Source organism: Defluviitalea phaphyphila, from assembly GCF_001466305.1.
In the GTDB taxonomy this organism is placed as follows: Bacteria; Bacillota; Clostridia; order Lachnospirales; family Defluviitaleaceae; genus Defluviitalea_A; species Defluviitalea_A phaphyphila.
In genome coordinates, this window is record NZ_JWID01000011.1 from 1 (window position 1) to 56,272 (window position 56,272).

Consider the following 56,272-nt stretch of genomic DNA (forward strand, 5'->3'; position numbering starts at 1 on the left):
TTAAGGCTAATTTTATACTTTAACACCTAAAATCAAGCATGATTTCTACTAAACATAAGTGTTGCATTTAATATTGCAATTTAGAAAAGCATTTTGCTTTACTTTTTACTTATACTGACTGTTCTACTATTTCTAAAGCCCTATTAAATTCTTCCATTACAACTTGTTTGTTGGAAGGGTTCATATTTTCTACCCATTTGTATAATATATCATATTTATTCTTGCTATATTCTGTGAAAAATCTTTCCCCTTTTTTTGTAAGTTCTATGTATAATACTCTTCTATCAACTTCGTTCTTTTGTCTTTTAACTAATCCTTTTTTTTCTAATTTATCTATTAAAAAAGTTATACCTCCTTTTGTCATCCCCATAATTTTTGCTATATCTTTCATCTTTTTCGGATTTTTACTAGTACCTATGATTTCCATAACTCTCATTTCATTAAAAGTCATCTTATATTTTAGTTTTTTCTCATTTAAAAGTTTATCTTTATTTTGCGATATGTTTATTATAATTTGGGTCAAGGATTTTATTAATTGTTCATTCATCTTTTACCCTCCACTTATTAAATTATTTAAAAATTTTTACTTTTAAAACATAGTATAGCAACAAATTTTCCATTTTTCAACTATATTTTATTAAAAAATCTAAAAATCCAAAATCAAGACAAAAAAAATAAACCCTGCATATGCAGAGTTTATTTTTTTAAAACGGAGAAGGAGGGATTTGAACCCTCGCGCCGATTACTCGACCTATGCCCTTAGCAGGGGCACCTCTTCAGCCACTTGAGTACTTCTCCATTACCGCTTGGTATAGTATATCACATTGATTTTACCCTGTCAATGTATATTATTAAATCCTTTTTGTATTTCATAGATTAAAACATATTAAAAAAAATTTCTTAAAAAGTTTTAAATATTAAAGTTATACAACTAAATATTTTTCTGATAATTCATCAGTTAATTCATTAATACTTCTAAAACTAATTGTCACATATTTTCAAATATATCTGACAATCTACTTTCTGTTAACCATATACAAAATAAATATACAAGTAAAAGTGCAATAATCATGTAATAATCTTACCATATCCTTGTGTTTGATATAGTGATGTAGTAAAATGTTAGATAAATATCTCTTTAAGTCTTTTTTATAAATATAAAAAAGACAACGAAGCTATGTTATTATAAAAGCTTCGTTGCCTTTTTAATCTTATTTTTTAATTTAAATATATTATTAATTAAAAACTTCTTGATACATTTTAATTAAGTCTTCTTTTTTAGGTTTAACAATGCAATTACTTATGTTTTTAGTTTTCATTGCTATATCACTGTATTCATCTATTTCATCACGAGTAATATTTTCTTTTGTGCCAAGTAATTCATCCATAAGGTTAATAAATTCTTCTGTACTGTTAAGATTCATTGCTTCTAATATTTTTTTGATACGGTCTGGATTTTCTTTTTCCACAAATTTTAAAAATTCTCCTAGTAATAATCCATTTGCTCTTCCATGGTCAATATCTTTAAAATATGTTAGGGAATATCCCATTGCATGAACGGCTGTTGTTCCCGTTTGTGCAATAACAATCCCCGCCATAAAAGATGCATATAATAATTGTTCTCTTGTATTTTTATCAATTACAATATCAGGATTTTTTAAGGATTTTAATATTTTTGGAATACAATTTGTAATCATTTTAATGCTTTCACAAGCTAGCGTATCACTGATAAATGAAGCTTTAATAGAAAGCATTCCTTCTACTGCATGGGATAGGGCATCCACTGCTGTATTAATAGTTGTTGTTAAAGGTAATTGTAAGGTATATTTAGCATCTAAAAATGCAATAGTAGGAAATATTAATTCTGTTGCAATACTCATTTTAGTTTTAGCTTTATCATTGGTTAAAATGGAGTATTGAGTAACTTCAGAACCAGTCCCTGCTGTTGTAGGAATATATACCATTGGTAAAACTTTATTTTCATAAACTCCAGAAAATAAATTTTCTTCTTTTATATCCTGAGCTGCTAATAAAGCTATAGCTTTACCAGCGTCCATTGGAGAACCTCCACCAATAGCTATTATAAAATCTACATTATTTTCCCTTGCTATTTTAGCTCCTTCATAAACACAAGCTATAGTTGGATTACTCATAACTTTATCAAATATTAAGTAACTAATTCCTACTGAATCAAGGGCAGATATAACATCTGATTGTGACCCATTTATTTTAGCTGAACGGGCTCCTGTTACAATTAATGCCTTCTTTCCTAATGATTTAAATACTTCCTTATTTTCGATAATGCAATTTTCCCCTATAAAAACTTTTGTGGGCATATGATATTTTAAACTCATAAATTTCCTCCTATATAAAAATAATTGTAATACAACTATTATAACATTTTATCGACTTCACTTAATACTTTATCCATAATTTTCATTGATTCATCAAGTTCTTTTTCTGTAATTATTAATGGAGGTGCGATAATTAATATATTTTCATGGGAATAATGATAAAATCCTTCTGCTTTTAACATTCCTAATATTTTATTCATAATTCCATCTGGGTCTTTACCATATTCAACTAAAGGTTCTTTAGTCTCTTTATCTTTTACTAATTCTATTGATGAAAATAATCCTATATACCTAACATCTCCTACACATGGATGTTTTGATTTAAGTTCTTCTAATAATTTTCCTAAATAAGCTCCTCTTTTCTTTGCTTTTTCTATTAAGCCTTCTTCTTTATATACTTCTATAGTTGCTAAGCCTGCGGCACATCCTAATAAATGAGCAGAATATGTAAGTCCACAGCTTAAAAAATTATTATCAAAATAATCTGCTATTTCTTTGCTTACAATAACTCCTCCAAGAGGTGCATAACCACAAGTAATTCCTTTTGCAAAAGTTATAATATCTGGTTTTACATCATAGTTATTGATTCCAAACCATTCTCCAGTCCTTCCAAAACCACACATTACTTCATCGCATACCATTAAAATTCCAAATTCATCACAAATCTCTCTTACACCTTGCATATATCCCTTTGGAGGTATAATGATTCCATTACTTCCTGTGATAGTTTCTAAAAATATGGCTGCCACTGATTCTCTTCCTTCATAAATAATTTGTTCTCTTAATTGATCAATATAGTATTTAGTGGCTTCTTCCTCACTTTTAAAAGTTATAGGAGCACGATAAAGATATGGATCAAAAAATTTCACAAATCCAGTAATACCTGGTTCACAAGTAAATCTTCTAGGTTCTCCTGTTAAATTAGCTGCACCATATGTGGCTCCATGATATGAACGATATCTTGAGAAAATTTTATTACGTCCTGTAAACATTTTAGCTATTTTTATAGCATTTTCATTAGCATCAGCTCCACCTAAAGTAAAAAATACCTTTCCCATATTATCTGGTGCTAATTCCACTATAGTTTTTGCAAGTTTTGACCTTACATCAACTGCAAATGAAGGTGCTGCAAATGCTAATTTTTCAGCTTGGTCTTGAATTGCTTTAATTACTTTTTTATTTCCATGTCCAATATTTACATTTACTAATTGAGAAGACATATCATAATAACGTTTTCCTTTTTCGTCCCAAAAATAAATTCCTTCTGCTTTAGTCATTACAATTGGATTTATTTTACCTTGAACAGACCATGAATGTAAATTATATTGGGTTGACATTTTACTAATTTCATTTATTTCTGTTTTCATAACATACCACCTCTTATATAGCAAAAGCCTGTTCTAGTTACTAGAACAGGCTTCTTTGCCGTATTTTTTAATTTTTTTTGTAATTTAAGCATATTATAACATATCATTTATCTTTATCAATAAATCTTAGCACAAAATAAATTGTGCTAACGCACATATAAATTGCATTTCAAATTTTTTTGTATTATACTGACTTATATATGTTATCATAATATTATAATATTTAAAAAATATTGGAGTGAGTATATGGATATAAAAGCATTTGAAAAGAAGGCAGAAATTTTAAAAGCATTAGGACATCCTACTAGACTTTGTATAGTAAAACGACTTATAGATAGAGGAGGTTGTAATGTATCCCATATGCAAAGCTGTATTGGACTCCCTCAGTCCACCGTATCTCAACATATATCTAAATTAAAAGCTGCAGGTATTATACAAGGGGATAGATGTGGACTTGAGATTACTTATAAGGTAGTTGATGAAGACGCTATTAAAATTATAGAATCTTTATTTAATGATTAAAAATAACCAAAAAATAAAGAGCCTAGGCTCTTTATTTTTTGGTTATTTTTTCTATATTACCCATGTATGGTCTTAAAACTTTTGGAATTATTATGCTTCCATCTTCTTCTTGGAAATTTTCTAAAATAGCTGCAGTAGTTCTTCCTACAGCAACTCCACTACCATTAAGAGTGTGTACAAACTGAGCTTTATCCTCTATTTTATCCTTATACTTTATATTGGCTCTTCTTGCTTGAAAGCTTTCAAAATTACTACAACTAGATATTTCTACATATCTATTATAGCTTGGCATCCATACTTCTATATCGTATTTCATTGCTGCAGTAAATCCTAAATCTCCTAAACATATTTTTACAACACGATAAGGTATTTCTAAAAGCTGTAGTATTTCTTCTGCATCTTTTGTCAATTTTTCTAATTCTTCATAGGAATCTTCTGGCTTTGTAAATTTAACTAATTCTACTTTATTAAATTGATGCTGTCTAATAATTCCTCTTGTATCTCTACCTGCGGACCCAGCTTCTGCTCTAAAACAAGCTGTATAGGCACAATGTTTTATAGGAAGTTTATTTCCATCTAAAATTTGATCTCTATACATATTAGTCACAGGAACTTCTGCAGTTGGAACTAAAAAGTAGTCTGTATTTTCTACTTTAAAAGCATCTTCTTCAAATTTAGGAAGTTGTCCTGTTCCTATCATACTTCTCCTATGAACCATGAATGGTGGAAATACTTCTTCATACCCATGTTTTGTAGTATGAATATCCAACATAAAATTAACAAGAGCTCTTTCTAATCTTGCCCCTAGTCCTTTATAAACTGTAAATCTTGCTCCTGTTATTTTTGCTGCTGTTGCAAAATCTAATATATCTAATTCTTCACCTAAATCCCAATGGGGTTTTGGTTCAAAGTTAAACTCTCTTGGAGTTCCAAATCTTCTTATTTCTACATTATCTTCATCGCTATCTCCTTTAGGTACAGAAGGGTGCGGAATATTAGGAATAGTTAAAAGAAGGTTTTCTAATTTTTCTTCTACTTCTTTTAATTCACTATCTAGTCCTTTTATTTTATTAGATAAGCTTTTCATTTCTTCTAAAATTTTAGATACATCTTTACCTTCTTTTTTCATAAGGGGAATTTGTTTTGATACAGTATTTTGTTTGTTTTTTAATTGCTCTACTTCTTTTAAAATACTTCTCCTTTTTTCATCTAAATCTTTAAAATCATCTAAATTAAAATCTTCTTTTCTTCCTTGTAAAGCTTTTTTTACTTCTTCAAAGTTATTTCTTAATAATTTTACATCTAGCATGTTATTCCTCCTTATTTATTTTATATTAATTTTTCCCTTCTATATAAAAATAAACCCCCATCCTTTAAAAAAGGACGAGAGTTCCCCGCGTTGCCACCTATCTTGTTATATAAAAATATAACCCCTTTAAGTGAGATAAAGGTCACAAACCTTCTGATTCATCATCAGCAGCTAAGAAAGTGGATCATCTTATATTCTATATCAGTTTACACCTACCACTGACTCTCTTTAATAGAAATATAAGACTATTCTTTCTTCATCGCCATTTTATCCGTATAGTTTATTTTATTATAGCATACATAAAAATTTTTTCAATAAATAATGTATAAAACTTAAATATAATGGTTATTATTTAAGTGTACCCAATGTAAGGTACATCGCTAAATCCCCCCTCAACCTGGAGCTTCTCCCCCCTGAAGCCCAGGTACTTTTTTCTAATCGTTATTTTTTTATCATTAATATTTTTATATATCCCTTAATAAATTAGTGATGTTTAACATGTTTTAGAAATTTTTTTTGTTATTTTTATATAAATTTTATTATTAATATTAGTTGACATATACTATTATTTCATGATATCATTTAGACAAATGTTAATAAAAAAACAAACGAAGTTTTTACCCCTTTTTTTTATTTTAATCTATTTGTTAAATTTTTAACATATTTTAAGGAGGTTTTATTATGGCAGAAAAAAAAGTTGAAAAAACTCCACAAGTAGATGTTAAAACTATGGTGGATACTCTAGTTAAAAATGCAGAACAAGCACTTAGTGAATACATGAAGTTAGACCAAGATTCTATTGATAATATTGTTAAGACTATGGCTTTAGCTGGACTTGATAAACATATGTACCTTGCAAAGCTTGCTGTTGATGAAACCAAAAGAGGTATTTATGAAGATAAAATTATTAAAAATATTTTTGCAACAGAATATATTTATCATAGCATTAAGTATGAAAAAACTGTTGGAATTATAAATGAAAATGATGAAGAAGATTATATGGAAATAGCAGAACCTGTTGGAATTATAGCAGGAGTAACTCCTGTAACTAATCCTACTTCTACTACTATGTTTAAATCTATTATCTCTGCTAAAACAAGAAATCCTATTATTTTTGCTTTCCATCCATCTGCTCAAAAATGTTCTGCTGAAGCTGCAAGAATTCTTAGAGATGCAGCTATCGAAGCAGGTGTTCCTAAAAATTGTATTCAATGGATTGAAAGTCCCTCTATTGAAGCAACTCAATATCTTATGAATCATCCTAATGTATCATTAGTTTTAGCAACTGGTGGTTCTGGTATGGTTAGGGCTGCTTATTCTACTGGTAAACCTGCTCTTGGAGTAGGACCTGGTAATGTTCCATGTTTTATTGAAAAAACTGCAGATGTAAAAAGAGCTGCTACTGACCTCATTCTTTCTAAATCCTTTGATAATGGTATGATTTGTGCTTCTGAACAAGCTGCTATTATTGAAGCTCCTATATATAAAGAAGTAACTGATTTTATGAAGGCTCATAAATGTTACTTTGCAACTAAAGAAGAGGTTAAAAAATTAGAACCAGTAGTTATTAATTTAGAAAAAATGGCAGTTAATCCTAATATAGTAGGTATGCCTCCTTATAAAATTGCTGAACTAGCTGGTATTACTATCCCAAAAGATACTAAAGTTCTTTGTTGTGAAATTGATGGAGTAGGAGAAAAATATCCTTTATCTAGGGAAAAACTATCCCCTGTTTTAGCAGTTGTTAAAGCTAAAAATGTAGAAGAAGGAATAAAAATGGCAGAAACTATGGTTGAACTTGGTGGTCTTGGTCATAGTTCTGTTATTCATTCTAATGATGATAAGGTTATTGAAGAATTTTCTAATAGATTAAAAACAGGACGTATTATTGTAAATTCTCCTTCTACTCATGGAGCTATTGGAGATATTTATAATACTAATATGCCTTCCCTTACTCTTGGCTGTGGATCTTATGGTAAAAACTCCACTACTGCTAATGTAACAGCTGTAAATCTAATTAATAAGAAAAGGGTGGCGAAGAGAAGAGTGAATATGCAATGGTTTAAAGTTCCAGAAAAAATTTACTTTGAAGCAGGTTCTATTCAATATTTAAGCAAAATGCCTAATATTAGCCGTGCATTTATCGTAACAGATCCTTTTATGGTTAAACTTGGATATGTGGATAAAGTATTATATCATTTAAGAAAAAGAATTGATTATGTACACTGTGAAATATTTAGTGAAGTTGAACCAGATCCATCTCTTGATACAATTAATAAAGGTGTTGACTTAATGAATAAGTTTCAACCTGATGTAATTATAGCTCTTGGTGGTGGTTCTGCTATGGACGTTGCTAAGGGAATGTGGCTATTTTATGAACATCCAGAAGCTGATTTTACTGGTATGGCTCTTAAATTTATGGATATTAGAAAAAGAATTTATAAATTCCCTAAAATGGGTCAAAAAGCAAAAATGGTAGCAATACCTACTACTTCTGGTACTGGTTCTGAAGTTACTTCCTTTGCTGTTATTACAGATAAAACTAAAAACATCAAATATCCTTTAGCTGATTATGAACTAACTCCTGATGTAGCAATAGTAGACCCTGAATTTGTTATGACTGTTCCAAAGTCTGTTACTGCTGATACTGGACTTGATGTATTAACCCATGCAATTGAAGCTTATGTTTCTATATTAGCTTCTGATTATACTGATGCACTAGCTATGAAAGCAATTGAATTAGTTTTTGAATATCTACCAAAGGCTTATCACAATGGTAATGATGCCGTAGCTAGAGAAAAAATGCATAATGCTTCTTGTATTGCTGGAATGGCCTTTACAAACGCATTCTTAGGTATTAATCACTCCTTAGCTCATAAACTTGGAGGAGAATTCCATATACCTCATGGAAGAGCTAATGCTATATTGCTTCCTTATGTTATAGAATACAATGGTGAAACTAGTCCAACTAAGTTTGTTTCTTGGCCAAAATATGAAAAATTCATTGCTCCAGAAAAATATGCTCAAATTGCAAAACATCTAGGACTTCCAGCTTCAACTCCAGAAGAAGGAGTTAAATCTTTAGCTAATGCTGTTAGAAACTTAATGAAAGAACTTAATATCCCAGCAACTATTAAAGAATGTGGTGTAGAAGAAAACTCATTCCTTGAAAAGGTTGAATACTTAGCAGATAGAGCTTTTGAAGACCAATGTACAACTGCTAATCCAAGACTTCCTTTAGTAAGTGAATTAGTAGACCTTTATAAAAAAGCATATTATGGAAAATAAAATAAAATAAAAAATAGTCATGATTATTCATGGCTATTTTTTATTTTTATAACATATTTTTAAATTATTATTTTATCTTTATCCATGTCTAAAATTGAACTTTTAATTTCTTCTTTAGAAATATTAATTTTTATGGTTTCTTTACCTTTATTTGTTTTATTTAAAATATTTTTAATGGGAATATAAATACCCATGATTATAAATATAAAAATAAGGATAAATAGAAGCTCTTCTAATAGTTTAAAAAAAATTTTTTTATAAATTTCTTTATATTGTATCATTAAAAAACTCCTTAATTATTCCCTTATTATATTTTATTCAAGAGTTTTAATAAACAGACTATAATATAAATTTTTCTATTATTTCTTTTACTGCTCCATGATTGTTATCATTTTTTGTTATATAATCTGCTCTTTTTTTAATTTCAGGATGAGCATTAGCTACAGCTACTCCAAGATGCGCCTCTTCTATCATATATAAATCATTAAAACTATCGCCTATACATGCTACCTCTTCTTTTTTAAAACCTAATCTTTTCCTTAAATCTCTTAATGCCAATCCTTTATTAGTATTTATATTAGTAAATTCTAAATAAAAAGGTTTAGAAATAAACATATGTAACTTTTCTCTAACCCATGGTTCTAATTTTTCCTTTATTTTAATTAATTTTTTATTTTCACCTTGAAATAATATTTTTACAATATCTTCTTTAACCCATTCTGATAAATCTCCTACCTCTATATAATCCATTCCTGTTAGTCTTTTATATTCTTTAGTATATTCATTAGCTTTTTCTACAAATAAATAATCTCCTTGATAAGTTTGAGCATAAATATTTTCTTTTTTTGCAAACTCAAATAAATATTTTGCATACTCTTTTTTAATATTTTTTTGATTTATAATTTCTAAACTTTTTGTTTTAAAAGTAATTGCTCCATTATATGAAATAGCATATTCATCATCTTTTTTTAAATTTAATTGTTCTAAATATGAATATAAGGCTACACTAGCTCTTCCTGAGCAAAGAACTATTTTTACACCTTTTTTTATAGCTTTTTGTATAGCTTCTTGATTTTCCTTTGAAATAGTTAAATCATCACTTAAAAGAGTGTCATCCATATCAATTGCTAGCATTTTATACTGCATAGTATTCTTCCTCTCCTATATTTTATATGGTTAACTTTATAATATTATATCATAAAATTATCTAACTAATCTTATATATCTTTGAGTATTATATTGACTTTTTTCATTTTTTGGTATATAGTTTTATATATTAAAGAATAATCTTTAAAATTAAATATATGTCCGCTAGGGGAGCCTTTTGGCTGAGAGTGTGCTAATAAGCACTAACCCTTTGTACCTGATCCAGGTAATACTGGCGAAGGGAAGCGATTTTCGGTAACCTCCTGCGGACAAGAATAAAGGAGGATTTTTTATGTTTTCAGAAGAAGTTCTAAATGAATTTTTTAATTCTTTTTTAGGAAAATCTATAATGATTTTTATTGCTTTAATTTTTATTGCCCTATTTATTGGAAAGTTATATAAAAGCAAAAATTTTTCTTCTAGAGCTTTGACTTATTCAGGAATTGCTATTGCTCTAGCTACTATTTTATCTGAATTTACTCTATTTTCACTTCCTCAAGGTGGTTCTGTTACTCCTTTTTCCATGATGTTTATTGTTTTAATAGGATATTGGTTTGGTCCTTTAGAAGGAATACTTAGTGGAGTTACCTATGGTATATTACAACTTGCTTTAGGTGCATATGTAGTACATCCCATTCAAATATTACTTGATTATCCTTTTGCCTTTGGAGCATTAGGACTTTCTGGTTTCTTTAGAAAAGGTCCTTATTCTATCATATACGGATACTCTGTAGGAGTTTTAGGTAGGTTTATATTTAGTTTCTTATCAGGATGGATTTTCTTTGGTTCCTATGCTTGGGAAGGATATAGTGCCATAACTTATTCTTTTCTATATAATCTATCTTATATAGGAATTGAAATGATACTTACCCTTATATTATTTATGATTCCTTCTTTTAGAAAAGCCCTTTATCATATTAGAAAAATAGTTAATATAAATGAAAATATAAATAAAAAAGCAGCTATGTAAGCTGCTTTTTTAAAATAGTGGAGAATATACTCTATTATTTATAATTTGTTCTATTTCATCAATACTTTTATTTTTCCCATTTATAAATAATATTCCATTATGTTTATGTTTCGCTCTTTTTTGAACTGAGGAAGTTAATACCACGCCTATACTATTATTTTCTTCCATCCAGTTTGGATGATCTATGTATATATAAGCATCTACTGGATAATTATATTCATCTTCATATACTACTTTATAGCCTCTTTCTTCTAATTTTTCTTTAATCCCTTCAAGTCCTCTTTGAATTCCTATTATCATAAAAAAACACCTCCAGTTATATTATTTCCTGGAAGTGTGTTTTTATTATTTTTTCTCTTTATTTAATTTAGCTAATTTTATTGCTTGTTCTTCTTCTGCCGATAAGGTATAAGAACTTTTACCTTTTTCTATAGGTTTTGCATAAGTATATGAACCTTCTCTACCATGAATACCATTTATCACAACTCCATCATCATATCCATCTAAAAGGGCTATTGCATAACATAAATCTCCTCCCATATCATCAAAAGCATTATATCTTACTATTCCTTCTTTTTGAATACAAGCTTTAACATTTTTCTTTATAGCTTCACATTCTTGTCTTATCTTTTTATTTTCATCTTCTACTTTTATAACTTTATCAATATAATCTATTAATATAGTTTCTAATGATTGCCCCTTTTGTCCTCTCATAAAACGATTATATTTTTTATTTAGTTTATTTAATTTAAAAGATAATATTATTAAAGCAATAAGAAAAATTAAGCAAATCATGCTAATACATATTAAAATTATATTATTATACATTGAAATCCACTTTGAGATATTCATAAAGATATCCATTATTTCACCTCTAAATTCTTGTTTTCTATGGATTTAATTAAATAAAATATCCTTTCTAAATCACTATTAGAATAATATTCGATTTCTATTTTCCCTTTTTTCTTTCCCTTCGATATTTGTACTTTTGTTCCTAAAATATTTTTTATTTCTTCTTCTATTTCTTTATATATAGGAGAAATTTCTTTTTTCTTATTTTCCTTTTTAGTTTTTAATAGATTTTTTATTAATTTTTCTGTTTCTCTAACACTTAATTTATTCTTTAAAATTTTTTCTACTACTAACAATTGAGTTTTTTTATCTTTTAAGGTTAATAAAGCCCTAGCATGTCCTTCACTTAATTCTTTATTTATCAATAATTCTTGAATTTTTTCATCTAATTGCAAAAGCCTTAAAGTATTTGCAATAGCTGATCTACTTTTACCAACTCTTTTTGATACTTCTTCTTGTGTTAAAGAAAAATTATTAATAAGGGCTTCAAAAGCCTTGGCTTCTTCTATTGGATTTAAATCCTGTCTTTGAATATTTTCTATTAACGAAACTTCTATAGCTTTATCTTGGGTATAATCATTAATTATTACTGGCACTTCTTTTAACCCTGCCATTCTAGCAGCTCTCCAACGTCTTTCTCCTGCTATTATTGTATAGTAATTATCTTGTTTTTTTACTATAATAGGTTGTATAATTCCATGTTCTTTTATTGAATTTGATAACTCTTCCATTTTATTTTGATCAAAATTTTTTCTAGGTTGTTCTTTATTAGGTTCTATTTGATTAATTGGTATCATAGAAATCTTTGCCGTATTAGTTTCTTGTTCTATATCTGAAATTAAAGCAGAAAGCCCTTTTCCTAATCCTCTTTTTGCCATTATGCTCCCTCCCTCTCTAGAAATTCTTCGACTAATAATTTATAACTTTCTGCCCCTTTAGACCTTTTATCATACATCATTATAGGTAAACCATGGCTGGGGGCTTCTCCTAGTCTTACATTCCTAGGAATTAAGGTTGTATATATTTCTTTTGAAAAATATTTTTTTACTTCTTCTACTACTTGAAGAGATAAATTTGTTCTAGCATCATACATAGTAAAAAGAATTCCTTCTATATAAAGAGAAGGATTTAGTTTTTGTTGCACTAATTTTATAGTGCTTATTAGATGAGTTAATCCTTCTAAGGCATAATATTCACATTGAATAGGAACTAATACCGAATCTGCTGCTGTTAATGCATTTAATGTTAATATATTTACTGCTGGAGGACAATCTATAAAAATATAGTCATATGTATTTTTTACTTTATTTATGGCATTTTTAAGTAAGTACTCTCTTTTTTTTATATCTAATAACTCTATTTCTGCTCCTGCTAAATTCATATTAGCTGGAACAAGATCTAGATTTTTCATAGGGGTTTTAAATTTTGTATCGTTTATCTCTATTTCTCCTAAAAGCACATTGTATATTGTTTTTTCTAATTCATTTTTATTAATTCCTAAACCACTACTCGTATTTCCTTGAGGGTCGATGTCTATTGTAAGTACTTTTTTCCCAATCTCTGCTAATCCCGACGCAATATTTATATTAGTAGTGGTTTTCCCAACTCCACCTTTTTGATTAAATATAGCTATTACTTTTCCCATCTCCCCACCTCCTAATAACTTTCTTTTTTAATTATACCATTATTTTTGTATAAATAAAAACATTGTTTCACGTGAAACATTTTAAGTTATCTCAAAAACTAATTATTAAAAGTTTATTTTGAGATTGTTTCACGTGAAACAATATGAATAAATTACATTTTTTCTGGAGCTTTTATTCCTAGGAGGTCAAGTCCTATATATAGTATTGTTTTTACTCCATAAACTAAGGCTAATCTAGCTATTTTTACTTTTTCATCTTCCACTAATATTGGATTATCATGATAAAATTTATTAAAAGCTTGAGATAGGTCTATAATATATCTAGCTATAAATGATGGTTCTAATTTATTAGCAGCTTCTTTTATTTTTTCTGGGAATTGTTCCATAAGACGAATTACTTCTACTGATGCAGGGTCTGTTAAAATGCTATAATCTATTTTTTCTTTATCTATATTAATATTAGCTTTTCTTAAAACACTACAAGCCCTAGCATGGGTATACTGTACATAAGGACCAGTTTCTCCATCAAAATTTAATACCTTATCCCATGAAAATACTACATCTTTTATTCTATTATTACTTAAATCATTAAAAATAACTGCTCCTATTCCTACCTGTTCTGCAATTATATCTTTATTTTCTAAGTTTGGATTTTTATCATTAATAATTTGTTTTGTTTTTTCAATAGCTTCTTTTAATATTTCTTCTAATAAAACTACATTTCCTTTTCTTGTAGAAAGTTTTCCTGTTTCCATACTAACTAGTCCAAATGGAACATGAATTAAATCTTTATACCAATCATATCCCATTTTTTCTATTACCTTAAACCATTGAGCAAAGTGTAGATTTTGAGCTAAAGCCGTTACATAAATACATTTATTAAAGTCATAAGTATTTTTTCTGTAAATAGCAGCTGTTATATCCCTAGTTGCATAAAGAGTACTTCCATCTTTTTTAGTAATAAGACATGGAGGCATATCTTCTAGTTCAACTATTTTTGCTCCTTCACTTTCTTTAAGGAGCCCTTTTTGTTCTAATTCTTCTATTACTTTATCCATTTTATCATTATAAAAACTTTCTCCAGCATAGGAATCAAATTTAATGCCAAGAAGATCATATACTTTATTAAATTCTATTAAACTAATATCTTTAAACCAATTCCAAAGGTCTAATGCTTCTTTATCTCCGTTTTCCATCTTAGTAAACCATTTTCTTGCTTCTTCTTCTAAGGACGGGTCTTTTTCTGCTTTTTCATGAAATAAAACATAAATTCTCATTAATTCTTTTATCCCGTCTTTTTCTACTGCTTCTTTACTTCCCCACTTTTTATAAGCTACTATTAATTTACCAAATTGTGTTCCCCAATCTCCTAAGTGATTAACTCCTATACAGTTATACCCTAATTTTTTAAATATGCGATAAATACTTCCTCCTATAACTGTAGACCTTAAATGTCCTACATGAAAAGGTTTTGCTATATTAGGAGCTGAGTAATCTATAACTATGTTTTTTCCATTTCCTTCATTAGAAGACCCATAAGTTTCTTTCTTATCTAATACTTCTGATAATACATAAAAAGCAAATTTTGTTTTATCAATATAGAAATTTATATATCCTGATACATTCTTGATTTCTTTTATAAAATCTGGCTTTTCTATAACTTTAACCGTATCTTCTGCTATTTGAGCTGGTGACTTTCTAAATATTTTAGCTAATCTAAAACAAGGAAATGCATAATCTCCCATTTCAGGATTGGGAGGAATTTCTATCATAGAAATTATTTCTTCTTTAGAAAAATCTTTAAATTTACTATTAAGTAAATCTGCTATTTGTAATTTAAAATCCATTTTTTTCTTCCTTTCATATTATAATATATAATATTAAAAACTCTCGTCACAAGACGAGAGCATTGATTTTCTTTTATAATTGTAGCTTTTTAAAAAAGAAAAATCAAGTATATTAAATAAATAGTATAGTGAAATTATTATTTTATATCAACAATTTTTTCTTTTATGGCATATACTGCAGCTTGAGTTCTATCATATACATCAATCTTTTTAAATATATTAGATACATGATTTTTAACGGTCTTTTCACTTATACAAAGTTTATGGGCTATTTCTTTATTTAATAATCCTTCTGTAATAAGTTTTAATACTTCTAATTCTCTTTTAGTTAATTGATTTTTTTCTTCTTTTATATTATTTTTATTATTACCATTTTTTATTCTATTTGCTTTTTTAACTAAATGAACTGCCATATTAGGTTGAATATAAGTTTCTCCTTTATAAACTGTTTTAATAGCATTAATTAAAACTTCTGATTCCGAATCTTTTAATATATAACCGTCTATTCCCATCTCTACTGTTTCAAAAAGATATTCTATTTCATCATGAATTGTTAACATTATGATCTTACAAGGAGAATTTTTTTCTTTTAATTTTTTCACTGCTTCAATCCCATTTAAAACCGGCATATTTATATCCATTAAAATTACATCTGGTTTTTTTTCTAAGGCTTTTTGTATTACTTCTTCTCCATTGCCAGCTTGGTCTATAACTTCGATATTTTCATTTAATTCTATTAATTGTTTTAGCCCTTCTCTTACCATTGAATGGTCATCAGCTATAATCACTTTTATTTTTTCATTTGTTACACCCCTTTTTCTTTTAATGGTATTCTAATATAACAGCGCGTTCCTTGATTAGGTTTTGATTTTATAATAAATTGCCCTTCTAATAATTGGGCTCTTTCTTTCATACTAGATAACCCAAAGCCACTTCCATCATCTTTTATTCTTTCTTGTACTTCTTCTATATTAAATCCTTGCCCATTATCATTAATAAAAAGTTCTACATATTTTTTTGAAAATAACAATTTAACAGATGCTTCTGTTGCCCTAGAATGTTTTAAAATATTATTTATAGCTTCTTGAGCTATTCTAAATAAAGTAAGAGATATAATAGATGTAAGAAAATAAGGAGAACCAACAACATTAAATTTAATAACTATATTATGTTGTTCTGTTATTTTTGATATATATCTTTCTAAAGTAGGAACTATACCTAAATCATCTAACGACATAGGTCTTAAATCATAAATAATCCTTCTAACATCTTGAATACTTGTCCTAACCATTTCTTTTAAATTAATTAATTCATTTCTCGTTTTATTTATATCTTTATCTAATAATTTAAGACATAGCTCTGCTTTTAAAACTACATTTGACATGGATTGAGCAGGTCCATCATGAATCTCTCTTGCTACCCTTTGTCTTTCTGTTTCCTGTGCTTTTAAAATTTTAATTCCTAAACTCTTTTTTTCTTGTAAATCTTCTATTTGATTAGAAATATTTCTTAAATCTCCAGCTAAAAAATTTAAGGCAACAGCTACATGATTTATTAAATTTTCTGCCTTTTTTATAATCTGTTGTGAGGATTTTAACCGAGATTCTAAATCATTTCTTCTTTGAATTAACATTTGTTCTCTTTCTCGTTCTACAGCTAAATTAATTCTAATTTCATCAGTTTTATTATATATTAACTCCATATCCTTTTGAGAATATTTATCAAAATTTTTATTTATCATCATAAGTTTTTGTTTGCTTTTTTTTAAATCCCTTTCGTATTTTTCAACTTTATCTATAGTTTCTCTTATATTTTTTTTTAAATCTATTAATTCTTGTTTTAGTTTATCATATTCGTTTTTTGCATGTTCTGCTATATCATAAATTTCATTTTTACTTTGTTCAATACTATCAATTGTTCTTTTTACTATTTCATCTAATTGTTCCATATTAAGCTCATGCATTTTTTTACCCTTTCTACTAAATTTTTATTTTATAAAAATTTTTAATTAATGAATAAAAATTTTTATATTACACATTATAAATAAAGGATTAAAATAATAAATGGAGAACTTTATGTTTTTAATTATATCATGTTTTACATTATTAACTCTTAGTTTTCATATTTATAAAACTCATCCAAAAAATTTTGAATCTATTTTCTTTTGTATTTTTATAGCATTTATATCATGTCTTTATATGTTTAGTTTTATATTTATGAATTATTTAAAACCTTTACTAAATATTTAATTGGAATGAGTGATTTTTTGAAAAGAGTAGTATGTTTTTTTATACTTATTATACACTTTTTTTTAATTTTCCCTATAAAAATACATGGAGCTTATTATAAATCTTATTTCAAAGAAAATTTATTAATTGTTTTGGTATCAGATTTATCAATAAACGATGAAATTTTCCCCTATTATGGCATACATTCTTTATTATATAATAATATTAAAAAAAATTCCAAACAAGTTTTTTTAGATTTTAAAAAAATAAACAATAATTCTATATATATGAATTTGAGAGATTACATAACAGTAGGATATAAGCTAAATAATCCTATTATATTAGTAAATGTTGAAAAAAACGAATTAGAATATTTATTATCTTTTAAAAATAATAGAAAATTAATAATTACTTCTATATCTAATAGAATTAATCCGCTTTACATAGAAAATAATAAATCTGGAATATTATATAGTAAAACTACTAAAAAATTGGGTTTCATTAAATATGAAGATATTTTTTCACAATCTAATTATATTTATTTCAAAGAAATTAACAATCCTCATTTATTTATTAAAAAAATTTTTAATAAAAATTTTTATTTATTATATAGTAGATATTTTTTAATAGGATATTTAGTTATTATTTTCTTTAGTTTTATTATATTTAAATCTAAACGTATTTTTTTTAGTTATATAATATTTTTATGCCCTAATTTATCTTGTTTTTTTGGGCTTTCACCTTTTATTAATTTAAATGGAATAATAAAAAGTTTCTTTATCATAATTATATCTTTAATCCTTAGTAAATTATTTTTATTATATAATTTAAATCCTAAAAAAGTTTTTTTATATATCAATATAATTACTTTATTATTTCTTTTTTATTTTACTTTTTCTAATAAATTTCTATATCAAAGCCCCATAGGTTTTAATAATATTTTTAAAGGAAATAGATTTTATGGTTGGAATAACGATTTTATTGGAATATTTATTGGAAACATTTTGGGAATATTTTATGTACTTAATAACATGAAAACAAGAAATTTTTTAATATTTATTGATGCTTTATTAATCATTTGTATCATTTGCTTTTCTCCTAAATATGGAGCTAATGTTGGAGGAATGATAAGTTGTTTTTTTTCTATAATAATGTGTACTTTTATTTTTGAAACTTCTGTAATTAAAAAATATCTTTATATAATATTATTTCTTATAGGATTTTTATTTCTTCAAAATTATTTTATTAGTTGGGATTTAAATCAAAATGTTTCTACTCATTGGGGAATCTGGATTAATTCTATTTTAAATGAAAATTTTGCTTTTTCATTTAAAATTATGTATAATAAAATCAAGTGTATATTTTTTTTATTTTTAATTCCACCCCTAAATATTATACTATTATTTCAATTATTTTTAACAGTTAAATTTAAATTTTTAGATTATTTTAATAAAAAATGGCGAAATTTATTTGTTGTGATATCTTTAGTTGTAATTTTTATAAATGATTCTGGTATATTTTCTTCTAATTTTATACTTTTTCATTTTTTAATTCCTAGCTATGTTTTTTATAACAAAAGAAAGGGGCTTTATAATGAAGAAAAAAAAATTTTTAGTTAATTTTATTTTTTTAACATCTTTTATTACTTTACTTAATAGTATTATATTTAAATTAGGTTCAAAAAAATATAATGCAAAAGATAGCCCTGATAAAATTTATTTATGGAAATTAGGTAAAATAGCTTATAAAGTTAGAGGAGAAGGGCCTCCTCTTTTACTTATTCATGGAATAGGAAATGGAACTTCTTCTTATGAATGGAGAAAAAATATTCCTTATCTTTCTAAACATTTTAAAGTATATAGTATAGATTTATTAGGATTTGGATATTCTTCAAGACCTAAATTAACTTATACTGCTTTTTTATATGTTCAGCTTATCCAAGATTTTATTAAAAATGTTATTAAAGAACCAACCTTTGTTATAGCTAATTCTCAATCAGCATCTTTTGCAGTAATAGCAGCTAATTTTTCTCCAAACTTATTTAAAAAATTAATTTTAATTTCTCCTACTGGAATAAAAGAACAAATAGATTCTCCTACTTTTAAAAGTAAAATAATAAAACTATTTATAGAAACTCCTATTATAGGAACAACTTTTTATAATTTAATTTCTTCAAAATTATATATTTATTATTTTATTAAAACTAAATTATATAATTCATCTTTTTCTATAGCTCCCTCTCTAGTAGATAATTATTATTTAGCTTCTAAAGCAGGAGGAGCTTCTTCTAGATATCTTCTTGCTTCATTTTTAGGAGGATATATGAATATAAATATAACGAATTTTCTTAATAAAATTTCTTGTCCTATTTGTACTATTTGGGGAAAAGAAAATCCATTAGTTTCTAAAGATTTATTAAATGAATGGACTAAAATTAATCCTTCTATAACTTCTTACATATTTAGAAAATCAAAAACTATGCCCCATGAAGAGGAACCTTTTTATTTTAATGAAGTTTGCAAAAATTTTTTTAATTAAATTTTTAAACTTTAAAAATGGGCGAAATATTTCGCCCATCTCTATTTTATAGGTATTTTTATTTTTATTTCATAGAAATCTTCTTTTTCTTCCATAGTATATTTTGCTTCTACTCCAGACTGTTGAATTAAATCCACTGCCTGCTGTATAGTATTAGTAAATAATCTAATATCTTTTAGATATCTTTTCATTTTTTGTTCTTTTTTTTCTTGTGATTTATTAATTATTTTTTCAATCATTTTTTCTACTAATTCTTCTGTTTTTTTAACATTTAGTCCTTGTGATATTACCCTTTTTAAAACCATAAATTGCATTTTTTCATCTGGTAATCTAAGTAGAGCTCTTGCATGTCTTTCCGATAAATTATTTTCTAATATTACTTTTTTAACTTCAGAAGATAACTTTAATAATCTAAGCTTATTAGCAATAGTAGATTGACTTTTTCCTAATCTTTTCGCTAATTCTTCTTGAGTAAAACCATAATCTTGCATTAAATTATTATAAGCTTCTGATTCCTCTAGAAAATTTAATTCTTCTCTTTGGAGATTTTCAATAAGAGATAATACTGCACTATCTTGATCATTTACATCGACTAAAACTGCTGGAATTACATCTAAACCTGCATTTTTACAAGCTCTAAGTCTTCTTTCTCCTGCTACTAATTCATAACTTGAATTTCCAATCATACGGACAGTTATAGGCTGCATAACTCCATATTCTTTTATTGAATTTGTTAATTCTTCAAGGGCTTTTTTATCAAAATTTTTTCTTGGCTGATATGGGTTAGGACGTATTTTATCAACAGGAATAAATTCTACTTTTAATTCTTTTGATTTATCTATCTGCATTATATCTATCTCTCCTCTTACAGTTCTATCGGAAAATATCTATTATCTGTATTATAACATAGTCTTTTGATAATAAAAAATTTTTTTATTATTTTATAGGATTTTTACTGGGTTTACCTGGTTTTCTTGGGTATTTTGTAGGAGTTTGATTTACCTTTTTTATAAATATAATCCTATGTTTAATATCACTAAAAGGAATAGATATATCTTTTATATCTACTATTTCTCCACCTAAAACTGATATAGCTTTTTTTGCTTCTTCTATTTCTTTTTCGCTATTAATACTTTTCATACAAAGAAACATTCCGCCAAGTTTTATAAATGGAAGAGTATATTCTGATAAAACTGATAAATTAGCTACTGCTCTAGATACACATATATCATAACTTTCTCTATATTTTTTATCTTTACCTAATTCTTCTGCTCTACTGTGAATTAACTCTACATTCTCTAAAGAAAGTTTTAAACTAACTTCTTTTAAAAATTCTATTCTTTTATTTAATGAATCTACTAAAGTAATTTTAACTTCAGGATATGTTATTTTTAATGGAACACCAGGAAAACCTGCTCCTGTTCCTATATCAATAATATTTTCTACAGAAGAGAAATCAAATACAGACCCAATAGATATAGAATCTAAAAAATGCTTTATAATAATATCTTTATCCTCTGTAATAGCTGTCAAATTCATCTTTTCATTCCATTTAATAAGAAGATCTTTATATTTTATAAACTGATCTATTTGATTACTATTTAAAGTTATGTTTAAATTTTTACTTCCTTCTTTTAAATATTCTATAATTTCCATATAAATCCCTCAATAATCTAATTCTTTTTTTCTATTTAATTGCTCTAAGTATACTAATAAAACAGATATATCTGCAGGCGAAACTCCGGATATTCTAGATGCTTGTCCTATGGACCTTGGTTTTATTTTATTTAATTTTTGAGCTGCTTCTATTCTAAGTCCTTTAATACTTAAATAATCTATATCTTCTTTAAGAAGTTTTCTTTCTAATTTTTTAAATTGTTCTACCTGCTGCATTTGTCGTTTAATATAACCATCATATTTTATTTGAATATTAACTTGTTCTTTAACTGCATCAGGTAGATCTCTTGGATTTGGGTCAATTTCTCTAATTTTATAATAATCTAATTCTGGTCTTTTTATAAGTTCTAAAAGAGATATACCTGACCTTAATGGAGTACTATTGTTAGCTTTAAGAAACTCTTGAACATTAGGCTTAACTCCAACAATTGTTTTTTTCATTCTTTCTATTTCTTCTTCTATTAACCTTTTCTTTTCTAAAAACTTTTCATATCTTTCTTTTGAAATAAGACCTACCTCATATCCTTTTTGTGTTAAGCGAATATCTGCATTATCTTGTCTTAAAAGAAGTCTATATTCAGCTCTTGAAGTCATCATCCTGTAAGGCTCATTTGTTCCTTTAGTAACTAAATCATCAATAAGTACTCCTATATATCCTTCTGAACGGTCTATTATCATAGGGTCTTTATTTAGTATTTTAAGTCCTGCATTAATTCCTGCTACTATCCCTTGAGCCGCTGCTTCTTCATATCCTGAACTTCCGTTAAATTGACCTGCACTAAATAATCCATCTATTTCTTTAAATTCTAAAGTATGTCTTAATTGAGTTGAATCAATGCAATCATATTCTATGGCATATCCTGTTCTCATTACTTCACATTTTTCAAATCCAGGAAGGGTTCTTAACATAGAAATCTGTACATCTTCTGGTAAAGAAGAAGACATCCCTTGAACATACATTTCCATAGTGTTTTCCCCTTCTGGTTCAAGAAAAACTTGATGTCTTTCTTTATCTTCAAAACGTACTACTTTATCTTCAATAGAAGGACAATATCTTGGTCCAATTCCTTCTATTTTTCCTCCATATAAAGGAGACCTATGAAGATTATCTTTTATAATTTTATGAGTTTTATCATTAGTATAAGTGAGCCAGCAAGAAATTTGTTCTCTATAAATTGATTTTGAATCATTTTCAAAAGAAAATGGAACTATTTTTTCATCTCCTGGCTGTTCTTCTAATTTTGAAAAATCTATACTTCTCTTATCAACCCTAGAGGGAGTTCCTGTTTTAAATCTAAGCATTTTTATACCTAATTCTTTTAAACTATCTGTTAACTTATTAGCAGGTTTTAAACCATTAGGCCCAGTATACTCAACTACATCTCCTATAAAACAACGAGCCCTTAAATAAGTTCCTGTAGCTATAATTGCAGCCTTACAATTATAAATAGCTCCATTCGCAGTTTCCACTGCTTTTACTTTTTTATTTTCATCTACATGAATTTTTACTATTTCCATTTGTTTTATACTTAAATTTTCTGTTGTCTCTAAAGTTTTTTTCATTTCTTGAGAATAACGGCGTTTATCAGCTTGAGCTCTTAGAGAATGAACTGCTGGACCCTTACCTGTATTTAACATTCTAGACTGTATAAAAGTTTTATCTATATTTTTCCCCATCTCTCCACCTAAAGCGTCTATTTCTCTTACTAAATGTCCTTTAGATGTTCCACCTATACTAGGATTACAGGGCATCATAGCAATACTATCTAAACTAATAGCAAATAATACAGTTTTTAGTCCCATTCTAGCTGTAGCAAGAGCTGCTTCACACCCTGCATGTCCTCCACCAATCACAGCAACATCTATATTGTCAGCAATATAAGTCATATACCCACCTCTTTTATTATTTTCCTAAACAAAATTGACTAAATATCTTATTTATTAAATCTTCTTCTACTGATTCTCCTGTTATTTCTCCTAAATATTTATAAGCATTCATTAAATCAATAGATAAACAATCTTCAGGCATTCCCATATTTATACTTTCTAAAACATTTTTCAAACTACTATCAGCTTTTATTAAAGCTTCTTTATGCCTTATATTTGTAATTATAGTAGAATCATTCATTGTAATCTTGCCTTTTATAAACATATCTTTTAAAATATTTTCTAATCTTTCTACATCTTCTATATTTTTAGCTGACATTTCTATTATTTTATCTTTAGAAAATCTATCATAAATTTCTTCTTTATCTATCACTGATTCTAAATCTGTTTTGTTTAATATAACTATAGTTTTTTTATTTTGAATTAAATCCATAATATAAATATCCTCTTTGGTTAATGGAGTAGATATATCTAATATAAGAATAATTAAATCTGCAACCTCTAACCACTCTTTAGAACGTTTTACTCCTATTTGTTCTACTACATCTTCTGTTTCCCTAATACCTGCAGTATCTATTATTTTAAAAGGAATACCCGAAATATTTATATATTCTTCTAAAACATCTCTAGTTGTTCCAGGTATATCTGTTACAATAGCCCTTTGTTCTCTTAAAAGTGCATTTAAAAGAGAAGATTTTCCAACATTAGGCTTACCTACGATAACTGTTTTTACTCCTTCTTTTATGATTTTACCAGAAGAAGTTGTTTCTATTAAAAGATTAATTTTATTTTTTATATTTTCTATATTATTTTTTAATGTATCGTAATTCAATTCCTCTATATCATATTCTGGATAATCTATGGAAGCTTCTATATGAGCCATAATTTCTAATAATGTATTTCTTATTTCATTTATTTTCAAAGATAAATTCCCATTTAATTGGTTTATCGCAGTGTTTAAAGAGACATCAGTTTTTGCAGTTATAACATCAATAACCGCTTCTGCTTGAGATAAATCAATACGTCCATTTAAAAAAGCTCTTTTAGTAAATTCTCCAGGTTCTGCCATCCTCGCTCCCATTTTTAAAACCTGTTCCAAAACTTTTCTAACAGAAATTATTCCTCCATGACAATTTATTTCTATAACATCTTCTTTTGTATAGGTATTTGGCGCTCTCATAACCATAACTAAAACTTCGTCTATTATACTTTTTTTATCCTTATCTATAATATGTCCATAATGAATGGTGTGACTTTTTACTTTCAATAAATCTTTTTTTGTCTTAGATTGGAAAATATTATTTACAATACTTATAGCATCTTTCCCACTTATTCTAACAATTCCTATTCCCCCTGTTCCCATAGGGGTTGAAATAGCTGCAATAGTATCTTCTATCATATCATTACTCCTTTTTTAATCATTTTAAAAAACCCAGCTCAAACTGGGTTTTTTATCCATTATTTATTGGGGTGATAACTACTTTTCTATAAGGTTCTTCACCTTCACTGTGAGTTTTAACAGTTTTATCATTTTGAAGAGCAAAATGTATTATTCTTCTTTCATAAGGATTCATCGGTTCTAATACTACACTTTTTCTTGTTAATCTTACTTTCTTTGCTAAATTCCTTGCCAAATTTTCTAAAGTTGCTTTTCTTTTTTCTCTATAATTTTCTGTATCTAAAGTAATTCTAACGAAATTTTCATTTCTTTTATTTGCAACTAAATTTACTAAATATTGAAGAGAATTAAGAGTTTGACCTCTTTTCCCAATTAAAATGCCCATATCTTCGCCTTTTAAATTAAACATATATTGATTATCTTCATCCATTTTTTTTACTTCAATTTCAACTTTAAGCATCATTTTATCAAATATATTTTCTAAAAAATTTATAGCTATTTCGACTGGAGTAATTTTTCTTTTTAAACGCACTCTAGCCATTTTAGAACCAACTAAACCTAAAAAACCTTTAGACCCCTTATCAAGTATTTCAATTTCTACCTTATCTCTTGTAAGCCCTAATTCAATTAACCCTTCTGTTATGGCGTCATCGACTGTTTTACCTGTTTTTTCGACAAAATCCATATTTATTCACCTTCCCCCGTTTTATCTAAATATTTGTTGATAGCTATTTGTTGCACTATCTGGAAGATGTTACTTGTTATCCAATATATCCCTAATCCTGCTGGTAAACTATATGTCATCCACGCTGTTATAAAAGGGAAAATTATACTCATTGTTTTTTGAGTTTGAGCTGCTTGTTCATTTTGATTACTACTTCCTGCTACAGATATTTTTGATTGAAGATAAGTTGTAAATGCTGAAATAAAAACAAATAATACAACAGCTACAATAACTCCTTGTCCCATTAAATCCTTAGGACTATCTACTAAACTAATACCTAAAAATATTTCTATATTATCCTTTTGTTGTATTAAACTCTCTGGAATTGTTTTTATAGAGCTTATTAAATTTCCCCATTCTGTACTTGTTAACTGAGATAATACAGATTGAAGGCTATCTACATTATTTAAAACTGTTTCATCTAGTTTAATATTTGACTTGTTTTTTAATATATCTTGCAATATTGATTGATATCCTGAAGTTTCCATGATTTTAACAGCCAGTTGATTATATATTTCATGTAATTTTAAAATATATGTACTAGCCTTCTGTAACACCCTAAATAGTGCAAAGAAAATTGGCATTTGAATTAATAAAGGTAAACATCCTCCTAGGGGATTAACTTTATTTTCTTTATAAAATTCTCCTAATTCTTTACTCATTTGTTTTTGAGATTCTGGGTCCTTCTTATCTTTATATTTATTTTGAATTTTTTGAATTTGAGGTTGAATTTTCTGCATTCTTCTCATGGAAATTTGTTGATTAATCATTAGGGGAAGCATTAATACTCTAGTAAAAATAGTAAATAAAATAATAGCTATACCTAAAGAACCTGCTGGGCCTATATCATGTATAAAATTAAAAATTACATTAAGTATAATACCTAGAAACTGTGCTAATGCATCTATCAATTTATTTCCTCCTTATATATTATGGAATAGGATCATATCCCCCTGGATGAAAAGGATGACATTTTAAAATTCTTTTTATTCCTAAATATACTCCTTTTATAACTCCATATTTTTCTATTGCTTGATAAGTATATAAAGAACAACTAGGATAAAATCTACATACTCTGGGCTTATAAGGAGAAATGAATTTTCGATAAAATTGTATACATCCTAAAAAAATTTTCTTCAAAATAAACTTCATTCCTTCCTTTTAATTTTTATTATACAACATTTCACTTTTTTTTAACAAATTATAAATAGACTTAGATATTTCATTATAGTCTGAATTTTTCGAAGCTACCCTAGCAATAATTACTATATCCCATCCTTTTTTAATTTCTTCCTCTTTAAGTCTATAGGATTCTCTTATCAATCGGGTAATTCTATTTCTAACTACACTATTTCCTACTTTTTTACTAACTGAAATTCCTAATCTATTTTTATCTTTACCATTTTTTAATTTATACATAACTAAAAATCGATTTGCTATAGAATTACCTTTATTATATACATTTCTAAACTGATAGTTTTTTTTTAATGATTCTGTATATTTCATAAAAATCCTCCTAAAAATTTTATTTTATCATTTGGAGGAAAAAAATTTAAAAATTTGCAGTATACAACAAGGCCACAATGATGCGGCCTTGTTTATGCTGATAATCTTTTTCTACCTTTTGCTCTTCTTCTTTTTAATACAATTCTTCCACTTCTTGTTCTCATTCTTTTACGAAATCCATGTTCTTTTTTTCTTTGTCTTTTCTTTGGCTGAAATGTCATTTTCATAATCAGCACCTCCTTATAAATCTATGACGGATCAACCTACATTTCATAGGCTATTAATCCTTTTTTTTGTAATTTTTTTGTAAGCACTATTACAATTATATTAAATATCTTTTTTTTAGTCAAGAACCTATTTCTGTATAATAAAATATTTATTGTTGAATATTTTTTGTGGATAATTTTTTTTATTATTGATTATCCACAAGAATTTTGTTATTATAAAAAAGAATCTGTGAATAACTTTTTCATTTTATTAATTTATTCACAATCTGTGGATAAAACTGTGTATAAATATCTAATTTATTTTTATTTTCTTTTTTTTAAAGCTATTCTTTTGTGTATAATTATTTCAACAGTTTGTTCATAATTTTATAAACAAAAATGTATGTATAAAATTATTCACAAAATACACATTTAGCTTTTTTTGTTATTAACAATTGTTGATAACTTGTGCATATATAAATTTTTTAAGCACAATAGGAGGAATTTTTAATGAATAATCACATAATAAACAACTGGGCAAGTATACTAAAAATATTGGAAGCAGAAACATCACCTGTAAGTTTCCAAACTTGGTTTAAAAATTTAAACCCCATATCTTTAAAAGATAACATTTTAACAATTGAAACACTAGATGATTTTTCTAAAGATATTTTAAGAAATCGATATATAAGGCTTATCCAAAATGCAATAACTCAAGTAACACATTATGAATATGAAATAGAAATTGTTACAAAAAATGAAGCCCAACAAATTAAAAAAAGTTCCTCTATAAAGGAAGAAACAAATGATCCATTAGATAACCAAAGTAATCTAATACCAAGATATGTTTTTGATACATTTGTTGTGGGAAATAGTAATAGAATGGCTCATGCAGCAGCCTTAGCAGTTGCAGAAGCTCCAGCTAAAGCATACAATCCTTTATTTATTTATGGTGGTGTAGGACTTGGAAAAACTCATTTAATGCATTCTATTGGGCATTATATTTTATCCCAAAATCCAAAAGCTAAAGTTTTATATGCTTCTTCTGAAAAATTTACTAATGAATTAATTAATTCAATTAAAGACGATAAAAACCAAGCCTTTAGAAATAAATACAGAAATATAGATGTTCTTTTAATTGATGACATTCAATTCATAGCAGGAAAAGAAAGAACAGAAGAAGAATTCTTCCATACATTTAATGCTCTTCATGAAGACAGTAAACAAATCATCATATCCAGTGATAGACCTCCTAAAGAAATTAAAACATTAGAAGATAGACTAAGGTCACGTTTCGAATGGGGACTTATTGCTGATATTCAACCACCTGATTTAGAAACTAGAATAGCAATATTAAGGAAAAAAACCGAATTAGAAAAACTTAGTGTTCCAAATGATGTAATTCTTTTTGTAGCAAAATCTATAGATTCTAATATTAGAGAATTAGAAGGAGCCTTAAACAGAATAATAGCCTATTCCACCTTAGCTAACCAAGAAATAACTATAGAACTTGCCAGTGAAGCCTTAAAAGATTTAATAAGTACAGACAAGCCAAAAACAATTACAACGGAACTAATTCAAGAAATTGTAGCTTCTTATTATAATCTAAGACCAGAAGACTTAAAATCTAAAAAAAGAACCAGAAGTGTTGCCTTTCCAAGACAAGTTGCTATGTATTTATGTAGAAAACTTACAGACCTTTCTTTACCAAAAATAGGAGAAAAATTTGGAGGAAGAGACCACACAACTATTATTCATGGATATGAAAAAATTAATAATGATATTAAAACTAACAATGAATTAAGACAAGCTATAAAAGAATTAGAAAAGAAAATTACAGGAAAATAATTATTAACATTATCTTGTTAATTAATAGTGAATTATATGTTAATAATAAATTTAAAAACATGAAATTGTTTATAATGTGGATAAAAAATTATTTTTATTTTTTTTGTCCACAATTTTATTCTATTATTATTTTTCCTGTATTCTTTTAATTTTAATACTTATCCACATTTCCACATTCCCTATTACTATAACTACTCAAATCTTTTTATTTTTTATTATTAAAAAAGTGAAAGGAGTTATCAACAATGAAAGTGTCCTGCATGAAAAATGATTTACTAAATGCTGTAAATATTGTTTTAAAAGCAATTTCAGGTAAAAAAACTATTCCTATTTTAGAATGTATACTATTAGAAGGAGAAGATGGATATCTAAAATTAACAGGAAATGATCTAGAGTTAGGAATAGAAAGTACTATTCCTGCTAAAGTAGAACAAACAGGATGTATTGCTCTAGAAGCAAAGATTTTTTCTGAGATTGTAAGAAAACTTCCAGAAGATGAAGTTAAAATAAATGTAGATTCTAATTTTATGACTACTATAAAATGTGTTAATTCAGAATTTAAAATAGCAGGTCAATCAGGTTTAGATTTTCCAGAACTTCCAAAAATAGAAAAAAATCAATCTTTTTCTTTACAACAAGGAACTTTAAAAGATATTATAAGACAAACAATTTTTTCTGTTGCAACAGAAGATACAAGACCTATTTTAACTGGAGAATTAATACAAATTAAAGATAAAGCAATGCATATGGTTTCAGTAGATGGATATAGAGTATCTTATAGAAAAGTTCCTTTATCAATTGAGAATGAAGAATATGAAGTTGTCGTTCCAGGAAAGACATTAGGGGAAATCAGTAAAATTCTTACTTCTGAAGAAGATGAAGTGTTTATATATTTTACTGATAAACATATATTATTTGATTTAGGGGAAAGTATGGTTGTTTCTAGACTTTTAGAAGGAGAATTTTTAAAATATGAAAATAGTTTTTCAGAAGATTATGAAACAAAAATAAGGGTAAATAGATCTCTGTTATTACAAAGTATAGAAAGAGCAGCGTTAATTTCAAGAGAAGGAAGAAAAAATCCTATTAAAATAGAAATAACTCAAGATAATATAATAATAACATCTAATACAGAATTAGGAACATCAAGGGAAGAATTAAGTATTCAGATGGAAGGGAAAGAACTTATTATAGCTTTTAATCCTAAATATTTAATAGATGCATTAAAAGCTATAGATGATGAAGAGATTGTTATTCAATTTATTTCTTCTTTAAATCCTTGTATTATTAAACCAGTTGAAGGTGAAGATTATAAGTATCTAATTTTACCAATACGTTTAAATGCATAAATTTTTATATAATTGATTTTTAAATGTATAGTAATATTTTTAGGATATGGTATAATAAAGAGTGCGATGTATTTTCGCACTTTTTATATATTATAAAAGAAAGAGTGGTTGGATTTGGAAAAAATAAAGATAAATACAGAGTATATAAAATTAGACCAATTTTTAAAATATATAAATATTGTTTCTTCAGGAGCTGAAGCAAAATATTTTATTAAAGAAAATAATGTAAAAATTAATGGTGAAAAAACTAATCAAAGAGGAAAAAAGTTAAAAAAAGGAGATAAAGTGGATATTGGTGGTAAAATTTATATTATAACTGACTAATGGAGTGGGAATAATGTATATTAGTGAGGTGAATTTATATCAATTCAGAAATTATAATGAGTTGACTTTATCTCTACACCCAAAATTAAATATTTTATATGGAGAAAATGCTCAAGGAAAAACTAATTTATTAGAATCTATTTATTTATGTGCTACAGGAAGGTCTCATAGAACTACCCACGAAAAAGAAGTTATACGTTGGGAAAATGAAGAAACTCATATTAGAACATTTCTTAATAAAAAAAATCATGTAGAAAAGATTGATTTTCATTTAAAAAAAAATGGCAAAAAATCTGCTGCTCTTAATGGAATACCTATTCAAAGATTAGGAGAATTATTAGGAATAATGAATGTAGTTTTATTTTCTCCAGAAGATTTACAATTAATTAAAAGTGGACCTAGGCAAAGAAGGAGATTTTTAGATATAGAACTTTGTCAATTAGATAGAATGTATTTTTATAATCTTCAAAAATATCATAAAGTATTAAAACAAAGAAATTATTTACTGAAAAATATCAATTCTGGTAAAGATTCTAAAGATATGCTTAATATATGGGATGAACAATTAGTTTATTTTGGAGAGAAAATTATCGAAAAAAGGAAAGATTTTATTGATAAAATAAATAATTTAGCTTTTTTAATTCATAGAAATATTACTGATAAAAAAGAAGAATTATTAATAGGATATATACCCAGCGTGGATAAAAATGAATTTATGGGAAAATTAAAATATAATATACAAAAAGACATCCAAAATAAAACCACTTCCCTAGGGCCGCATAGAGATGATATAAGTTTTAAGATTAATGGAATGGATCTTAAAACTTATGGTTCGCAAGGACAACAGAGAACAGCAGCTCTTTCTTTAAAACTTTCAGAAATAGAATTAATAAAAAAAGAAATAGATGAAAGTCCTATATTGCTTTTAGATGATGTATTATCTGAATTAGATGAAAATAGGCAAAAAGATTTAATAGAAAGTATAGATGATATACAAACGATACTTACTTGTACAGGAATAGAGGATATAATCCTAAAGCAAAAACATAGAGGTTCTATTTTTTATGTTAAAAACGGAAATATAAAGATTAAGAATTTTCAAAAGTTGTAATATTAATTTAAATAGGCTAAAATAGGGAGGATGGTTATGTTTCTTCATATTGGAGAAGATATAGAAATTTTTATTAAGGATTTAGTTGGAATTTTTGATATAAAATCATTAAAGGTTTCAAATCTTAATAATGAATTAATAAAAGAAGATAATAAAAATAATAATATTTTAAATATTTCACAAAGTAAAGATAAAATAAAATCTATAGTTATTGTTAAAAAAAAAGAAAAAAATATAATTTATTTATCTCCTATATCCTCTACAACTTTAAAAAAAAGGATTGATATATTTTTAGAATAATTATAAGTTTGGAAAAGGAGTGAGTTATTTAATGACTCCAGATTATAATGAAAATCAGATACAAATATTAGAAGGTTTAGAAGCCGTACGAAAAAGACCGGGTATGTATATTGGAAGTACTTCTATTAAAGGACTTCATCATTTAGTATATGAGATAGTAGACAACGCAGTAGACGAAGCTTTAGCAGGATATTGTAATGAAATACAAGTATATATAAATAAAGATAACTCCATTACTGTAATAGATAATGGGAGAGGAATCCCCATAGGTTTACATCCACAAAAAGGAATACCAGCAGTAGAAGTTGTTTTTACAATTTTACATGCTGGAGGTAAATTTGGCGGAGGTGGATATAAAGTATCAGGAGGATTACATGGAGTAGGAGCTTCTGTTGTAAATGCTTTATCTGAATGGTTAAAGGTTCAAATTTTTACGGAAGGTAAAATTTATGAACAAGTTTATGAAAGAGGAAAAGTTAAAAAACCTTTAACTGTAGTTGGAGATACTGATAAGAGAGGAACTTTAGTTCATTTTAAACCAGATGCAGAAATTTTTGAAGAAGTTGAATTTCAATTTGATATTTTAAGAAAACGTCTTCAAGAAACGGCTTTTTTAACAAAGGGTCTAAAAATTTGTTTAAAAGACTTAAGAGATAATAAAGAAAAAGTGTTCCATTATGAAGGAGGAATAAAGGAATTTATTTCTCATTTAAATAAAAATAAAACGCCTATATATAATAAAATTTTTTATTGTGAAGGTAATAAAGATGATATAGAAGTTGAAATAGCTTTTCAACATAATGATTCTTATGTTGAAAATATATTTAGTTTTGTAAATAATATTAATACTACTGAAGGCGGAACTCATCTTAGTGGATTTAAATCAGCTATAACTAAAACTTTAAATGATTATGGAAGAAAAAATAATATTCTTAAAGAAAATGATAAAAATTTATCTGGAGATGATTTAAGGGAAGGCATTACAGCTATAATTAGTGTTAAGGTAAAAGAACCTCAATTTGAAGGACAAACAAAAACAAAACTTGGTAATAGTGAAGTAAGAGGAGTAGTTGAAGCTATTTTATCAGAAGAACTTACATATTTTTTAGAACAAAACCCTAATATTGCAAAAATTATTTTGCAAAAGGGGATAATGGCTTCAAGGGCAAGAGAAGCAGCAAGGAAAGCAAGAGATTTAACAAGAAGAAAAAGTGCACTAGAAAATAATAGTCTTCCTGGAAAATTAGCAGATTGTTCGGAAAAAAATCCTGATCTTTGTGAAATATATTTAGTGGAAGGAGATTCTGCAGGAGGTTCTGCAAAATCAGCTAGATCAAGAAAAACTCAAGCTATTTTACCCTTAAGAGGTAAAATTTTAAATGTTGAAAAAACAAGACTTGATAAAATACTTGGCAATGAAGAAATTAGATCTATGATTACAGCTTTTGGAACAGGAATTGCAGATGATTTTGATATAAATAAGCTTAGATATGGTAAAATAATTATAATGACTGATGCCGATGTGGATGGTTCACATATAAGAACTTTACTACTTACTTTTATTTATAGATATTTAAGAGAATTGATAGAAAAAGGGCATGTTTATATAGCACAGCCACCTCTTTATAAGGTTGAAAAAAATAAAAAAGTTTATTATGTTTATAATGACAAACAATTAGATAAATTACTTAATGAAATTGGACGAGATAATATTAGTATGCAAAGATATAAAGGTCTTGGAGAGATGAATCCAGAACAACTTTGGGAAACAACTATGAATCCGGATACTAGAGTTTTAGTTAAAATAGAATTAGAAGATGCAGCAGCAGCTGATGAAATTTTTACAGCTTTAATGGGAGATAAAGTAGAACCTAGAAGAGAATTTATAAAAGAATATGCAAAACAAGTTAGAAATCTTGATATATAGAGGAAGGTAAAAATGGAAGAAAGAGAATTTGATAAAATTATTCCAGTAGAAATTCAAGATGAGATGAAAAAATCTTACATAGACTATGCTATGAGCGTTATTATATCAAGGGCTATTCCCGATGTTAGGGACGGATTAAAACCCGTTCATAGAAGAATTTTATATGCTATGAACGAACTTAAATTAAGCCCTAATAAGCCTTATAAAAAATCTGCTCGTATAGTAGGGGAAACCATGGGTAAATATCATCCTCATGGTGATAGTTCTATATATGACGCTATGGTTAGAATGGCTCAAGATTTTTCTATTAGATATCCTTTAGTGGATGGCCATGGAAATTTTGGGTCTGTAGATGGAGATAGCGCAGCAGCTATGAGATATACTGAAGCTAGATTAAGTAAAATAGCTATGGAACTTTTAGCAGATATTGAAAAAGAAACTATAGATTACAGACCTAATTTTGATGAATCTTTAAAAGAGCCTGTAGTTTTGCCAGCAAGATTTCCTAATTTATTAGTTAATGGTTCATCAGGTATTGCTGTTGGAATGGCAACTAATATACCTCCACATAATTTAAAAGAGGTTATAAATGGAGTTTTAAAGATTATTGATAATTATGTTGAAGAAGATAGGGAAACTACTATAGAAGAATTACTTTCAATAATAAAAGGTCCAGATTTCCCAACAGGAGCTATCATATTAGGAAGAAAAGGTATAGAAGAAGCTTATAGAACAGGGAAAGGAAAAATTAAAGTAAGGGCAGTTGCTGAAATAGAAGAAATGTCAAATAATAAGCAAAGAATTATAGTAACTGAAATCCCTTATATGGTAAATAAGGCAAGATTAATTGAAAAAATAGCTGATTTAGTTAAGGAAAAAAGAATAGAAGGTATATCAGATATTAGAGATGAATCAGACCGTACTGGAATGAGAATTGTTATAGAGATAAAAAAAGACCATAATGCAAATGTTGTTTTAAATCAGTTATATAAATATACTCAAATGCAAGATGTATTTAGTGTTAACATGCTTGCTTTAGTTGACAATGAAGCAAAAACCCTAAATTTAAAGGACATGCTTATTCATTATTTAAATCATCAAAAAGATGTTGTAACAAGAAGAACAAAATTTGATCTTAGAAAAGCAGAAGAAAGGTCTCATATTTTAGAAGGTTTAATAGTAGCTCTTGATAATATAGATAGAGTAATATCTATTATAAGATCTTCTTCAAGTACTCAAGAAGCTAAAGAAAGACTTATAAAAGAGTTTAATCTTTCAGAAAAACAGGCTCAAGCTATAGTAGATATGAGACTTAGAAGCCTAACTGGTTTAGAAAGAGAAAAAATAGACAATGAATATAGAGAACTTCAAGAAACTATAAAAGAATTAAAGTCAATACTTATGGATGAGAAAAAGCTTTATAGAGTGATAAAAGAAGAAATTTTAATTATTTCAGAAAAATATAGTGATGAAAGAAAAACTAAATTTCAAGTTGATGAAGGAGAATTTAATTTAGAAGACCTTATAAAAGAAGAAACTAGCGTTATTACCACTACCCATTTAGGATATATAAAAAGACTTCCTCTAAATACTTATAAAAGTCAAAATAGGGGAGGAAAAGGAATTATAGGAATGCAAACTAGAGAAGAAGATTTTATAGAAGATTTATTTATTACTTCTACCCATGATTATATTTTATTCTTTACAAATAAAGGGAAAGTATATCGCATAAAAGCTTATGAAATTCCTGAAGCTTCAAGAACAGCTAGAGGAACAGCTATTATTAATCTTCTTCAGTTAGATTCTGGGGAAAAAATAACGGCGGCAATTCCAGTAAAGGAATATAAAGAAGGAACATATCTTTTAATGGTAACAAAAAAAGGTCTTATAAAAAAGACAAGCATTATGGAATACCAAAATATTAGAAAAGGTGGTTTAAATTCTATTACCTTAAGAGATGAAGATGAATTAATAGAAGTTAAAAATATAGAAAAAGGTGAAAAAATCTTTGTAGGAACTAAAAAAGGACATGGAATAGTATTTAAAGAAGAAGAAGTTAGAGCTATAGGAAGAACTGGAATGGGAGTTAAAGCTATAAATTTAAATAAAGATGATGAAGTTATTGGAGTAGGATTATTATCAGAAGGTAATGATATATTATTTGTTACTCAAAAAGGACTTGGAAAAAGAACTGATATAAATGAATTTAATATTCAAAGAAGAGGCGGTAAGGGAGTAAAAACTTATCGTTTAACAGATAAAACAGGAGAAATAGTAGGAATTAAAATGGTATCTGAGAAAGAAGAAGTAATGATGATTACTTCAGAAGGAATTATTATAAGAATCAATGTATCTCAAATATCAAAAACAGGAAGGATTACTCAAGGAGTAAAATTAATGAATTTAGGAGAAGATGAATCTGTAGTATCTGTAGAAAAGGTTGTTGAAGAAGAATGAAGTTAAAAAAAAAGTAATTTTATTTTGTATAGTATCTTTAATTTTACTAGGATATTTAGGAATAAAATACTTTCAAGATACAAATAAATTAATGGAAGAAATGGAAAATATAACTCAAGAAAACATACAAAATACAATAAATTATCATGTTTACTATAAAAATAGTTTAATCAAATCTTTTTATAACAAAGAAGATGCCATAGAATATAGTAAAAGACATAGATATACTTATGTAACAGAAAAAGATAAAGATGAATGGATTTTTGATAATTTTAAACCATTCATCTTATATAGAGATAATAAGTTTATTAATGATTATGATACTTTTTCTGAAGCTGTATTTTTTGCTAAAGAAAAAGAAAAATCAGAAATATACTTTTTATCTAATAAAAATCTTATTTGGTCTAATATAGAACCAATAAAAAAAGAGATTTTATTAGAAGTTCCTACTATTTTACAGTATCCAGAGCTTCCAAGAGGTTGTGAGGTTACAAGTTTAGCCATGCTTCTTAATTATAAGGGAATAAATGTTGATAAAATGGAGTTAGCTAAAAAAATAAAAAAAGACACTACTCCAATGACGAAAAAAGATGGTAAAACATATTATGGAAATCCAAATGATGGATTTGTAGGAGATATGTATTCTCTAGAAAATCCAGGCTATGGAGTTTATAGTGGACCTATTGTTGAATTAATGGAAGAATATATGCCAAATAAAACTATAGATTTAACAGGATGTGAATTTGAAGATTTATTTCAATTTGTTTCAAGAGGAAAACCTGTTTGGGTTATTACTAATACAACTTATAAAAAATTAGATGAAGATAAATTTGAAATTTGGATAACCCCTACAGGACCTGTTGAGATAACTTATAAACTCCATTCTGTTGTAATTACCGGATATGATGAACAATATGTTTATTTTAATGATCCATATTATTCTCAAAAAAATATAAAAGCATTAAAAGAAGATTTTAAAGAAGCTTGGAATCAAATGGGAAGACAAGCAGTTTCATATATAGACTAAAAATTATTTTGTGTATAAATATATGATAAATAGTTTAAATTATTTATATATGAAATATTGTAATGACAAAAAATGAAGAATGTGTTAAAATGTTGTTGAATATATTAAAGGAGGGAAACTAATGAGTAAAAAAACAATTAGCTTACTATTAAGTTTAGTTTTTATTTTTTCTATTGCATTAACAGGGTGTGGTAATAAAGAAGAATCAGAAGCAGTTAAAGTAGGTATGGCTACAGATTCAGGAACTATCGATGATAAATCTTTTAATGAAGGAACTTGGAAAGGAATTGTAAGATATTCAGAAGAAAATGAAGGAGCTATTGAGGTAAGATATCTTCAACCTGAAGGAGAACAGCATACAAATTATATTAATGCTATTAATGATTTAATTGATACAGGACATAAGATTATTGTAACTCCAGGATATAAATTTGAAACAGCAGTAAATGAGGCAGCTGCAAATAATGAAGATATATATTTTATTTTAATTGATGGAACTACTCATAGTGAAGATAGTTTTGATTTTGTAAAACATGATAATACAGTATGTGTTTTATTTAATGAACATGAAGCAGGGTTTTTAGCAGGAGTTACTGCTGCCCTATCTACTAAAACAAATAAATTAGGTTTTATAGGTGGAATGGAAGTGCCAGCCGTTCAAAAATTTGGTTGGGGATATCAAGCAGGAGTTCATTATGCAAATAAAACTTATGGAACAAATGCAGAAATAATTGATTATATTTATCAAGGAACATTTAATGATGCTGCGGCAGGGCAAACATTAGCTGCAGGAATGTATGATAAAGGTGCAGATATCATATTCCATGCTGCCGGTGGTACAGGATTAGGAGTATTTAGTGAAGCTAAACAAAGAGCTGAAAAAGGTGAAGAAGTATATGTAATTGGTGTTGATATAGATCAGTATGAAACAGGGAAAATTTCAACTGGTGAATCAGTTACTTTAACTTCAGCAGTAAAAGGAATAGATTTAGCAGCATATAACTATATTGATGCAGCATTAAATGGAACATTTCCAGGTGGGGAAATAGTTACATTAGGTCTTAAAGAAAATGCGGTAGGAATTCCAGAAGAAAATCCAAATCTATCAGAAGATGTTATAAATAAACTTGAAGAAGTAAAACAAGAAGTAATAGATGGTAATTTAGTAATTCCATCAACACAAGAAGAATTGGATGAATTTTTAAATAATTAATAGATTAAAAAAACGCACAGCTATTAAGTGCGTTTTTTTTTTGACTCTATATATAATAAATAAAATAATATGATATAATAATAATATCAAAAATTATTTGGAGGAAATAATATGGACTATGTTATAGAGATGTTAAATATTAGAAAAGAATTCCCTGGCATAGTAGCTAATGATAATATTACATTAAGGGTGATACCAGGAGAAATTCATGCTCTATTAGGTGAGAATGGAGCAGGTAAATCTACTTTAATGTCTATTTTATTTGGATTATATAAACCAGATAAAGGAATTATTAAAGTAAGAGGAAAGGAAGTAAATATATCAAATCCTAATATTGCTACTGAACTTGGAATAGGGATGGTCCATCAACACTTTAAATTAATACATAATTTTACAGTTACAGAAAATATTATTTTAGGAATGGAAAAAACAAAAGGATTATCTATAGATATTAAATCAGCAGCAAAACGTATAAAAGAATTATCTAATTTATATGGTCTTAAAGTAGATCCTTATGCAAAGATTGAAGATATTTCTGTAGGTATGCAGCAAAGGGTAGAAATATTAAAAATGCTTTATAGAAATGCAGATATTCTTATATTTGATGAGCCAACTGCTGTTTTAACTCCTCAAGAAGTAGAAGAATTAATGAATATTATGAGACGTCTTATAGATGAAGGAAAATCTATTATTTTAATTACTCATAAATTAAAAGAAATAAAAGCTATAGCTAATAGATGTACAATTATAAGAAAAGGAAAAGGTATTGCAACAGTAGATGTAGCTAGTACTTCTACTGAAAAGATGGCAGAACTTATGGTAGGACATGAAGTTAACTTTAAGGTTAAAAAAGGGGAACCTAAGTTAGGAGATGTTTTATTAAAAGTAGACAAGCTTAATGTAAAGGACAATAGAGATATTACTGCAGTTAAAGATGTATCTTTTGAAGTAAGAGGAGGAGAAATATTAGGAATAGCTGGAGTAGATGGAAATGGACAAACAGAGTTAATTGAAGCAATTACAGGATTAAGAAAGGTAGAATCAGGTAAAATTATATTAAATGGTGAAGAAGTACAAGATTGGTCTATAAGAAAAAGAAATGAATTAGGTTTAGGTCATATACCAGAGGATAGACATAAGCATGGATTAGTGTTAGATTTTCTATTAGAAGACAATATGATATTAGAAAACTACTATAAAAGTCCATTTTCCTCTAAGGGTATTTTAAATAGGGAAGAAATAAGAAAATATTCAGATAGATTAATTAAAGAATTTGACGTAAGATGTGGTAAGGGTAGTAAAACTATTGTAAGAAGTATGTCTGGTGGTAATCAGCAAAAGGCGATAATTGCCCGGGAAATAGATAGATCTCCTCAAGTTCTTGTAGTATCTCAACCTACACGAGGATTAGATGTAGGAGCTATTGAATACATTCATAAAAGACTAATTGAAGAAAGAGATAAAGGTAAAGCTATATTATTATTTTCTTTAGAATTAGATGAAATACTTAATGTATCAGATAGAATAGCGGTAATGTATGAAGGAAATATTGTAGGAATTGTGGATGCTAAAAGTACTGATGAAAATGAATTAGGTCTTATGATGGCAGGTTCAAAGGGAGGAAATAAGAATGAAAAAAATATCTAAGTATTTTACAAACGAAGATTATCAGAAAAAAATAATTCCTTTTCTTTCTGTACTATTAGGATTTATTATGGGTGCTTTGATTATGTTATTTTCAGGATATAATCCTTTAGAAGCATACTCTGCATTATTAAAAGGAGCAGGATTTTATGGAAGTATAAAAAGGTTTGGAGATACCCTTTTAAATATGACTACTCTTATTTTTACAGGATTATCTGTTGCTTTTGCTTTTAGAACAGGCTTATTTAATATAGGAGCTGCAGGACAAATGTTAATGGGTGGTTTTATTGCAGTATATATAGGAATTATATTTGATCTTCCAAGAATAATACATCTTCCCTTTGCTGTCATTTCTGCGGGTTTAGCAGGAGCATTATGGGCGTCTATTCCAGGAATTTTAAAGGCGAAATTTAAAGTTCATGAAGTTGTTACAACTATTATGATGAATTGGATTGCTTACTGGAGTGTATATTATTTTGTGCCAAATTATATTCCAGGAAATTTTGATACAGAATCAGCAGTTATAAAAGAAAGTGCCTCCCTTAGAACAGATTGGCTTAGTAGTTTATTTAAAGGTTCTTATGTAAATTTAGGCTTATTTCTTTCTATTATTGCTGTAATAATTATATGGTGGATTTTAGAAAAAACTACTTTTGGATATGAATTAAAAGCTGTAGGATTTAATCCTAATTCAGCAGAATATGCGGGAATGAAAGTTAATAGAAATATAGTTTTTTCTATGATGATATCTGGAACTTTAGCAGGACTTGCAGGAGCAGTTTATTATTTAGGATATACTAATAATATAAAAATAGGAGAATTACCTACACAGGGTTTTGATGGAATAGCTGTTGCACTTTTAGGTCTAAATAATCCTATAGGAATTGTTTTTTCATCATTTTTATTTGGATTTATGAATGCAGGGAAATTATTTATGAGTGCTTCTACAGAAGTACCAAAAGAACTTATAGAAATTATAATAGCTGTTATTATTTTCTTTGCAGCAGCTAATTTAATGATTAAAGGATTTTTATCTAAAATAAATAAAGTTATTTATAGAAAAGAAGGTGAAAAAAATGTTTGATATACTATCTAGCATATTTCCTTTAGCCCTAGCTTATACAGCGCCACTTTTGATTATAGCTTTAGGGGGATTATTTAGTGAAAGAAGTGGGGTTGTTAATATTGGATTAGAAGGATTAATGGGTATAGGAGCTTTTAGTAGCGCATTTTTTATATCAAGCAATTATGAATCTTTAGGAGATTTTGCTATTATATTGGGAATTATAATAGGTGCATTAGCTGGAGGAGTTTTTTCTATTATTCATGCTTTTGCTAGTATTAATATGAAAGCAGACCAAGTTATTAGTGGTACAGCTATTAATATGCTTTCATCAGCTATTACCATATATCTAGCTAGGTCACTGACTGGAAGTGCTAATATCCAAATTATAAAGGGATTTATAAAAAATGATATAGCAGGACTTAGTAAAATACCTTTAATTGGACCACTTTTTTTTAGTAATGCTTATGCTACAACTTATTTAGTTATTATTATTGTTATTATTAGTTGGTATGTTTTATATAAACTTCCTTTTGGATATCATCTTAGGGCTTGTGGTGAAAATCCTCAAGCAGCAGATTCAATGGGTATTAATGTTATAAAAATGAGATATATAGGAGTTATTTTATCAGGAATTTTAGCAGGACTTGGAGGAGCTATAGTAATTACTACTTATTATGGAGAATTTTCAGCTAATGTTTATTCTGGATTAGGATTTTTAGCTTTGGCAGCTCTTATATTTGGAAAATGGAAGCCTTTTGGAGTATTAGGTGCATCTTTATTTTTTGGATTTGCAAAAACAGTAGCTGATATGTCGCAGTTATTTGAAGCCTTAAAGAAAATGCCTAATATTTATTTTAATACATTTCCTTATGTTGTAACTATTCTTGCCCTTATTATCTTTTCTAAAAATTCAGTTGGTCCTAAAGCAGCAGGGGAACCTTATGACCCAGGTAAGAGATAAATAAATTATAGGAGGAGTTAATATGTTTGAAAAAATTCAAGAAGCAAAAAAATGGATTGAAACTAAAACAGATGTAGTTCCTAAAATAGGACTTATATTAGGTTCAGGATTAGGTTCTTTAGGAGAAGAAATAGAAAATTCCATAAAAATAGATTACAAAGATATTCCTCATTTCCCAATATCTACAGTAGAAGGACATGAAGGTAAACTTATTATAGGAGAGTTAGAAGGTCAAAAAGTAGTGGCAATGCAGGGACGTTTTCATTATTATGAAGGATATAGTATGCAAGAAGTAACTTTTCCTGTTAGGGTAATGAGAGCTTTAGGAGTAGAAATTCTTTTAGTAACTAACGCAGCAGGGGGACTTAGGGAAGATTTAAAGCCAGGAAGTTTAATGATTATAGAAGACCATATAAATATGATGGGAGACAATCCTCTTATAGGACCTAATGATAATAGATTAGGAGTTAGATTCCCTGATATGTCAGAAGCCTATGATAAAGAGTTAATAAAATTGGCAAAAAATGTAGCTAAAAAAGAAAATATAGATATTACAACAGGAGTATATTCTCCTATTTCAGGGCCTAGTTATTGCACTAAAGCAGAATTAAAAATGCTTATAAAAATTGGTTCTGATGCAGTAGGAATGTCCACGGTACCAGAAGTAATAGTAGCAAATCATGGAGGTATGAAAGTATTAGGGATTTCATGCATTACTGATATTGCTAATCCTTATATAATGCATCCACCAAATCATGAAGAAATAGTTAAAGTAGCTAACGAAACAAAACCTAAATTTATTAGATTAATGAAATCTATAGTAAAAGAATTATAAAAGTAAAATAAAAGTGAAAAAAGAGCTAATATATTCACTAGTGAATATATTAGCTCTTTTTTTATAAATTTTTGTCAAAATTAATAAAAAATAAATTTAAATAATAATTTTTTATACTAAAAAATATATACCTAACATGAAATAAAATATCTTTTATCTCTTTATTATTAATAATATAATAAAGAAAAAATTATTATGATATGTAATATATATAAATTGCATAAAGAAAAGAGGAGTCATATGGTAAAAGAAACAACTTTAAAAAATTGTACATCTAAACTAAGAAAAAAGAAAAAAATCAATAAATTTTGGCAAAAATTAAAAAGGCAAAAAGAATTACAAATTATGGCTTGGGCAGGTATTATTTGGATGATAATTTTTAACTATATTCCAATGTATGGAATTATAATTGCTTTTAAAGATTATAGTATAATTAAACCTATTTCGGAAGCTCCGTGGGTTGGGCTTGAACATTTTGTTGAATTTTTTAAAGATGAGAATTTTTATATGGTCATCAGAAATACATTGGGGATTAGTTTATTAAAATTAATAATAGGATTTCCTTTGCCAATAATATTTGCCATTTTATTAAATGAAATACGACATATAGGATTTAAAAGAACAGTGCAAACTATTTCATATTTACCTCATTTTCTTTCATGGGTTGTGCTTGGTGGAATTATGATAAATTGGTTGTCTGAAACGGGAATTATTAATGAATTATTAATAAAATTTGGAGTACTAGATAAACCTATTACATTTTTATCAGAACCAAAATATTTTTGGGGAATTGCTGTTATATCAGATATATGGAAAGAGCTAGGATGGTCAGCAATTATTTATTTAGCTGCTATTTCAGGAATTGATCCAGAATTATATGAAGCAGCTACAATGGATGGTGCAGGACGTTTAGCGAAAATAAAATATATTACTATTCCTTGTATTCAAGGAACAATTGCTGTATTGTTTATTCTTGCTGTAGGAAATTTATTAAATACAAATTTTGACCAAATTTTTGTACTTAGAAATTCCTTAAATCAATCAATGAGTGAAGTAATAGATATTTATGTTTATAGAATAGGAATTCAATCTGCTAGATTTTCTTATGCAACAGCTGTAGGATTATTTAAATCTGTTATTGCATTAATACTTTTAATAATTGCAAATTTTGTTACAAAAAAACTAAAAGGAAATTCTTTATTTTAGAAAGGGGGATAAATATGATAAATGCTTTTAAAAGAAAAGATAAAAAAGAAATTATATTTGATATTTTTAATACTTGCTTAATGATTTTTATTTGTTTTATTACCTTATATCCAATCTGGTATACACTTGTACTTTCATTTAATGATGGCACAGATGCTATGCTTGGAGGAATTTATTGGTGGCCAAGAAAATTTAGTTTAGAAAGTTATAAAGCAGTATTTCAAAATATAGGAATTATTAAAGCTTTTGGTGTTACTATTGCAAGAACTGTAATTGGTACTGTTACAAATGTGTTATTTACTGCTATGGTTGCTTATGCTTTTTCTAAAAAAGATTTAGTTGGGCGAAAGGTTTATTTGACTATAGGTATTATTACAATGTTTTTTAATGGAGGATTAATTCCTAATTTTTTACTTATGAAAAATCTTGGATTATTAGATAGTTTTTGGGTTTATATATTTCCAACAATGTTTAATTTCTTTAATCTTATTATTTTTGTATCATTTTTTAAAGAAATTCCAAAGGCATTAGAAGAATCTGTAATGATTGATGGAGCTAATCACTTTGTTATTTTTTGGAAAATAATTTTACCATTATCAGCACCTGTTATCGCTACCATTGCTTTATTTACAGGAGTATTCCATTGGAATGATTATTTCTTTGGTGTAATTTACATTAATAATCCAGATTTACAGCCTATACAAACTTATTTGTATAAAGTAATTGCTCAAGCAACTTCTAATCAAATGTTAATGAATGCTCCGGGGGGAATTAGTAAAGCAAATATAACTTCTACTTCTATTAAGTTAGCAACAATGGTAATAACTACATTTCCTATAGTATGTGTATATCCTTTTTTACAAAAATATTTTGTAAAAGGAATGCTTTTAGGTTCAGTGAAAGGATAATATTTTTAATATAAAAAATAAACAAGATAGGGGGAATTATTATGAAAAACATCTTTAAAAGAACTGGAATTTTTGTAATGATAATTATTATGATAACTTCATTATTATCAGGATGTGGTAAAACAACTGAGGAAACAATAAGTAATGAAAATAGTAATATGGAAAGCCAAGATGAAAGTAATAAAGAAATGGTTTCAGCAGATACGCCGGGTTGGAAAGAGGATACTTCTCCTATTACTTTTGACTGGTATCTTAATTTTTCTTGGTTTGCTAATCAATGGGGAGGAGATGAAACTTCTAAATATATTACGGAAAAAACCGGTGTAAATATTAATTTTATTGTTCCAGCAGGAAATGAAGCAGAAAAATTAAATACTATGATAGTATCTGACACTTTACCTGATTTTATTACATTAGGTTGGTGGGAATCACAGGTTGATACAATGATTGAGGGAGGACTAGTATATCCATTAAATGAACTTGCCGATAAATATGACCCTTATTTTTATACAGTTGCAGATCCTGCAAGATTAGGTTGGTATACAGAAGAAGATGGAAATGTATATGGTTATCCTAATGCATCATATAGCCCATCAGATTATGAAAAATATGATATTTATTCTAATCAAACATTTTTAGTAAGAAAAGATATGTATGAAGCTATAGGAAGTCCAGATATGAGAACTCCAGAAGGATTTCTTGATGCACTTAGAAAAGCAAAAGAAATGTTTCCAGAAGTTAATGGTCAACCTTTAATTCCTTTTGGAGCTCATGAATTTACAGATACAGGAAACTACTCCTTTGAAACATATCTTCAAAACTTTTTAGCTATTCCTAGAGAAAAAGATGGAAAGTTATATGATAGAACAACAGACCCTGAATACATAAGATGGTTAAAAGTGTTTAGACAAGCTAATGAAGAAGGATTAATAGCTAAAGATATTTTTGTAGATAAAAGAGCACAGATGGAAGAAAAAATAACACAAGGTAGATATTTTTGTATGTTATATCAAAATTGGGATATGCAAGCACCTCAAAAAGCATTATACAGTAAAGACCCTAATTCAGTATATATAGCAGTTCCAGGGCCAGCAAATTCAAACTTAGATGATCCTACTTTAGATGGAGGTGGGATTGCAGGATGGACTATTACAATGATTTCTAAAAATTGTAAGGATCCTGAAAGAGCTATTAAATTTTTAAGTTATTTAATGAGTGAAGAAGGACAAAAAGATGTATTTTTAGGGCCAAAAGGTGTTACCTATGATACTATTGATGGAAAAGATCAATTAAAACCAGAAGTTAAAGAACTATTATCACAAGATAGATCAGCTTTTGATAAAATGTATGGATGTGATAATACTTATTGGATGTTAATGGATTTAGGAATTCAATCACAATGGACACCAGAATTAGAAGAACCTTTACGTCAACCTCAAGAATGGACAAAACCATATGTACAATTTGTAGGGCAGTATGATAATATTACTCCTCCTACAGATTCAGAAGAAGGAATTATATTATCTAAGATACAAAATAAATGGGGAACTATATTGCCACAATTAATTTTAGCGGAATCAGAAGAAGAATTTGATGCAATATTTAATGAATTTTTACAATATAGAGAAGAGCAAGGATATGAAAAAGTTGTTGAGTACATGCAAAAGAAAGTAGATGAAAATAAAGAAAAACTTGGAATTAAATAATAAAAACCCAGAGAAATCTGGGTTTTTTGTGTCATATATTAAATAAATAAAATATTCTATAATTTATAAATTTAAATATATGTCTATTTATTATATATTTATGTTATAGTAAAGTTGTTATATTTTTTATAAATATAATTTTTAATGATATATTTTAATTATAACAAAAGGAACGGTTATATTACTATGAAAATGTATAAATTACGGGAAAGTATATATTTATTAGTTCAAAGTATTATATCTCATTTTAAAAGTATGAGCCTTTTAAAAAAATTAATTTATGCATATATGTTTATTTTAGCTATTCCCATTATAGGATTTGCATTATATTTTTTTAATGATTATAAAAAAAATATAAATGAAAAATTATTGCAGCAGGCTTATCAAGATGTAGATAATATAAAAAATGATATAGAACATAATATAGAAACTTTTAATAGAATTTATAAAACCATTATATCTAATAGAGAATTGATGAATTTTATTGATACAAAAGAAGAAGTTACGACTAAGGAATTACTTGAATTTACAAGAACTCATGTAAAAGAAATAGAAAGAATACAATTTAGCAATCCCGATTTATATAGAATTAGAATTTTTATTGAAAATGAAAAAATATTAGAAAGATGGCCTATAATTTATCATGTTTCAAGGATAGAAAAAGAAAGTTGGTATACAAAATTAAAAGAGTCTAATGCAAAACAATATTGGATTTTTAATCATCAAGATGTTCTTACACATTTGGAAGAATCACAGCCGATTTTTATTACTTCTTTATATACCAAAATTACTGAATATGGAAAAGATGGATTAGGATTCATTGAAATATCTATGCCTACACAAACATTTTTTTATTATTTATATAATCAAAATGATAGTGATGAAAAAAATTCTTTTATGTGTTTTATAGATAGTAATGATAAAATTTATTTTGATTTTGAAAATGATTTTTTAAAAAATAATAACTTAAATATTCAAAATATTAAAAATAAGTTAATTGAAAGTAAAAAAGGGCAAAAGGGATTTTTGGAATTAGATAATCAAAAAGTAATAGCTGTATATCAATATATAGATGTACTTGATACCTATATTTATAAAATTATTTATGTAAAAGATTTACTATCAAATAGCAAAGATATGCTTAATATAGTTTTAATAACAAGTTTTATATTAATATTCGTTCTTTCGATATTTACTTATTTTATTACATCTATTATTTTAAAAAAACTTAAACTTATTATTCAATCTATGAGAGAAGTACAAAAAGGTAATTTAAATATAGAGATACCTGTAGTTGGTAATGATGAAATAGGAGAGTTAGCTTATAATTTAAGATTAATGTTAAAGAAAATTAATGATTTAATAAAAGTTGTTTTAAAAAAACACAAATTAACAAAAGATGCTCAAATCAGTGCATTACAATCTCAAATAAATGCTCATTTTATTTATAATGTATTAGAAGCTATAAAAATGATGGCAGAAATACAAGAAGCTTATGAAATTTCTGATGTAGTTACTTCGTTAGGTAAATTAATGAGATATAGTATGAGGTGGAAAATACAAGTTGTAAAATTACAAGAAGAAATAGAATATATAAAAAATTATATTAAATTAATTAATATACGATATGATTATCAAGTTTATCTAAATATTGATATAGAGTCTGATTTAATGCAATATGAAATATTAAAGATGTCTTTACAGCCTGCAGTGGAAAATGCAATTAAACATGGTATAAATCCATTAGAAGAAGATGCAGTTATTCGTATAAAATCTTATAGAGAAGATGAAAAAGTAATTATTGAAATTTCAGATACAGGAATAGGTATGAGTTTAGAAAAATTACATGAAGTCAGGGAAAATATATATTCTAAAGAGAATAAAGAATTTGTTAAAAAAGGAAATGGAATAGGGCTTAAAAATATTCATGAACGGATTCAAGTTTTTTATGGAGAGGAATATGGATTAGAAATTATGAGTAAAGAAAATTGTTATACAAAAGTTAGACTTATTTTGCCATATTATCATGATTTAAGAAGGAGACTAGAAGATGAGGAATATTTTAATAGTAGATGATGAAAAATTTATTAGATGGGGATTAAAAAAAATTATTGAAAGAGAAAATTTACCTATTAAAAATATTTATGAGAGCAAAAATGGGCAAGATGCTATAGAAAGGTTAGAAAAAGATGATATAGATATATTAATTACTGATATTCGTATGCCTAAAATGGACGGGATAGAACTTATAAAAAAAATACATAATAAAAATAAGAAAGTTAAAATTATTATTTTAAGTGGCTATGATGAGTTTAATTATGCACAAGAAGCATTAAAATATGGAGCAAAGGCATATATTTTAAAACCTGTAGATAAAAATGAACTAATAGATTTATTAAAACAAATAGAAAATGAAATAAAAGAAGAAGAAAAATTAAAAAAACAAGAAGAAAATATAAATAAATTTATTAAACAATTTTATAATAATGAATTAAATTATATTTTTTTAAATGACTATATAACAAAAGAAGAAATACAAAATATTATGGATACTATTAAAATTGATATATTTAACAAAACATTTTATGTATGTATATTGTCATATAAATATATAAAAAATAATTATGTATTAGAAAATAATAATGAATTAAAAGAATATGTAGATAAATATTTTATAAAACAACAAATTAATGTACTTTGTTTTTGGAATGTAAAAAAGCAGTTGGTACTTATTGTAGATGAAAAAATTAATTTTGATGAATTTATTACATATTTAAATAAAAAAATAAATAAAAAATTTTTTATTTGCGTAAGTAATCTTGGAAAGGAAATTACTGATATTAGAAAATTATATTTACAAGCTTGTGAAATTTATAGTCATAGATTTATTCTATCTGAAAATATTAATGTAGTTTATTATGAGCAAATAAAAAATAAAATTAAAATAGTAAATAATTTAGAAAATGAAATTATAAAAATAAGACAAATGTTAGGAACTCAGAGATATGAAAAAGCTTTAAATTTATTAGATAAAGTATTTGATATAGAACATATAGAAAATTATCATATTCAATATTATGAACAAATAATAGAGTATATAAATTATTATATAATTAATTATTTTAACAATAAGATTCCACAGGAAATGGAAAAATTAAAACAAAAATATGGAGAGATTACAGCTATAAATAGATTTAATCATATAAATGAGTATATTAAAGTATTAAAAAAATATTTAGAAGAAATTAATGAATATCTCATATTATTAAAAAAAGAAAATAAAGTAGAAAATGAAATAGATATGGCTATAGAATATATTCAAAAAAATTATTATAAAGATTTAAATATGGCTGTTGTGTCTAATTATGTTTCTTTAAATTATTCTTATTTTTCACAATTATTTAAAGAGAGGACAGGAATGAATTTTATTGATTATTTAAAATATGTGAGGATAGAAAAAGCAAAAGAGTTTTTAAATAATACAGATTATAAAATTTATGAAGTTTCAGAAAAAGTAGGTTATCAAAATCCAAAACATTTTATGAAAGTGTTTAAATCATTAACAGGTATTTCCCCCAGTGAATATAGAAAAAAAATAGTAAAATAGCTTTTTAATCTAAAAAAAAGATAACAAAAATAAAATTTGTTATCTTTTAATGTATATATAATCATTATAAAATTGAGAAGTATTAAAAGTTATTTTAGGGGGATATCAATGAGCAAAAAATTAAATAAAATTACTATAATTCAATCTGTAAAAGATACTGATGATAGATTAAAAAAGAAAGAAGAAATTTATTTTAAAAAGTTAAAAGATGAAGAAAATGACAAAAATTTATTAACAGTAGATATTAATCCTAATGAAAAATTTCAAGAAATAATAGGCTTTGGTGGAGCTTTTACAGATGCAGGAGCTTATGTTTTATCTCAGATTTCATCAAATCAAAGAGATGAAATTATTAGGGCTTATTTTCACCCAGAAGAAGGAATAGGATATACATTTTGTCGTACCCATATTAATAGTTGTGATTTTTCTACTGAAAATTATTCTTATGATGAAGTAGAAGGAGATATAGAATTAAAACATTTTGACATTTCTAGAGATAGAGTTCGGTTAATACCTTTTATTAAAGATGCAATGAAAGTTGAAGGTGCTAATTTTAAATTATTTGCATCTCCATGGAGTCCTCCAGCTTGGATGAAAACAAATGGTGAAATGAATAATGGAGGAAAATTAAAAGAAGAATATAAAGATGTATGGGCAAGGTATTATGCTAAATATATAAAAGAGTATGAAAAAGAAGGTATTAATATTTGGGGAATTACAGTACAAAATGAACCTGATGCAACTCAAGTATGGGATTCTTGTAGATATACTGCGGAAGAAGAAAGGGATTTTGTAAAAAATAATTTAGGACCAACTCTTAAAAAAGAAGGATTAGAACATATAAAAATTATGGTATGGGACCACAATAGAGATGCATTATATGATAGAGCAAAAGTTATTTTATCTGATAAAGAAGCAGCAAAGTATATTTGGGGAATAGGTTTTCATTGGTATTCAGGAGACCAATTTTATAACCTTGCAAAAACTCATGAAGAATTTCCAGATAAAAAATTAGTATTTACAGAAGGATGTATAGAAGGAGGAGTTAAACTAGGGTCTTGGGATATAGGAGAAAGATATGGATATAATATAATTAATGATTTAAATAATTGGACTGTCGCTTGGGTAGATTGGAATATGGTATTAAATGAAAAGGGTGGACCTAATCATGTAGGTAATTATTGTGATGCTCCTATTATTGTTGATACTAATAATAAGAAAATTTATTATCAAAGTTCTTATTATTATTTAGGGCATTTTAGTAAATATATTCGTCCTGGCGCAAAAAGAATAGGCTGTAAAACAGAAAATAAAGATATTCAAACAACTGCATTTATTAATAAAGATGGGAAAGTAGTAGTTATTATTATGAATCCAACAGGAAAATCTTTTGATTTTCAATTAAAATTAGATGATAATATAGCAAAATATAAGAGTTTAGCCCATTCTATAATGACATTAATTTGTGAATAAAAATCTCTGCAATTAAGCAGAGATTTTTTAAATAAAATAATAATACCAAAACAAAAATTTATATCCTATCTTTTTATTTTGTTCTTTTATTAGAATGAAATAAAAAGATTTTTTAAATAAATTAAATTAGTATGATAATGGAGGAGAAAAATGAGTGAATATTATTTAGATAGTAAAGAAAGATTTGTAATTGAAAATTATCAACAAAAGAACCCGTTTTCTAGTTTTTTATCGGGAATTGCAGGAATTAAGGGTATACCTATGTGGGTGTTTTATGTTAATAGAGGGCAGGGAATTTGTAGTTTTGGAATAAAAGATAAAGATAATTCTATTATGGAATTTTTCCCCGCAAATCAAGCATATCAAAATGTTTCAACAAAAGGTTTTAGAACATTTATAAAAAAAACTATAGATAATAATACTACTTTTTATGAGCCTTTTTCCCCTACTTTAAACAATAGAGATTCCGTAGAAAAAATGTATATAGAACCTAATATTTTAGAAATTGAAGAAAACAATAAAAAAGAAGGATTAAAAATTAATATAACATATTTTAATATACCTAATGAAAAGTTTGGAGGATTAGTAAGAAAAGTAAATATTAAAAATATATCAGATTATGTAATGAAGCTTGAAATATTAGATGGTATACCTGTTATTCTTCCTTTTGGAATTAATCATATGGCATATAAATCTGTAGGAAATACTTTAAAAGCATGGATGGATGTTTTTAATATAGAAAAAAGAATTCCATATTATAAAGTTCGTTCTAGTACAGAAGATACAGCACAAGTTACAGAGATTAATGGGGGTTATTTTTATATTAGTTTTATTTCAAATGAAGAAGAATTATTACAGCCTTTAGTGGATATAGAAAATATTTTTGGGTATGATACATCATTATATTATCCTCAAATTTTTATAAAAAAACCTTTAAAAGAATTATTAAAAATGAAAAAAAATACAGCAAATAAAGTACCTTGTGGTTTTTCTCCAATTATTAAAGAATTACAACCTAAAGAAACTATAGAATTTTATACTGTAATAGGATATGTAAATGATATTAATATTATTAATAAACAAGTAAAGAAAATTACTAATGTTTCATATATGAAAGAAAAAGAAAAACAATCAAGAGAAGTTATCAGAGAATTAACTGATGATATTAAAACTAAAACATCTTCTAAATTATTTGACTTATATGTAGAGCAAAATTATATAGATAACATATTAAGAGGTGGATATCCTATTTTATTGGAAAAAGACAAAGATTTTTTTGTATATTATGTGTATTCAAGAAAACATGGAGATTTAGAAAGAGATTATAATTTCTTTTCTATACTTCCGGAATATTATTCACAGGGGAATGGTAATTTTAGAGATACAAATCAAAATAGAAGAAATGATATATTTTTTAATCCTAAAATAGGAGACTTTAATATTAAAATATTTATGAATTTAATTCAAGCAGATGGATATAATCCTTTAGTAATAAAAGGTTGTACATTTAATATAGATGAAGATAAAATACATTTATTATTTTCTTATATTGTTAATGAAGAAGATAAGCTCAAAATAAAAGAAATATTAAAAAACTCTTATACACCAGGAAAATTATTAATGTTCATTGAAGAAAATAAAATAAAATTAAGTATTTGTGAAGAAGAATTTTTAAAAAAAGTATTAACATATTCCACTGAAAATTTTGAAGCAGAATTTGGAGAAGGATATTGGATTGATCACTGGACATATAATATGGATTTAATTGAAAATTATTTGTCAATATATCCAGATAAAAAAGAGGAGCTTTTATTTAATAAAAAAGATTATATGTTTTATGATAGCTATGCATTTGTTTTACCAAGAAAAGATAAATATGTATTAGTAGATGGGAAACCCCGTCAGTTTGATTCTATTGAAATTGATGAAGAAAAGAAGAAAATCATTGAAAAAAGAACAAAAATGAAATATTGGGTAAGAACACAAAAGGGAAAAGGAACTATTTATTACACTAATTTATTTGTAAAATTAACATCTTTGGCATTAATTAAATTTGCTACAATGGACCCTTATGGAATGGGAATTGAAATGGAAGCTAATAAACCTGGGTGGAATGATTCCATGAATGGATTACCTGGCATTTTTGGCTCAAGTATAGCTGAAACAATGGAATTAAAAAGAATAATTTTATTTTTATTAAATATTGATAAAGAAGATGAGTATAAAATTTTACTTCCAATAGAAATATTTGAATTATTAAAAACAGTTGAAAAATATTTGAATGAGTACAATTCTTCAGAAAATAAGAATAAAGATTTTATTTATTGGGATCAAGTAGCTTTTGCAAGAGAAAAATATAGAGAAAAAATAAAATTTGGATTAGATGGAGATGAAAAAGAGATTTCTATTAAAGAAATAAAAAATATATTAAGAAAATTTTTAGAAAAAATAAATAAAGGTATTGAAAAGGCATTAGAGTTTGGAAATGGAATATATCCAACTTATTTTTACTTTCAAGTAGAGGATTTTGAAGTATTAAAAGAGAAAGGAAAAGTTAAACTTAATAAAAAAGGATTACCTAATGTAGAGGTAAAGAAATTTAGTCCAGTTGTTATGCCTTACTTTTTAGAAGGACCAACAAGGGCATTAAAAGTATTAAATGATTCAGAAAAAGCTAGAGTTTTATATAAAAATATTAGAAATAGCAATATATATGATAAAAAATTAAAAATGTATAAAATATGCGAATCATTAGAAAACCAGCCATATGATATTGGAAGAGGACGAGCATTTACGCCAGGATGGTTAGAAAATGAATCAATTTTTTTACATATGGAATATAAATATATGTTAGAAATACTAAAGGCAAATTTGTATGATGAATTTTTTGAAGATATGAAAAATGTAATGATTCCTTTTTTAAATCCTAATATATATGGAAGAAGCACATTAGAAAATTCCTCTTTTATTGCTAGTAGTTCAAATCCTGATGAATCTGTTCATGGTAGAGGATATGTTGCACGATTAAGTGGGTCAACAGCAGAATTTTTAAGTATGTGGAATATAATGATGGTTGGGAAAAAACCTTTTATATTAAAGGATAATAAATTATGTTTATGTTTTTCACCAATCCTTCCAGGATGGTTATTTGATGAAAACGGTCAAGTATCATTCAAATTTTTAGGAAAGTGTAAAGTAACTTATCATAATCCATCTAAGAAAAATACATATGGAGATAATAAAGTATGTATTAGAAAAATAATTTTAAAAACTAATGAAAATAAAATAATAGAAATTTTAGGAGCATATATTAATGAAGATAATGCTTTAAAGGTAAGAAATGGGGAGATAAAAGATATAGATGTTTATTTTACAAAATAAAAAATAAATATTGATAGTAAGAGATTTTTATATAGATAGTTTGGGCGGAGAAAATATAGATAAAAACAATTAGGATAAACCTAAATAATATCAACGATAAATAAAAATTTAATAAATTACAATATTTTACATTAAATTTTAAATAAAAAATCTTGACATATAATATGTGTTTTAGTATAATGACTCTTGCGTTTAAGACGCAAGGAGAAGTACTCAAGTGGCTGAAGAGGTGCCCCTGCTAAGGGCATAGGTCGAGTAATCGGCGCGAGGGTTCAAATCCCTCCTTCTCCGCCATTATTAAAAAAATAAAAAAAGTTGTTGACAAGATTGCGGCAAGTTGATATAATGGATTTCGTTGTCGCAAAAAACGACAAAATTTGATCCTTGAAAACTAAACAGCGCCAAATAAAAACCCAATCAATTCCAAGATTGATTAAAAGCCAGTAGGCAAGGAAAGATAGAAA

Annotated in this window: 48 protein-coding genes, 2 tRNA genes, 1 riboswitch and 1 other annotated feature; of the genes, 26 read left to right on the forward strand and 24 right to left on the reverse strand. The window is 26.6% G+C overall.

Annotated features, from left to right (window positions below; genetic code table 11):
- Nucleotides 1-109: 109 nt before the first annotated feature.
- The 4 genes from OM90_RS08010 to OM90_RS08025 all read right to left on the reverse strand — a co-directional run bounded on the left by OM90_RS08010 (nucleotide 110) and on the right by OM90_RS08025 (nucleotide 3,721).
- The gene (locus tag OM90_RS08010) at nucleotides 110-547 is read right to left on the reverse strand and encodes a MarR family winged helix-turn-helix transcriptional regulator (protein ID WP_058486376.1); all 438 of its coding nucleotides are present in this window, start codon (nucleotides 545-547) and stop codon (nucleotides 110-112) included.
- A 163-nt stretch (nucleotides 548-710) separates the two neighbouring features.
- Nucleotides 711-798 (reverse strand) — tRNA-Ser (locus tag OM90_RS08015).
- A gap of 437 nt (nucleotides 799-1,235) precedes the next feature.
- Nucleotides 1,236-2,354, reverse strand: a complete 1,119-nt coding sequence (locus tag OM90_RS08020; protein ID WP_058486377.1) for an iron-containing alcohol dehydrogenase family protein — start codon at nucleotides 2,352-2,354, stop codon at nucleotides 1,236-1,238.
- 38 nt (nucleotides 2,355-2,392) lie between these two features.
- Nucleotides 2,393-3,721 (reverse strand): aminotransferase class III-fold pyridoxal phosphate-dependent enzyme, encoded by a 1,329-nt coding sequence (locus OM90_RS08025; RefSeq protein ID WP_058486378.1) that lies wholly within the window; start codon nucleotides 3,719-3,721, stop codon nucleotides 2,393-2,395.
- A 246-nt stretch (nucleotides 3,722-3,967) separates the two neighbouring features.
- Here OM90_RS08025 and OM90_RS08030 point away from each other — a divergent pair, with 246 nt between their 5' ends.
- Nucleotides 3,968-4,243 carry an ArsR/SmtB family transcription factor gene (locus tag OM90_RS08030; protein WP_058486379.1) on the forward strand — a complete coding sequence of 92 codons (276 nt, stop codon included), beginning with the start codon at nucleotides 3,968-3,970 and terminating at the stop codon, nucleotides 4,241-4,243.
- A 31-nt stretch (nucleotides 4,244-4,274) separates the two neighbouring features.
- Here the strand turns inward: OM90_RS08030 and serS are convergent, their stop codons facing one another.
- A complete protein-coding gene (gene serS / locus OM90_RS08035) occupies nucleotides 4,275-5,552 on the reverse strand; it encodes a serine--tRNA ligase (RefSeq protein ID WP_058486380.1) in 1,278 nt (425 codons plus the stop codon).
- A 67-nt stretch (nucleotides 5,553-5,619) separates the two neighbouring features.
- Nucleotides 5,620-5,821, reverse strand: a binding site (T-box leader).
- A 412-nt stretch (nucleotides 5,822-6,233) separates the two neighbouring features.
- On the opposite strand from serS, the gene adhE reads away from it, so the two are divergent.
- A complete protein-coding gene (gene adhE / locus OM90_RS08040) occupies nucleotides 6,234-8,840 on the forward strand; it encodes a bifunctional acetaldehyde-CoA/alcohol dehydrogenase (protein ID WP_058486381.1) in 2,607 nt (868 codons plus the stop codon).
- 59 nt (nucleotides 8,841-8,899) lie between these two features.
- Here adhE and OM90_RS08045 read toward each other — a convergent pair whose 3' ends face one another.
- Together OM90_RS08045 and OM90_RS08050 are read right to left on the reverse strand one after the other, a co-directional pair.
- On the reverse strand, nucleotides 8,900-9,121 hold the full coding sequence (locus OM90_RS08045) for a hypothetical protein (RefSeq protein ID WP_058486382.1): 222 nt from the start codon (nucleotides 9,119-9,121) through the stop codon (nucleotides 8,900-8,902).
- A gap of 58 nt (nucleotides 9,122-9,179) precedes the next feature.
- The gene (locus tag OM90_RS08050; RefSeq protein WP_058486383.1) at nucleotides 9,180-9,986 is read right to left on the reverse strand and encodes a Cof-type HAD-IIB family hydrolase; all 807 of its coding nucleotides are present in this window, start codon (nucleotides 9,984-9,986) and stop codon (nucleotides 9,180-9,182) included.
- Nucleotides 9,987-10,143: 157 nt separating this feature from the next.
- Nucleotides 10,144-10,247: riboswitch (TPP riboswitch) on the forward strand.
- Nucleotides 10,248-10,278: 31 nt separating this feature from the next.
- On the opposite strand from OM90_RS08050, the gene thiT reads away from it, so the two are divergent.
- Nucleotides 10,279-10,956 (forward strand): energy-coupled thiamine transporter ThiT, encoded by a 678-nt coding sequence (gene thiT / locus OM90_RS08055; RefSeq protein ID WP_064505519.1) that lies wholly within the window; start codon nucleotides 10,279-10,281, stop codon nucleotides 10,954-10,956.
- Between the two features lie 9 nt (nucleotides 10,957-10,965).
- Here the strand turns inward: thiT and OM90_RS08060 are convergent, their stop codons facing one another.
- From OM90_RS08060 to OM90_RS08090, 7 genes are all read right to left on the reverse strand, one after another.
- Entirely contained in the window at nucleotides 10,966-11,256 is a 291-nt protein-coding gene (locus OM90_RS08060; protein ID WP_058486384.1) for a YkuS family protein, read from the reverse strand.
- Between the two features lie 45 nt (nucleotides 11,257-11,301).
- Nucleotides 11,302-11,820: a DUF4446 family protein gene (locus tag OM90_RS08065; protein ID WP_058486385.1), complete on the reverse strand. Its 519-nt coding sequence runs from the start codon at nucleotides 11,818-11,820 to the stop codon at nucleotides 11,302-11,304.
- Nucleotides 11,820-12,686, reverse strand: coding sequence for a ParB/RepB/Spo0J family partition protein (locus OM90_RS08070; protein WP_058486386.1), 867 nt, complete (start codon nucleotides 12,684-12,686; stop codon nucleotides 11,820-11,822). The genes OM90_RS08065 and OM90_RS08070 overlap by 1 nt, the downstream gene beginning before the upstream one ends.
- Nucleotides 12,686-13,453: a ParA family protein gene (locus tag OM90_RS08075; protein WP_058486387.1), complete on the reverse strand. Its 768-nt coding sequence runs from the start codon at nucleotides 13,451-13,453 to the stop codon at nucleotides 12,686-12,688. Before OM90_RS08075 ends, OM90_RS08070 begins: the two co-directional genes overlap by 1 nt.
- Before the next feature lie 152 nt (nucleotides 13,454-13,605).
- Entirely contained in the window at nucleotides 13,606-15,300 is a 1,695-nt protein-coding gene (gene argS / locus OM90_RS08080; protein ID WP_058486388.1) for an arginine--tRNA ligase, read from the reverse strand.
- 137 nt (nucleotides 15,301-15,437) lie between these two features.
- Complete coding sequence (locus OM90_RS08085; RefSeq protein ID WP_278335798.1) at nucleotides 15,438-16,088, reverse strand: response regulator; 651 nt, start codon at nucleotides 16,086-16,088, stop codon at nucleotides 15,438-15,440.
- 17 nt (nucleotides 16,089-16,105) lie between these two features.
- Nucleotides 16,106-17,263, reverse strand: coding sequence for a sensor histidine kinase (locus tag OM90_RS08090; protein WP_058486389.1), 1,158 nt, complete (start codon nucleotides 17,261-17,263; stop codon nucleotides 16,106-16,108).
- Nucleotides 17,264-17,821: 558 nt separating this feature from the next.
- Here OM90_RS08090 and OM90_RS08095 point away from each other — a divergent pair.
- Together OM90_RS08095 and OM90_RS08100 are read left to right on the forward strand one after the other, a co-directional pair.
- Nucleotides 17,822-19,147 carry a hypothetical protein gene (locus OM90_RS08095; protein ID WP_207643865.1) on the forward strand — a complete coding sequence of 442 codons (1,326 nt, stop codon included), beginning with the start codon at nucleotides 17,822-17,824 and terminating at the stop codon, nucleotides 19,145-19,147.
- Nucleotides 19,122-20,066 (forward strand): alpha/beta fold hydrolase, encoded by a 945-nt coding sequence (locus tag OM90_RS08100; RefSeq protein WP_058486391.1) that lies wholly within the window; start codon nucleotides 19,122-19,124, stop codon nucleotides 20,064-20,066. Before OM90_RS08095 ends, OM90_RS08100 begins: the two co-directional genes overlap by 26 nt.
- Before the next feature lie 41 nt (nucleotides 20,067-20,107).
- On the opposite strand, the gene noc is transcribed toward OM90_RS08100, so the two are convergent.
- The 9 genes from noc to rpmH all read right to left on the reverse strand — a co-directional run bounded on the left by noc (nucleotide 20,108) and on the right by rpmH (nucleotide 27,486).
- Nucleotides 20,108-20,914 (reverse strand): nucleoid occlusion protein, encoded by an 807-nt coding sequence (noc, locus tag OM90_RS08105; protein ID WP_058486392.1) that lies wholly within the window; start codon nucleotides 20,912-20,914, stop codon nucleotides 20,108-20,110.
- Nucleotides 20,915-21,002: 88 nt separating this feature from the next.
- The gene (rsmG, locus tag OM90_RS08110) at nucleotides 21,003-21,722 is read right to left on the reverse strand and encodes a 16S rRNA (guanine(527)-N(7))-methyltransferase RsmG (RefSeq protein WP_058486393.1); all 720 of its coding nucleotides are present in this window, start codon (nucleotides 21,720-21,722) and stop codon (nucleotides 21,003-21,005) included.
- Nucleotides 21,723-21,731: 9 nt separating this feature from the next.
- A complete protein-coding gene (mnmG, locus tag OM90_RS08115; protein WP_058486394.1) occupies nucleotides 21,732-23,630 on the reverse strand; it encodes a tRNA uridine-5-carboxymethylaminomethyl(34) synthesis enzyme MnmG in 1,899 nt (632 codons plus the stop codon).
- A 16-nt stretch (nucleotides 23,631-23,646) separates the two neighbouring features.
- Nucleotides 23,647-25,029 carry a tRNA uridine-5-carboxymethylaminomethyl(34) synthesis GTPase MnmE gene (mnmE, locus tag OM90_RS08120; RefSeq protein WP_058486395.1) on the reverse strand — a complete coding sequence of 461 codons (1,383 nt, stop codon included), beginning with the start codon at nucleotides 25,027-25,029 and terminating at the stop codon, nucleotides 23,647-23,649.
- 52 nt (nucleotides 25,030-25,081) lie between these two features.
- A complete protein-coding gene (gene jag / locus OM90_RS08125; RefSeq protein ID WP_058486396.1) occupies nucleotides 25,082-25,714 on the reverse strand; it encodes an RNA-binding cell elongation regulator Jag/EloR in 633 nt (210 codons plus the stop codon).
- A gap of 2 nt (nucleotides 25,715-25,716) precedes the next feature.
- Entirely contained in the window at nucleotides 25,717-26,664 is a 948-nt protein-coding gene (locus OM90_RS08130; protein ID WP_058486397.1) for a YidC/Oxa1 family membrane protein insertase, read from the reverse strand.
- 19 nt (nucleotides 26,665-26,683) lie between these two features.
- Nucleotides 26,684-26,893, reverse strand: a complete 210-nt coding sequence (gene yidD / locus OM90_RS08135; RefSeq protein WP_058486479.1) for a membrane protein insertion efficiency factor YidD — start codon at nucleotides 26,891-26,893, stop codon at nucleotides 26,684-26,686.
- Nucleotides 26,894-26,914: 21 nt separating this feature from the next.
- Entirely contained in the window at nucleotides 26,915-27,259 is a 345-nt protein-coding gene (rnpA, locus tag OM90_RS08140; RefSeq protein WP_058486398.1) for a ribonuclease P protein component, read from the reverse strand.
- Between the two features lie 92 nt (nucleotides 27,260-27,351).
- Nucleotides 27,352-27,486 carry a 50S ribosomal protein L34 gene (rpmH, locus tag OM90_RS08145; RefSeq protein ID WP_058486399.1) on the reverse strand — a complete coding sequence of 45 codons (135 nt, stop codon included), beginning with the start codon at nucleotides 27,484-27,486 and terminating at the stop codon, nucleotides 27,352-27,354.
- Between the two features lie 489 nt (nucleotides 27,487-27,975).
- On the opposite strand from rpmH, the gene dnaA reads away from it, so the two are divergent.
- From dnaA to OM90_RS08250, 21 genes are all read left to right on the forward strand, one after another.
- Nucleotides 27,976-29,313, forward strand: coding sequence for a chromosomal replication initiator protein DnaA (gene dnaA, locus OM90_RS08150; RefSeq protein ID WP_058486400.1), 1,338 nt, complete (start codon nucleotides 27,976-27,978; stop codon nucleotides 29,311-29,313).
- 245 nt (nucleotides 29,314-29,558) lie between these two features.
- Nucleotides 29,559-30,662, forward strand: coding sequence for a DNA polymerase III subunit beta (gene dnaN, locus OM90_RS08155; RefSeq protein ID WP_058486401.1), 1,104 nt, complete (start codon nucleotides 29,559-29,561; stop codon nucleotides 30,660-30,662).
- 114 nt (nucleotides 30,663-30,776) lie between these two features.
- Nucleotides 30,777-30,986 carry a S4 domain-containing protein YaaA gene (gene yaaA, locus OM90_RS08160; protein WP_058486402.1) on the forward strand — a complete coding sequence of 70 codons (210 nt, stop codon included), beginning with the start codon at nucleotides 30,777-30,779 and terminating at the stop codon, nucleotides 30,984-30,986.
- A gap of 13 nt (nucleotides 30,987-30,999) precedes the next feature.
- Nucleotides 31,000-32,097: a DNA replication/repair protein RecF gene (gene recF / locus OM90_RS08165; RefSeq protein ID WP_058486403.1), complete on the forward strand. Its 1,098-nt coding sequence runs from the start codon at nucleotides 31,000-31,002 to the stop codon at nucleotides 32,095-32,097.
- A 36-nt stretch (nucleotides 32,098-32,133) separates the two neighbouring features.
- Nucleotides 32,134-32,397 (forward strand): extracellular matrix regulator RemB, encoded by a 264-nt coding sequence (gene remB / locus OM90_RS08170; RefSeq protein WP_058486404.1) that lies wholly within the window; start codon nucleotides 32,134-32,136, stop codon nucleotides 32,395-32,397.
- Between the two features lie 31 nt (nucleotides 32,398-32,428).
- Nucleotides 32,429-34,324, forward strand: a complete 1,896-nt coding sequence (gene gyrB, locus OM90_RS08175) for a DNA topoisomerase (ATP-hydrolyzing) subunit B (protein WP_058486405.1) — start codon at nucleotides 32,429-32,431, stop codon at nucleotides 34,322-34,324.
- A 12-nt stretch (nucleotides 34,325-34,336) separates the two neighbouring features.
- The gene (gene gyrA / locus OM90_RS08180; RefSeq protein WP_058486406.1) at nucleotides 34,337-36,781 is read left to right on the forward strand and encodes a DNA gyrase subunit A; all 2,445 of its coding nucleotides are present in this window, start codon (nucleotides 34,337-34,339) and stop codon (nucleotides 36,779-36,781) included.
- Nucleotides 36,768-37,808, forward strand: coding sequence for a C39 family peptidase (locus OM90_RS08185; RefSeq protein ID WP_058486407.1), 1,041 nt, complete (start codon nucleotides 36,768-36,770; stop codon nucleotides 37,806-37,808). Before gyrA ends, OM90_RS08185 begins: the two co-directional genes overlap by 14 nt.
- Before the next feature lie 121 nt (nucleotides 37,809-37,929).
- A complete protein-coding gene (locus tag OM90_RS08190; protein WP_058486408.1) occupies nucleotides 37,930-39,021 on the forward strand; it encodes a BMP family lipoprotein in 1,092 nt (363 codons plus the stop codon).
- 111 nt (nucleotides 39,022-39,132) lie between these two features.
- Nucleotides 39,133-40,668, forward strand: coding sequence for an ABC transporter ATP-binding protein (locus OM90_RS08195; RefSeq protein WP_058486409.1), 1,536 nt, complete (start codon nucleotides 39,133-39,135; stop codon nucleotides 40,666-40,668).
- A complete protein-coding gene (locus OM90_RS08200; protein WP_058486410.1) occupies nucleotides 40,652-41,749 on the forward strand; it encodes an ABC transporter permease in 1,098 nt (365 codons plus the stop codon). The genes OM90_RS08195 and OM90_RS08200 overlap by 17 nt, the downstream gene beginning before the upstream one ends.
- On the forward strand, nucleotides 41,742-42,692 hold the full coding sequence (locus OM90_RS08205) for an ABC transporter permease (protein WP_058486411.1): 951 nt from the start codon (nucleotides 41,742-41,744) through the stop codon (nucleotides 42,690-42,692). The genes OM90_RS08200 and OM90_RS08205 overlap by 8 nt, the downstream gene beginning before the upstream one ends.
- A 22-nt stretch (nucleotides 42,693-42,714) precedes the next feature.
- Nucleotides 42,715-43,527: a purine-nucleoside phosphorylase gene (locus tag OM90_RS08210; RefSeq protein ID WP_058486412.1), complete on the forward strand. Its 813-nt coding sequence runs from the start codon at nucleotides 42,715-42,717 to the stop codon at nucleotides 43,525-43,527.
- Nucleotides 43,528-43,767: 240 nt separating this feature from the next.
- Nucleotides 43,768-44,733 (forward strand): ABC transporter permease, encoded by a 966-nt coding sequence (locus OM90_RS08215; RefSeq protein WP_058486413.1) that lies wholly within the window; start codon nucleotides 43,768-43,770, stop codon nucleotides 44,731-44,733.
- Nucleotides 44,734-44,747: 14 nt separating this feature from the next.
- The gene (locus OM90_RS08220) at nucleotides 44,748-45,641 is read left to right on the forward strand and encodes a carbohydrate ABC transporter permease (RefSeq protein WP_058486414.1); all 894 of its coding nucleotides are present in this window, start codon (nucleotides 44,748-44,750) and stop codon (nucleotides 45,639-45,641) included.
- 41 nt (nucleotides 45,642-45,682) lie between these two features.
- Nucleotides 45,683-47,347 (forward strand): extracellular solute-binding protein, encoded by a 1,665-nt coding sequence (locus OM90_RS08225; RefSeq protein WP_058486415.1) that lies wholly within the window; start codon nucleotides 45,683-45,685, stop codon nucleotides 47,345-47,347.
- Between the two features lie 255 nt (nucleotides 47,348-47,602).
- Entirely contained in the window at nucleotides 47,603-49,423 is a 1,821-nt protein-coding gene (locus OM90_RS08230) for a cache domain-containing sensor histidine kinase (RefSeq protein WP_160323647.1), read from the forward strand.
- Nucleotides 49,398-50,954 carry a response regulator transcription factor gene (locus tag OM90_RS08235; RefSeq protein ID WP_058486417.1) on the forward strand — a complete coding sequence of 519 codons (1,557 nt, stop codon included), beginning with the start codon at nucleotides 49,398-49,400 and terminating at the stop codon, nucleotides 50,952-50,954. Before OM90_RS08230 ends, OM90_RS08235 begins: the two co-directional genes overlap by 26 nt.
- Nucleotides 50,955-51,062: 108 nt before the next feature.
- On the forward strand, nucleotides 51,063-52,427 hold the full coding sequence (locus OM90_RS08240) for a glycoside hydrolase family 30 protein (RefSeq protein WP_058486418.1): 1,365 nt from the start codon (nucleotides 51,063-51,065) through the stop codon (nucleotides 52,425-52,427).
- 150 nt (nucleotides 52,428-52,577) lie between these two features.
- Nucleotides 52,578-55,808, forward strand: a complete 3,231-nt coding sequence (locus OM90_RS08245; RefSeq protein ID WP_058486419.1) for a hypothetical protein — start codon at nucleotides 52,578-52,580, stop codon at nucleotides 55,806-55,808.
- A 203-nt stretch (nucleotides 55,809-56,011) separates the two neighbouring features.
- Nucleotides 56,012-56,102, forward strand: a tRNA-Ser gene (locus OM90_RS08250).
- Here OM90_RS08250 and OM90_RS13080 read toward each other — a convergent pair.
- Nucleotides 56,081-56,272, reverse strand: a 192-nt coding sequence (locus OM90_RS13080; RefSeq protein WP_207643866.1) for a hypothetical protein, incomplete at its 5' end; no start/stop codon positions are given. The genes OM90_RS08250 and OM90_RS13080 overlap by 22 nt on opposite strands.

Coding starts and splice junctions, on each gene's coding strand:
- mnmE (WP_058486395.1), bottom strand. CDS start 25,029: ATGATAGAAGATACTATTGCAGCTATTTCAACCCCTATGGGAACAGGG.
- mnmG (WP_058486394.1), bottom strand. CDS start 23,630: ATGACTTATATTGCTGACAATATAGATGTTGCTGTGATTGGTGGAGGA.
- serS (WP_058486380.1), bottom strand. CDS start 5,552: ATGCTAGATGTAAAATTATTAAGAAATAACTTTGAAGAAGTAAAAAAA.
- adhE (WP_058486381.1), top strand. CDS start 6,234: ATGGCAGAAAAAAAAGTTGAAAAAACTCCACAAGTAGATGTTAAAACT.
- rpmH (WP_058486399.1), bottom strand. CDS start 27,486: ATGAAAATGACATTTCAGCCAAAGAAAAGACAAAGAAAAAAAGAACAT.
- OM90_RS08090 (WP_058486389.1), bottom strand. CDS start 17,263: ATGCATGAGCTTAATATGGAACAATTAGATGAAATAGTAAAAAGAACA.
- OM90_RS08225 (WP_058486415.1), top strand. CDS start 45,683: ATGAAAAACATCTTTAAAAGAACTGGAATTTTTGTAATGATAATTATT.
- gyrA (WP_058486406.1), top strand. CDS start 34,337: ATGGAAGAAAGAGAATTTGATAAAATTATTCCAGTAGAAATTCAAGAT.
- OM90_RS08065 (WP_058486385.1), bottom strand. CDS start 11,820: ATGGATATCTTTATGAATATCTCAAAGTGGATTTCAATGTATAATAAT.
- noc (WP_058486392.1), bottom strand. CDS start 20,914: ATGCAGATAGATAAATCAAAAGAATTAAAAGTAGAATTTATTCCTGTT.
- OM90_RS08220 (WP_058486414.1), top strand. CDS start 44,748: ATGATAAATGCTTTTAAAAGAAAAGATAAAAAAGAAATTATATTTGAT.
- OM90_RS08060 (WP_058486384.1), bottom strand. CDS start 11,256: ATGATAATAGGAATTCAAAGAGGACTTGAAGGGATTAAAGAAAAATTA.
- OM90_RS08050 (WP_058486383.1), bottom strand. CDS start 9,986: ATGCAGTATAAAATGCTAGCAATTGATATGGATGACACTCTTTTAAGT.
- OM90_RS08235 (WP_058486417.1), top strand. CDS start 49,398: ATGAGGAATATTTTAATAGTAGATGATGAAAAATTTATTAGATGGGGA.
- recF (WP_058486403.1), top strand. CDS start 31,000: ATGTATATTAGTGAGGTGAATTTATATCAATTCAGAAATTATAATGAG.
- OM90_RS08240 (WP_058486418.1), top strand. CDS start 51,063: ATGAGCAAAAAATTAAATAAAATTACTATAATTCAATCTGTAAAAGAT.
- OM90_RS08045 (WP_058486382.1), bottom strand. CDS start 9,121: ATGATACAATATAAAGAAATTTATAAAAAAATTTTTTTTAAACTATTA.
- dnaN (WP_058486401.1), top strand. CDS start 29,559: ATGAAAGTGTCCTGCATGAAAAATGATTTACTAAATGCTGTAAATATT.
- OM90_RS08195 (WP_058486409.1), top strand. CDS start 39,133: ATGGACTATGTTATAGAGATGTTAAATATTAGAAAAGAATTCCCTGGC.
- OM90_RS08030 (WP_058486379.1), top strand. CDS start 3,968: ATGGATATAAAAGCATTTGAAAAGAAGGCAGAAATTTTAAAAGCATTA.
- dnaA (WP_058486400.1), top strand. CDS start 27,976: ATGAATAATCACATAATAAACAACTGGGCAAGTATACTAAAAATATTG.
- OM90_RS08210 (WP_058486412.1), top strand. CDS start 42,715: ATGTTTGAAAAAATTCAAGAAGCAAAAAAATGGATTGAAACTAAAACA.
- OM90_RS08245 (WP_058486419.1), top strand. CDS start 52,578: ATGAGTGAATATTATTTAGATAGTAAAGAAAGATTTGTAATTGAAAAT.
- OM90_RS08075 (WP_058486387.1), bottom strand. CDS start 13,453: ATGGGAAAAGTAATAGCTATATTTAATCAAAAAGGTGGAGTTGGGAAA.
- jag (WP_058486396.1), bottom strand. CDS start 25,714: ATGGATTTTGTCGAAAAAACAGGTAAAACAGTCGATGACGCCATAACA.
- rsmG (WP_058486393.1), bottom strand. CDS start 21,722: ATGGAAATTATAGAATATTTAAAAGAAGGAAGTAAAAATTTAAACATA.
- OM90_RS08200 (WP_058486410.1), top strand. CDS start 40,652: ATGAAAAAAATATCTAAGTATTTTACAAACGAAGATTATCAGAAAAAA.
- OM90_RS08215 (WP_058486413.1), top strand. CDS start 43,768: ATGGTAAAAGAAACAACTTTAAAAAATTGTACATCTAAACTAAGAAAA.
- OM90_RS08025 (WP_058486378.1), bottom strand. CDS start 3,721: ATGAAAACAGAAATAAATGAAATTAGTAAAATGTCAACCCAATATAAT.
- OM90_RS08070 (WP_058486386.1), bottom strand. CDS start 12,686: ATGGCAAAAAGAGGATTAGGAAAAGGGCTTTCTGCTTTAATTTCAGAT.
- gyrB (WP_058486405.1), top strand. CDS start 32,429: ATGACTCCAGATTATAATGAAAATCAGATACAAATATTAGAAGGTTTA.
- thiT (WP_064505519.1), top strand. CDS start 10,279: ATGTTTTCAGAAGAAGTTCTAAATGAATTTTTTAATTCTTTTTTAGGA.
- rnpA (WP_058486398.1), bottom strand. CDS start 27,259: ATGAAATATACAGAATCATTAAAAAAAAACTATCAGTTTAGAAATGTA.
- OM90_RS08010 (WP_058486376.1), bottom strand. CDS start 547: ATGAATGAACAATTAATAAAATCCTTGACCCAAATTATAATAAACATA.
- OM90_RS08020 (WP_058486377.1), bottom strand. CDS start 2,354: ATGAGTTTAAAATATCATATGCCCACAAAAGTTTTTATAGGGGAAAAT.
- OM90_RS08230 (WP_160323647.1), top strand. CDS start 47,603: ATGAGCCTTTTAAAAAAATTAATTTATGCATATATGTTTATTTTAGCT.
- remB (WP_058486404.1), top strand. CDS start 32,134: ATGTTTCTTCATATTGGAGAAGATATAGAAATTTTTATTAAGGATTTA.
- argS (WP_058486388.1), bottom strand. CDS start 15,300: ATGGATTTTAAATTACAAATAGCAGATTTACTTAATAGTAAATTTAAA.
- OM90_RS08190 (WP_058486408.1), top strand. CDS start 37,930: ATGAGTAAAAAAACAATTAGCTTACTATTAAGTTTAGTTTTTATTTTT.
- OM90_RS08205 (WP_058486411.1), top strand. CDS start 41,742: ATGTTTGATATACTATCTAGCATATTTCCTTTAGCCCTAGCTTATACA.
- OM90_RS08100 (WP_058486391.1), top strand. CDS start 19,122: ATGAAGAAAAAAAAATTTTTAGTTAATTTTATTTTTTTAACATCTTTT.